The organism is Microbacterium sediminicola, assembly GCF_039531125.1.
In the GTDB taxonomy this organism is placed as follows: Bacteria; Actinomycetota; Actinomycetes; order Actinomycetales; family Microbacteriaceae; genus Microbacterium; species Microbacterium sediminicola.
Genome location: NZ_BAAAPL010000002.1, coordinates 505,061 through 560,288, shown reverse-complemented (window position 1 = coordinate 560,288; position 55,228 = coordinate 505,061). Strand labels below are relative to the sequence as shown.

Below are 55,228 nucleotides of genomic sequence, written 5' to 3'. Positions count from 1 at the left end.
GCGACGTGTCGCGGCGGCGAGCGCGTGGAAGACGCGATCGACCTCGTCATCCGTGAGCTGATTTTCTACAACCATTTGGTTGTAGATTAGGACTCCCGCGAACTCGAGTCAAGACATCCCTGTTCGGGCACGGGTCGCGGTTATCGGGGTACTCTCGCTTTCCTGATCTGATGGCGCTCTCCACGGATGGTTCGTACGGCCTGCTCGACGTGCGTCCCGCCGATCTGATCGACGACGCGGCGCGCGTTCAGTTCGGTGAGACCGCGGCCGTTCGCGATGCGCTCGGGTGGCGCTACCGGGTGCTGCCAGGCCACGATAAACGGGCGACCGGCAACCTCGACAGCTTGTCAGCGTCTCGTCACGACCGCTGCCGAACTGGCCACAAGACGGAAACGCTCAGGCGTGGAGGCAACACTTCGACGCGACGGCGCCGAAAACGATTGGCTGGTCATCTCGGTGCCCGAGCTCATTGGCTTCGCTGGCACGGCCCGTCGACAGTCGAGCACGCCGCTTCGCCTCACCGCAGGGGACTGGCCGGCTGACGTGCTCGACATGGGCAAGCATCTCCGCTCTGGCTTCGCACCGGGAATCGAGGCCGCCCTCACCCGGAGTGTCGTTGCGTTGCGGCGCGGTCCAGATGCTTCACGAACTCGGCGGCTCGTGCGAGAGCTGCGGTGAGGTCGCTGTCTGATCCGGGCCGCTCCCACGCCGCGAGTGCACCGGTGAATGCTCCGATGACGGCACCGGCGAAGGTCGACGAGACCGCATCGGGCCATCCATGTTCGACCATCGCGGACCCGAGTGAGTGGCGAAGCCTTTCGTGGTGGTTCGCTCGCGCGGCGCGAAGCTGAGGAACGGCAGCTACCGCGCGTGCCCGGGTCAGGACCGCTGTCGAGCCGTACAGGTCCAGACTCGGCATCGCGCCGGTGACGGCGTCGAGCATTGCCTGCCCGGGCGGAGACGTGGCCAGGTTCTGCCGGAAACGACCGACCACGTCGTCGTCGTACTCATCCCAGAGGAAGATGGCTTCCTTGGTACCGAAGTAGCGATAGATGCTGCTGGGCGAGACCTCGGCCCCCGCCGCGATCAGCTCAATAGTGATCGCGTCGAACGGCGCGGTCTCCAAAAGACGGAATGCCACTGCCTGAGCACGTCGCTGCGCTGCTCTCTGCTTCCGCTGGACGAGCGGCAGACGTTGGTCAGGTTCATGAGCACCGGTGGTGGAGACATCCATCGGTGAAATGATAGCCACTGTCAATTGACATGTACTAGCTTCGGTTCACGGAGGGACGCTTGGCGTCACCGTGAACCGCTGGACTCTGGAGGAGCCTGTGCCAAGGAAGCTGATGTTGTTCGCTCCGGCGGCGTTCAACCTTGCCGAGACGTCCCGCATGATCGAGATCGCGAAGGGCGTGAGGGCAGATCCAGTCGCCCGCGAGGCGTTCTCGGTGCGGTTCATCTCCGAGGGAGGTGACTTCGAGGAACTGATCGAGTCGAACGGGTTTGAGGTCGAGCGGGTGGCTCCGCGTCTCACGCCGGAGAAGATCGCGCATGTGCTTGCGGTGAATGATGAGGAGAAGTTCGCGCCGGCCTACTCGAAGAAGGAGATGATCGCGAAGGTCGCGGGTGATCTCGCTGCCGTCGACCGGTTGAAGCCTGACGTGGTGGTCACCGGCTCGTACCTGAGCATGCCGCTCACGTGCCGATTGCGCGGCATCCCGCTTGTATGGGCCGTGCAGTCGACCTGGCTTCCCGACTTCTTCGCCACCGGCGCAGGGACCACGGACACGGTGAAGCCACGCTGGTTCAAGCGACTCGTTGACGCCGTTCTGTACCCGGTGTTCCGGTCATGGATGTGGTTCGGGTTCATCCACTCGGTCAACCAGGCCGCTGGCCACTACGGCGCGAAGACGTTCTCTCCTGTGTTGACGTTCTTCCAGGGCGACACCACCCTCGTCGCCGAACCGCCCGGGTTCTCCGATGTCGCACTGCCAGACGCGCACTTCCCCATCGGGGCTCTCCTGCCGGAGCAGCAGTTCACTATGCCGGTCGAGGTAGAGCAGATTCCGAACGACTTTCCCCTGGTGTACTTCGCGATGGGCAGTTCCGGCGTCGGGCATATCGTGAAGGAGCTCATCGAGAGCTTCCGTGGCAAGCCGTATCGCGTGGTGGCCCCGGTCCGCTCTCTGCTCGCAGGCCAGGACGTCGCGGTGCCCGACAACGTCACCGTGACGGACTGGCTGCCTGCCCTGGAGATGAACAAGCGCGCCGACATCGCCCTCATCCACGGGGGAATCGGCACTGTCCTGACCGCCGCTCTCGCCGGCAAGCCCGTCGTCGGGATCGGGATGCAGCCGGAACAGGTAGCCAACATCTCCTGCCTCGTCGAGAAGGGATTCGCACGTCGTGTCGCCAAATCCCGAAACTCGAGGAAGATGGTCGCCGCAGTGCACGATGCCCTGTCAACGCTGCTTTCGGACGAAGACGCCCGGCGCGCCGCCGTGGAGTACGCAGCCTCTATACAGGACTGGGCGGACGGGTCGACCCGAGCGGCAAGGACCCTCGTCGACCGCTACGGCAGCACCCGTGGCGACATTCCGCGCAGTGCGCGGAATGGGCGATGACGTCGTTCAGAGGACGTGCCCGGGAACGCCACCCACAACCTGCACAACCTGCTCACCCTCCGCGGCGCACTCGTGCGCGACCCGCACGTCTGGTCGGAGTACCTCACCGAAGCCATCGCGCGGTACGGCGACGCAGCGACGCCGTGACTGTCCGCCCTCATCTCGCAATGGCCCGCATCGCGCCAGATCAAGAAGCTAGACATCGCCCGCGAACGCGCGTCATAGCAGCGACAGCCGGGCCGGTCGGCTCCATGCGCACCACCGCCCGTTGCGCCAGGAAAGTGTCACGGCAAGGTCGAACGCGAACCACCCGAGACCTCGCGATGTACGTGACATCCAGTGTCATTTCACCGCATTCCCGACAATCCCTACGAAGTGGGACGTCGTGACCGACCGAACATCAGTCGAAGACGGCGACCAGGCGCCCCGTGACCTGTCCGTCGTGCAGGCGGTGCAGACCCTCAGGGATCTCCTCGAACGGAATCGTGGTCGTCACCGGCGTGAGCTTTCCGGTCGCCATCAGGCGGTAGACACCGGCGATATCCTCCTTGGTCCCGCCGTTCGAGCCCTTCAGAATGCACTGGTTGAGGATCAGCGAGCGCGTGCTGATCGTGGACTCGAGCTTTCCCATGCCGACAACAACAACCGTGCCGTCGCGACGGATGACATCCACGGCCTGCGCGGTGGTCGTGCCGAATCCGGCAAAGTCGATGATCACGTCGAAGACAACATCCGGAAAGTCGGCGATCGACTTCTGGACGCCCGCAAGGCCGAGTTCGTCGGCCAGGTGCCAGGCGGCCTCGTTGACTTCGGCGGCGTAGACGGTCGCACCCTCCAGAACCGCGACACGAGCGCCGATCTGGCCGAGTCCACCGAGACCGATGATGCCGACCGTGTCTCCGGCTTTGACGCCACCTCGAGTCATGACCGCCGCGTACGAGGTCATGCCGGCATCGGTCGCCGCAGCGCCCAGCACCCAGTCAACGCCGTCGGGGATCGGGAGCAGCGTTTGCTCATCGACGAGCATCATCTCGGCGAACCCGCCATCGAACGAGAAGCCCGGGGCCCCGGCGGCAGTTGTCGGGCAGACCGCCACGCGGTCGCCGACCTTCCAGTCGGTGACGCCGTCGCCGACGGCGGCAACCTCACCCGCGTTCTCGTGCCCGATCGTGATCGGAGTCTTCACCAGCAGCTCGAGCCAGCCCTCGTCCTCAAGCACACCCACGTCGGTGTGGCACAGGCCGGCCGCCTTCATCCGCAGCAGAACCTGACCCGGCCCGGGCTCGGGAACAGGGAGTTCGGTGACCACCAGCGGCTCTCCTGTCGTGGTGAACTGCAAAGCCTTCATGGGGTGCCTCCTTCATCAGCCGCCGCCACGCCCGTGCGCGGCGCTCGCGCGACCGTCAGTGCCACAGTAGACATGTAAACAGCGCGCACCACCGACCTTAGTCACACAGCGCACATGCAAGCGCGCTTCAGCCGAGCGCACCCCGCTGCGCATCGACATCCGCTTCGCCCGCGACGGGCTTGCCCGACAGCCCTACTGACCCGGCGCCGGAGCCCTTGGACAGCGCGGCGGTGACCGCAATCGACTCGTCGACATTCGGGTACTGGGGTCGTAGCTGCACGGCGCTCTGCCGGCGCTTGTCACGCTTGGCCTTGCGCGCGGCGTACGTGAGGTTCAGCACCTCGACGAGGATCGCGAACACCATCGGCCCGTAGATGAAGGCCTTGTCGATGTGCAGGTGGAAGCCCTCGGCGACCAGGAACACGCCGATCATGAGCAGGAACGACAGCGCGAGCATCTTCACGGTCGGGTGGTTGTTGACGAAGGTGAAAATGAACCGCGCGGCGAACAGCATCACGCCGAACGAGAGCACCACGACGGTGATGATGATGACGAGGTTGGAGGTCATGCCCACGGCGGTGATGACGGAGTCGAGGGAGAACACGATGTCGAGCAGCAGCATCTGGGTCAGCACCGAGCCGAACGACACGGCCTTCTTGGTGTCAGACTCAGCGTGACCCTCCTCCACCCCTTCGAGTTTGTGGTGGATCTCGGTGACCGACTTGTAGAAGAGGAACAGGCCGCCCGCGATCAGGATGAAGTCCTTCCACGAGAACTCGAGTCCCCACAGGGTGATCACCGGCTCGGTCAGCGTGATGATCCAGCCGGCGAACAGCACCAGGATGACGCGGATGACCATCGCGAGCGTCAGACCGAGGTTGCGCGCCTTCGCCTGCTGCTCAACAGGAAGCTTGGAGGCGAGGATCGACAGGAAGATGACGTTGTCGACACCGAGCACGATCTCCAGCACCAGCAGGGTGGCGAAGACGGCAAGGAGTTCGGGCGTGAAGGCGAAGGAGAAGTCCACGCGCTCATCGTAGGGTGCGGGCGTTGTCACGAGTCGAGCTCATCCCGTCGATACCCCCTGGGGTATACTCACCTTATGGCCGACACCGTATCCGACCGATCCGCCCGCCCCGTCATCGGCGAATGGGTCGACGGCATCGAGATGCCGGTCATCAATGAGCGCGCGGTGCGCGCCTCGGCCGGCATCCTGTTTCTGCTCGGCTTCTCCGCGTGGCTGTTCGGCGTAATCACCGGCGAACTGCAGCCGATGCGCGGGTTCGGCATCCTCTTCGCCCTCGAGATGTTCCTGCGTCTGTTCGTCGGTACCCGCTTCACCCCCACGCTGCTGCTGGGAACGCTCCTCACCCGCCCACAGCGCCCCGAATGGGTGGATGCCGCCCCCAAGCGCGTCGCGTGGGGCATCGGCCTGGTCATGGCGCTGCTCGGATGCCTCAGTCTCGGCTGGCTGGGCCTGCCGGCGATCGTCGCGCAGATCGTGTGCGGCGGGTGTCTGCTGCTGCTGTACGCAGAGGCCGCCTTCGGCATCTGCGTCGGCTGCGAGATCTCCCGCCGCTTCTCACGCACCACGCCCACGAGGTGCGCCGGCGACACCTGCACCTACACGCCCCCACGTCTGGGTCAGGCCCACTCCATCGAGGACTGACCCGAAGGTCAGCCGGCGAACAGTGCCCAGATGCCGGCGACCGCCGAGAGAAGGGCGAGCAGAAGAGCGATACCGATGAGGACGGCGTGCACGCGGTAGAAGGCGGTGGTGCGACCCTGTTCATCGCGGGCGCGCGGGTCCGCGCTCACGCGCTTCCAGAAGCGCGGCCACACCACGATGTTGAAGATGGCGTTCACGAGCAGGAGCACGGCGAGCAGGGTGAGCATTCCTTGATCGTACGAGCCTGCGCGCGGACGAGCTCGCAACCTAGAATTGACGGGCACCACCGGCATGTCGACGTCTGGAGCTCAGCCGCATGACCACTTCCCCCGAATCGACCGCGACGGCACCTGTCGCCGACACCGTCGAGAACGCCGCGGCGACACCCGACCGGGAGCAGCCCTACGCGCTGCTGGGCCTCAAGGACGACGAGTACGAGGAGATCCGAAGCATCCTGGGTCGCCGACCCACCAGCGGCGAGCTGGCGATGTACTCGGTCATGTGGAGCGAACACTGCTCCTACAAGTCGAGCAAGATCTATCTGCGCCAGTTCGGCAAGAAGGTCACCGACCAGATGCGCGAGCGGATGATGGTCGGCATCGGCCAGAACGCCGGCGTCGTCGACATCGGCGAGGGATGGGCGGTGACCTTCAAGGTCGAGTCCCACAACCACCCGAGCTACATTGAGCCGTTCCAGGGTGCGGCAACCGGCGTCGGCGGCATCGTCCGCGACATCATCTCGATGGGCGCGCGGCCGGTCGCGGTCATGGACCAGCTGCGCTTCGGCGCCATCGACAACCCCGACACCGCGCGGGTGGCCCACGGCGTTGTCTCGGGCATCTCGTTCTACGGCAACTGCCTGGGTCTTCCCAACATCGGCGGCGAGACCGTGTTCGACCCGGTGTATCAGGGCAACCCCCTGGTCAACGCCCTCGCGGTCGGGGTCCTCCGCCACGAGGACATCAAGCTCGCCAACGCCTCGGGCACCGGCAACCAGGTCGTCCTGTTCGGTGCCCGCACGGGCGGCGACGGCATCGGCGGCGCGTCGATCCTGGCATCCGACACCTTTGCCGATGGCGGACCGACCAAACGCCCCGCCGTGCAGGTCGGCGATCCCTTCGCCGAGAAGGTGCTCATCGAGTGCTGCCTCGAGCTCTACCGCGACGGCCTGGTCGAGGCCATCCAGGACCTCGGCGCTGCCGGCATCTCGTGCGCGACGAGCGAGCTGGCCGCCAACGGCGGTTCGGGAATGCGCGTGGACCTTGAGAGGGTACTGCTGCGCGACCCGACCCTCACCCCTGAAGAAATCCTCATGTCGGAGTCGCAGGAGCGCATGATGGCCATCGTCGCGCCCGACAAGCTGGATGCCTTCCTCGCCGTCACCGGACGCTGGGAGGTCGAGACGAGCGTTCTCGGCGAGGTCACCGGAGATGGGCGTCTCCAGATCTTCTGGCACGGTGAGCAGATCGTGGATGTCGACCCGGCCACCGTCGCGGTCGACGGCCCCGTCTACGAGCGACCGGTCGCATACCCGACCTGGATCGACGCCCTCCGCGACGACTCCGCGTCGGTGCTGCAGCGCTCGGACGATCCCGCCGAGCTGCGCGAACAGTTCCTTCAGCTGGTCGCCAGCCCGAACCTCGCCGACACCTCGTGGGTCACCAACCAGTACGACTACTACGTGCTCGGAAACACCGCCCTCTCGTTCCCCGACGATGCGGGGATGGTGCGCGTCGACGAGGAGTCCGGCCTCGGCTTCGCGATCGCCACCGACTGCAACGGGCGCTACTGCCAACTCGACCCCAAGCAGGGCGCGCAGCTGGCGCTGGCCGAGGCGTACCGCAACGTCGCCGTCACCGGCGCGGTCCCGGTCGCCGTCACCGACTGCCTCAACTTCGGCAGCCCGGAGAACCCCGAGGTCATGTGGCAGTTCGGCCAGGCGGTCGAGGGGCTCGCCGACGGGTGCGTCGAGCTCGGCATCCCGGTCACCGGCGGCAATGTGTCCTTCTACAACCAGACCGGCGACCAGCCGATCTTCCCCACCCCGGTGGTCGGCGTCCTCGGCATCCTGGACGATGTCGCCCGGCGGGTACCGTCGGCCTGGCAGGACGCGGGAGAGAACATCTATCTGCTCGGGGTCACGGCCATAGAGCTGAGCGGTTCGGCCTGGGCCGACACCGTGCACGGGCACCTGGGAGGTCGACCGCCGGCCGTCGATCTCGCGCAGGAGAAGCGCCTCGGCGAACTGCTGCACGCCGCTGCCATGCAGGGACTGGTCTCCAGCGCCCACGACCTCTCGTCGGGCGGGCTCGCCCAGGCCCTCGCCGAGGGCGTGATGCGCTTCGGCATCGGCGCGCGGGTGTGGCTGACCGAGCTCATGGAGCGCGACGGCGTGGATGCCACGACCGCCCTGTTCGCCGAGTCGACGGGCCGGGTCATCGTCACGGTGCCGCGCGAGGACGACGTCAAGTTCCGGGGCCTCTGCGACGGCCGCGGCTACCCGGTGCTGCGGATCGGCGTCACCGACCAGCCGCACGACGGCAGTGAAGCAGCCCTCGAGGTGCAGGGCGTGTTCACGGTGCCGACCGGCGAGCTGCGGGAGCGTTCGCGCGCGACTCTTCCCGCCGCCTTCGGTCCCACCGTCGCCGAGCCGGCCTCGTAGACTGAACCCATGACCGACGACGACGAGTACTCCGCCTATTCCGAGACCCGCCAGCGCCGCATCAAGGTGGTCGCGTGGGTGGTCATCGTCTCGCTGATTCTTGTCGGCGGCGGTGCCACGGTCATCTCGCTCCTGTTCGGCTGACCCCGCCCCTCGACATACGACTGTGCCCCCGGTCTTGCGACCGGGGGCACAGTGCGTCAGATCCGAAGATCAGGAGGTCAGGGAGTCGACCCACTCCTGGTTCTCGGTGATCCACTCAGCCACGACCGGTGCGTAGTCGTCACCGTCGTACTGGTTGAACATGGCGTCCTCGAGCGAGTAGAGCAGTTCGCTGTCCATCTCGAAGTTCGAGAGCCACTCGTGAACCTCGGGGAAGTCCGTCGCGAAGGTGGATGCCGCGATGGTGTGGATGCCTTCAGCGTCGCCGAGCAGACCCTCGGGGTCTTCGAGGTCCTTGATCGGGAAGGCGTTGTAGGCCCAGTGCGGACGCCACAGCGTCACGACGATGTTCTCGCCCGCGTCGGTGGCGGCCTTCAGCTCGGCGAGCATTGCCGGGGTCGACGACTCGATGAGCGTCATGCCGTCCAGGCCGTAGCCGGGGACGACATCATCGCCCGTGATGCGCATAAGACCGGAGCCGGGCTCGATGCCGACGATCTCGTTGTTGAAGAGATCGGCGTTCTCGGCCAGTTCGCTGAGCGAGTCGATCGGAGCGTCCTCGTTCACGGCGATCGTGAGCTTGGCCTCGCTGTTCCAGGCGCCGAGGTCCTCGACGTCCGAGCCGTACTCCTCCATGTAGTCGGCGTGCGTCAGCGGCAGCCACGTGTCGAGCACGACATCGAAGTCGCCGCCGGCGAGGCCGGCGTAGACGGGCGCGACGTCGGCGTAGGTGAGCTCCACGTCGTAGCCCTTGTCGGCGAGGATCTGCTCCCACAGGTAGGACGCGGCGATGCCCTCGTCCCAGCCGTTGAAGACGGCGATCTGTACGGGGCGGTCAGCCGCCGCGTCGCCGGAGTCGCTGCTGTCGCTCGATTCGGCGCAGCCGGTGAGCACCAGTGCCGACGCACCGATCAGGGCCGCAGCCGAAGCCAGGGTCTTTCTCTTGGTCATCATCGTGACTTCCTCTCCTTCCGCGTTGCTGTCGCGGATCGGTCGTTGTCTGTCAGGCGCGAGGGTGCACGCGCCTCCGGTGGGGGATGAACCCACCTGGTCTATGAGGCCGACGTCGTCTGTCGGGCTGCGCGCTTGGCGCGCTTGCGGGCGGCGGACTGGGCACCGCCCATGTTCGCGAGCGCGGCGGTCATGCGATCGAGGATCATCGCGATGATCACCACCGCGATTCCCGCTTCGAAGCCGAGGCCGACGTTGATGCGGCCGATCGCACGGACGATCTCGCCGCCCAAGCCACCGGCGCCGACCATTCCGGCGATGACGACCATCGACAGGCTCAGCATGATGATCTGGTTGACACCGGCCATGATGCTCGGCAGGGCCAGGGGCAGCTGGATCTGTCGCAGGATGCGGCCGGGGGTGGCGCCGAAGGCGTGCCCCGCCTCGACGACCTCGGTGTCCACTCCGCGGATGCCGAGCTCGGTCAGGCGGACGCCGGGGGCCAGCGCGAACAGGATCGTCGCGATCATGCCGGGGACGACACCGACGCCGAAGAAGATGATCGCCGGGATCAGGTAGACGAAGGCGGGCATCGTCTGCAGGAAGTCCAGAATCGGACGGACGACGCGCGAGACGCCGTCGCTGCGCGCGGCCCAGATGCCGACCGGGATGCTGATCGCGATGGCGATCACAGACGCGACCAGGACCAGAGCGAGCGTGTCCATCGAGGTCTCCCACTGGTCGACCAGGACGATCAGCAGAAGCCCGAGGGCAGAACCGACAGCGAGCTTCCATCCCTTGAGCCACCACGCGAGGGCGGCGATCAGCAGGATGATGATCCAGAACGGTGGCGCCGTCAGGACCCAGTCCAGGCCCGTGTAGACAGCCTCGAGGACGACGGCGATGCCGTCGAAGAGCCAGCCGAAGACGGCGCCGAGGAAGTCGACGAACGCTTCGACCCAGTCGCCGAGGGGAAGTCGGAGGTTTTCCATCACACGCCTCCTTCCGTCGCGGTGTCCACCGGGTCGGCGGCTCCGCCCACGGCGGCCAGCGTCTCGCTGATCTCTGCCACCGGCACGGTCATCGGCACGTCGATCACCGGGATCTCGGTGGTCGTCGGCTCGACGTTGCCGAGGGCTGCGAGCAGGACGACGCGCGGGATGGTGCCGAGCAGGCGACCGGACTCATCGACGACGGCGATCGGCACGGGGCTCTCGACGGAGCGCTCGATCACGTCGGCGAGTGGCTCATCAGGTCCGACCACGGCGGCGGAGCCGCGCACGATGGAGCGGAGGTCCGTGTTGCCGTTCTTGACGGCGCGGACGACTGCGCGATCGGTGACGGCGCCGATGAGGCGTCGTCCGTCGGTGACCAGCACCGAGCCGGACTGCAGGTCGCGCATGACCTTGAGTGCCCCGCGCACGCCGGCGCTCACGGGCACCATGGCGGCGGGCGCCTCCATGACCGACGACGCGGTGAGCACGCGAGCGCGGTCGACATCCTGTACGAACTGCGCGACGTAATCGTTGGCCGGGTCGGTGAGGATCTCTTCCGGGGTGCCGTTCTGCACGATGCGACCGTCGCGCATGACGGCGATCCGGTCACCGAGGAACATCGCCTCGTTGAGGTCGTGCGTGATGAAGATGATGGTGCGACCCAGCTCCTGCTGCAGTTCGACCAGCTGTTCCTGCATCTCGCGACGGATCAGCGGGTCGAGTGCGCTGAACGCCTCGTCCATCAGCAGGATGTCGGTGCCGGCCGTCAGCGCACGGGCAAGCCCCACGCGCTGGCGCATGCCGCCGGAGAGTTCGTCGGGCATCGCTTCGGCGCGATCGCCCAGGCCCACCTTCTCGAGGATCTCCATCGCACGGGCGCGGCGTTCGTCCTTTCCGACGCCCTGGATCTCGAGTGCGTACGCGGCGTTGTCGATCACCGTACGGTGCGGGAGCAGCGCGAAGTGCTGGAACACCATCGAGATCGAGCGCTGGCGGATCGCGCGCAGCTCGGACGAGGAGGCCGAGCCGATGCTGTGGCCCTGGACGGTGACGTCGCCGGCGGTCGGTTCGAGCAGCCCGTTGAGCATCCGGATGATGGTCGACTTGCCGGAGCCCGAGAGCCCCATGATGACGAAGATCTCGCCGGGGTTCACCGTGAAGCTCGCGTCGATGACGGCGGCGGTGTTGCCCTTGGCGGCGACATCCGACCTGCTCGCACCCGATTTCAGGCGCTCGACAGCGGCGGATGCGTTGCGGCCGAACACCTTGAACAGGTTCTTGGCCTCAACGGCAGGGGTGGTGCTGGTCACGTGCTTCACCTCTACAGGCGCGCGGGCACGCCTGTTGTGGTCTCACGTCCGGGTGGCAGTCCGAATGCGGCAGCCACATATGGCAGACGCGCGGCAGTGGATGTCTGATCCACGCACGGACCGCCGACCGTACGCCCGGAAACAGAGCGGGAGAAGCAAAACCTCACACACACGGCCACAGGCGCGGACTGGTCGGGTGGGCCCGCGAACGGGCCGCTGTAGACCGTATCAACATCGCCCCCGGGGTCGTCAAATCGGGGTTGACATCCGACCGAAGGTTGTTGCATGGTTAGTTAGTCAAGTAATTAACCCCTCTACAAGTCAACCAGATCGGAGGCCGCGTGATCGATGACGGACGGGCGATCTTCCTTCAGATCGCCGAGAGCATCGAGGACTCGATCGTCGACGGGTCGCTGCCCGAAGACAGCCGCGCTCCCTCGATGAACGAGCTCGCTGCGTTCCACCACATCAATCCCGCCACGGCCGCGAAAGGACTCAACGTGCTCGTCGACAAGGGTGTGATCCAGAAGCGCCGCGGCATCGGAATGTTCGTGACCCCCGGCGCGCGAGACGTGCTCCTCACCGAGCGGCGCACCGCGTTCGCCGACCGCTTCGTGGAGCCCCTGCTCGCCGAAGCCCGCACTCTCGGGCTCACGCCCGACGACCTCTCCGCCCTCATTCGCAGCCGCGCGGCAACGGACGAGAGCGACTCCATGACCAACGAAAGGAATCCCTGATGAGCAGCGTGATCGAAGTCACGAATCTCACCAAGCGATACCGCGAGACCGTCGCCGTCGACGACGCGAGCTTCGCGATCGAAGAGAACACCATCTACGGCCTGCTCGGGCGCAACGGCGCAGGCAAGACGACCATCATGTCCATCCTCACGGCGCAGAACTTCGAGACGAGCGGATCGGTCACCGTGTTCGGTGAACACCCGTACGAGAACGCCCGTGTGCTCTCGCGCATGTGTTTCGTCCGGGAGAGCCAGCGCTACCCGGACGATTGGAAGCCGCGTCACGCCTTCGCCGCCGCCCGCCTGTTCTTCCCGAACTGGGATCAGGCACTGGCAGAAGACCTCATCGCCGAGTTCCAACTCCCGATGAACCGTCGCATCAAGAAGCTCTCGCGCGGGCAGTTGTCCGCGGTCGGCGTCATCATCGGCCTGGCCTCACGCGCCGAGATCACGTTCTTCGACGAACCGTACCTCGGTCTGGATGCGGTCGCCCGACAGATCTTCTACGACCGGCTGCTCGAGGACTACGCCGAGCACCCGCGTACGATCATTCTCTCGAGCCACCTGATCGACGAGGTCTCGAACCTGCTGGAGCGGGTCATCGTGATCGACCAGGGGCAGATCATCCTCGACGAGTCGACGGATGATGTCCGCGGACGCGCAGCGAACATCGTGGGCGACACCGCGGCCGTCGAGGCATTCATCGCGGGCCGTGAGGTCATCCACCGCGAAAGCCTCGGGCAGGTCTCCTCCGTCACGGTCCTCGGAGCCCTCACCGACGCCGACCGCCGTCAGCTCGCCGCGTCCGGCCTGGACACCAGCGCCGTTTCTCTGCAGCAGCTGATCGTGCGCACCACCCAGCACCGCGCGGATGCCTCGTCGCAGGCATCCGAGGAAGGAGCCCTCCGATGAACCGCACACTCAATGTCGTACGGATGCAGCTGAACAACCGCCAGACCTTCATCTGGCTGCCCCTGATCATCCTCGGCGCCGCGTTCGCGGTGAACTGGATCATCTGGTCGCTGATCCCCGTCGACGAGCCGAAGTTCGGCGGCGGCGCGCAGGCGCCCCTGTGGTACTTCCTCGTCGTCGGCATCCAAGCGCTGACGCTGACATTCCCCTTCAGTCAGGCGATGAGCGTCACCCGACGCGAGTTCTTCCTCGGCACGATCCTGACGGCGGGACTGACCTCCGCCATCCTCTCGGGCGTGTTCATCGCCGGAGGCTTCGTCGAGACGGCCACCGGGGGCTGGGGGGTCAACGGGTACTTCTTCAGCTTCCCGTGGATCTGGGAGTTCGGAGCCGGCGGCGCAGCGCTGTTCTACCTTGTCCTCGCGCTGCTGTTCTTCGTGATCGGGCTGTGGTCGGCCATCGTCTTCAAACGGTTCGGCGCGCTCTGGCTGACGGTCTCCCTCGTGGTCCTCGGGCTGCTGCTCGTCGGCGGCGTGTGGCTGATCACGCAGTGGGCGCTGTGGGGCTCGGTGTTCACCTGGTTCGCCACGACCGGCGTGGTGATCCTGAGTCTGTGGGGCCTGCTGTTGACCGCAGTGCTCGGCATGCTCTGCTTCGCGACCTTCCGCCGCATGACCCCCTGAGGTCAGTGCTCGCCGTTGGCGGCAGCTTCGTGGTGGCGGATGACCTCCGCCACCACGAAGTTGAACCACTTCTCGGCGAACTCGGGATCGAGATCCGCCTCTTCCGCGAGACGGCGGAGGCGGGCGATCTGGTGCTCCTCGCGCGCGGGATCAGAGGGCGGCATTCCATGCTCGGCCTTGAGCACCCCGACCTGCTTGGTCGCACGGAACCGCTCGGCCAGCATGAAGATCAGCGCCGCGTCGATGTTGTCGATGGTGCCTCGCAGGCGTCCCAGAGCGGCGACCGGATCGATGGAGTCTGACATCGCACCCCCTTTTCGCATGTCGACCCTACCTTGCCTCGTCCCAGCCACCCGGCGCCCCTAGAGTGTGACCATGAGCGAGCAGCCCACGCCCCCCGCCGATGCCACTCCCACCGACCTGACCGCCGCAGGAGGATCGACGGGAGCCACCGAGCGCACGCCCGGCGTCCGGGGCTGGTTCAACCTGGAGCAGCCGTTCGCGGTCGGCTTTTTCCTCGTGCTGGGCGGACTGGTCGCGATTCTGCTCGGGCTCGCGGTCACCAACCTCGCCACGATCATCATCTACATCAGCTTCGCGCTGTTCGTCGCACTGGGTCTGGATCCGATCGTCCGCGCGCTCGAGCGCCGCAAGATCACCCGCACCTGGGGAATGGTCATCGTCTACAGCGGCTTCCTGCTCGTGATCGCGGGAGTCATGCTGCTGATCATGCCGACGGTCGTCGCGCAGGTCGCGCAGTTCATCAAGGACATCCCCCAGATGATCAACGACTTCGAGAAGACCGACATGTACGCCTGGCTGCAGACGAACATGGGCGACCAGATCGGCAACATCCTCACCGAGGTCGAGAACTACATCCTGAACCCGGCGAACATCGCCACCATCGGCGGCGGCGTCCTGGCGGTGGGCATGAGCATCGCCACGGGGATCTCCGGCGGCGTCATCATCATCGTCCTGAGCCTCTACTTCTTGGCCACGCTCGGCGTCATCAAGTCCAGCTTCGTGCGCCTCACCCCCGCGCGGGTCCGCCCCAAGGTCGCGGACATGACCGAGCAGATCACGAGCTCCATCGGCGGCTACCTCATGGGGATGGTGATCCTCGCGTTCTTCAACTCGGTCGTCGCCTTCTTCCTCCACCTCTTCCTCGGGCTCCCCTTCCCCGCCCTGATGGCGGTGCTGGCGTTCTGCATCACGCTGATCCCGCTGATCGGTCCCGTCCTGTACTGGGGCATCGCGACCGTCATCGCCCTGTTCACCGATCCGGTCACCGCGCTCATCTTCGCGATCCTGTACCTGATCTACATGCAGATCGAGGCCTACATCTTGACACCGCGCGTGATGAACCGCGCGGTGTCGGTGCCCGGCTCGCTCGTGGTGATCGGCGCTCTCGTCGGCGGCACACTGCTCGGCCTGCTCGGAGCGCTCGTGGCGATCCCGATCACCGCGTCGATCCTGCTGATCATCCAGCAGGTCGTGATCCCGCGCCAAGACGCGAAGGTGTAGCGAGAGCGCTCTACCGGGCCGGCAGCAGGCAGGTCGGCGAGGGAACCTCGACCCGTCCGCGCACGCGCCCCGGCACCCCGGTGCGGATGTCGAGGCTCATCGCGGCGACATCATCGGAGTGCTGACCCGCGACCAGCAGTGTGTCACCGACGACGCGATGGTGGCGCGGCCAGACGACGCCCGACTCGACGAGTGCGACCGGGTCGAGCCGGTCTCCGGCGCCGCGCACTCGGAGGACACCGATCGTGTTGCTTCCGCGGACCCCTCCGTAGAGGAACTCGCCGTCGCGTGAGGGCGCGAGCTCTGCCGCGCCGTCCCCGGGCATGAGACCGGCGCCGATTGCCGACGCCGAGAGGATCCGCCAGGTGCCGGTGGCGTCTGGCGCGAGCACATACACCTCGCAGCTGAGCTCGGTGATCACGTAGAGGTGGCCGCTCGGATGCCACACCATGTGGCGCGGGCCGCTGCCGAAGGGCAACACGACCTCCTGGACGAGGCGGGTCTCACCCAGACCCGTGCGCCAGAACCGCACCTGGTCCAGACCCATCTCGGTCGTCGCGACCCGCGCTCCCGGCAGGGCCACGGACTGGTGCGCGTGCGGCGTCCGCTCCTCCCCGAACCCCGGGTAGGGGTCCTCGGCGGCCGGGAGGTCTGCCGAGTCCCGGAGACGGCCGGTGGCATCCACACCGATCGTGACGATGCGTCCATCTCCCCAGCAGGTCACCCACAGGCGGTCGGCAGTGGGAGTGACGAGGATGTGACAGGGCAGCTCGCCCACGGCGACAGGCTCTCCCCACGGCTCGTACGCGCTCTCGCCGATCCGCCGATACGCCCGGATCATGGCTTCGCCCTCGAGTGTCGCGTAGACGACATCGAGCGTCGGGTGCGCCGTGATCCACGACGGCGATGCCGCCTCGACGACGGTGCCGCGGAAGGAGAGCGTCGCTCCCGCGAGCGCGGCGTCGGCGTCGCCGGCGACGAGCAGTCCGATGCCTGCGGCCGTCCCCTCCATGTCCGGCGAGTAGCCGCCGACGAGAAGCCGCATCAGTCGACGAGGTCGTGGCGCACGATGACGGCGTCGCGGGCCGGACCCACACCGATCACCGAGATGCGCGTCCCGCTCATCTTCTCCAGCGCGAGGACATAGTCCTGTGCCTCCTGCGGCAGCTCTGCAAACGTGCGGGCGCCGGAGATGTCCTGCTTCCACCCCGGGAAGTACTCGAGGATCGGCTTGGCGTGGTGCACGTCGGTCTGGTTGTCGGGCACCTCGTCGAACCGCACGCCATCGACGTCGTAGGCGACGCAGACCGGGATCTGATCGAGCCCGGTCAGGATGTCGAGCTTGGTGAGGACGAGGTCGGTGATGCCGTTGATCCGGTGCGCGTAGCGCGTGATCGGAGCGTCGTACCAGCCGACCCGGCGCGGACGCCCCGTCGTCGTGCCGAACTCGAAACCGCGCTGACGGATCCACTCGCCCTGCTCGTCGAACAGCTCGGTCGGGAAAGGGCCCGATCCCACCCGGGTCGTGTACGCCTTGACGATGCCGACGATCCGGTCCAGGCGGTTGGGCCCCACACCGGAACCTGTCGCGGCTCCGCCGGCGGTGGCCGATGACGAGGTCACGAACGGGTAGGTGCCGTGGTCCACATCCAGCATCGTCGCCTGACCGCCCTCGAACACGACGAGCTCACCGCGGTCGAGCGCCTCATTCAGCAGCAGCGACGTGTCGGCCACCATGGGACGCAGACGCTCGGCGTACGAGAGCAGGTCCTCGACGATCTCGTCGGCCTCGATGGCGCGGCGGTTGTAGACCTTGACCAGCAGGTGGTTCTTGATCTCGAGCGCGCCCTCCACCTTCTGGCGCAGGATGTTCTCGTCGAACAGGTCCTGGACGCGGATACCGACGCGGTTGATCTTGTCGGCATAAGCCGGTCCGATGCCACGGCCGGTCGTGCCGATCTGGCGCTTGCCGAGAAAGCGCTCGGTCACCTTGTCGAGCGTGCGGTGGTACTGCGTGATGATGTGCGCGCTGGAACTGACCTTCAGGCGCGAGATGTCGATGCCGCGCCCCTTGAGTGCCTCGAGCTCATAGAAGAGCACCTCGAGGTCGATGACGACGCCGTTGCCGATGACGGCATTGACGCCGGGCGACAGGATTCCCGAGGGAAGCAGGTGGAGCGCGTACTTCTCGCCGCCGATGACGACGGTGTGGCCGGCGTTGTTGCCGCCGTTGAACTTCACGACCCAGTCGGTGCGCTCACCGAGCAGGTCGGTCGCCTTGCCCTTGCCCTCGTCGCCCCACTGGACGCCGACGATCACGATGCCTGGCATGGGATTCCCCTCGGTGGTGGACCGGTACGCCTCATCCTATCGAGGCGTCGTCCTCACCCTTCCCGCTGCAGGGCGAACATGACCTCCGCGACCTTGGCCGAGACATCCAGGACCCCGGGGACATCGTCGACGAGCGTCGAGTTGAACAAGATCGCGAAGACGAGGTCGCGACCGGAGTCGGTGGTCATGTACCCGGAATAGGCCTGCGCGAGCTCGAAGAATTGGCCCGTCGTGGGATACCAGACCACGCGTGAGCCTGTCTTGGCCTGGATCATCCCCTCGGCGCTCGTCCCGGCCCCCGTGCCCGACAGCGATCCGTCGATGCCTGCGACGGGCTGGATGTCGACGAAGAGCTCTCCGTATTGCGCGGCGGCGGCCTGCCGCATGAGCGCGACCTGCAGCACCGCGCTCGTGCGGTTGTAGTCATTGCTGCCGGCAGGGTCGTACAGCCGAAGGCCCTCGGTCGGAACCCCGACCGACGCGGTGTAGTCCGCCACGGCTGCGACACCGTCCACGCACGAGGTGGAACCACCCTCGACGGCGATGAGGCATGCCAGCAGATCGGCTCCGCGGTTGTAGCTCATCTTCTGGACGACGCGCGCGAGCTGCCAGATCGGTGCCGACTCCCACTGCGCGATCGGTTCGTCGTACGCGGAGGGGAGCATGCCCGTGCCGCCTCCGTCGATCGTGATGCCGGCCGCGGTCAGAACCTGCGCGAAGGCCATCCGGGCGAATGCCGCGGGGTCGTCGACCTCGGTATTGCGCACCACTTCGCCGGCGTCGATTCCGATCGTGCCGGTGGCGGTCACCGTCGACCCGGACATCTCGACATCCACGTCGACAACATCCCCCTCGATCGTTTCGACCTCGTTGACCAGGGCAAGGCCGTCGAGCCCGGGGATCATCCGGACTTCCGGCGCCGCACCGAGCTCGCCCGGGGTGATCACAAGGTCCACGAGGTTCTCGTTGACCCAGATCGCGTCGATGCGACCATCGGGCCAGTCCATCTGGGGGTCGAAGTAGGTATCGTCCACCAGAACCTGTCCGGCCACGGAGGTCACGCCCGCCGCGACGAGCTGTTCGGCCAGGCCTCGGAGCGCCGCCAGCGGGTCACCGGTGTTCAGTCCCACCGCGACCAGGCCCGAGTTCGCCTCGTTGTGATCGAACGAGGTGATCTCGAGCGTGCCGTCGGGCTGGTCGCGCAAGCCGAAGCTGAAGTCCCCGCGCCCGGCGAGCACGAGATCCCCCTCGAGGACCCCGTCCGCACTGATCACACCGGTGCCGTACACCGGGGTGGTGATTGTGGATTCGGCGCCGAGGATCTCCAGCGCCGCCGATGTCGTGAAGCTCTTCTGCACCGAGCCCGGGACGAACGGGATCGTCGAGTTCAGCTCGTAGACGATCTCGCCCGTCTCCCTGTCGACGGCGAGGACCCCCCAGCCCCCGCCGTCGAGCCCGGAGTCGGCGATCGCCTCGTCCACCGCGACGGCCACGGCATCCTGCCCCGCACCGGAGGCGCACCCTGCCAGCGCGAGAGCGCCGGCGGCGAGAAGTGCCAGGGCCGAAATCGGGCGGATCAGCAGGTGTCGGGTCGTCACGTCACTTCTCGTCGGGATGCGCATCGACTCGACGCTAACGCGCCACACGCTCGTGTGCACTAGACCTGGGTCCCGTCCCTGCATCTCGCCGGAGCGCGGCTGGCCGGTGGGTGCCACGGTCGTCGACTTCTTCAGCTCCTTCACGATCCTTCCCACCCTCGCGTCCGCGGTAGCGACTCGGCGGACGCTCGCGGCGCCCCGCCGAAGTGAACAGCGGGCCCGCTCAGTAGAATCGACTTCCATGTCCAAGGTTCTCGAGTCCCTGCCCATCGGCGAGCGCGTCGGTATCGCTTTCTCGGGGGGGCTGGACACCTCGGTGGCCGTCGCCTGGATGCGCGACAAGGGCGCCGTTCCCTGCACCTACACGGGCGACCTCGGCCAGCCGGATGAGGACGACATCGAGTCGATCCCCGGCCGTGCCCTCACCTACGGCGCCGAGGTCTCGCGCCTCATCGACTGCAAGACGGCCCTCGTCGAGGAGGGCTTCGTGGCCCTCGCCTGCGGCGCCTTCCACATCCGCTCAGGCGGGCGCACCTACTTCAACACCACGCCGCTGGGGCGCGCGGTGACCGGCACGCTGCTCGTGCGGGCGATGAAGGAGGACGGCGTCGACATCTGGGGCGACGGCTCCACATACAAGGGCAACGACATCGAGCGGTTCTACCGCTACGGCCTCCTCGCCAATCCGGCTCTGCGCATCTACAAGCCGTGGCTGGATGCCGACTTCGTGCGCGAGCTCGGCGGCCGGCAGGAGATGAGCGAATGGCTCGTCGCGCACGGCTTCCCCTACCGTGACTCGGCCGAAAAGGCATACTCGACCGACGCCAACATCTGGGGCGCCACCCACGAGGCCAAGACGCTCGAGCACCTGGATGTGTCCCTCGAGACGGTCGATCCGATCATGGGCGTGCGCTTCTGGGATCCCTCTGTCGAGATCGAGACCGAGGAGGTCACGATCACCTTCGATGCCGGTCGCCCGGTGGCGCTGAACGGCATCGAATACGCCGACCCGGTCGCTCTCGTCTTCGAGGCCAACCGCATCGGCGGACGCCACGGCCTGGGCATGAGCGACCAGATCGAGAACCGCATCATCGAGGCCAAGTCCCGCGGCATCTACGAGGCGCCCGGCATGGCGCTGCTGTTCATCGCATACGAACGCCTGGCCAACAGCATCCTGAACGAGGACACTCTCGCGACCTACCACGAGCAGGGCCGACGCCTCGGCCGACTGATGTACGAGGGCCGCTGGCTCGAGCCGCAGTCGCTCATGTTGCGCGAGTCGATCCAGAAGTGGGTGGGCTCGGCCGTGAGCGGCACCGTGACCCTGCGGCTGCGGCGCGGCGAGGACTACACCGTGCTCGACACCGTCGCGCCGGTCATGTCGTACGGTCCCGAGAAGCTCTCGATGGAGCGCGTCGGGGATGCCGCCTTCGGGCCGACCGACCGCATCGGCCAACTCACGATGCGCAACCTCGACATCTCGGACTCGCGCACCCGCCTCGAGCAGTATGCGGCGATGGGCCTGATCGGAGGCCCCACCGGGGAGCTCGTCGGTTCCCTCCGACGCGGGGAGGCCGAGGAGATCACCGAGCACGTGCTGCCCTACGACGCCGACCGCGAGGAGCTCGCCGAGGCGACCGACGCAGCGGGCGAGTCGGCGGCCTTCGACTTCGGCGCCGACTGACGCGTCCGGCCGGCGGCCCCCGACGACGTCCCCTCCAGCCTGCGGACATCATGTGTATCCGAAAGAACTTGCACATGGCTGTGCACATTCGTGTCACGATGGGGGAGTGACGACATCCACCGACAGGCCGCTGCGTCGCGACGCCGCGCACAATCGCGATGAGCTCGTGAACTGCGCCCAGCGTGAGTTCGCGCGCGATCCCCGCACCTCACTCGACGGCATCGCACGCGCCGCGGGACTCACACGGCGCGCGGTGTACGGGCACTTCCCCGACCGCCACGCGCTCGTCAGCGCCGTCATCGACCGTGGCGCCGAGCACTACAACGAGATCGCCCAGACGCTGACCGCCGCCGATCCGCTGGATGCGCTGCAGGAGCTCACCCGGCGACTGTGGGATGAGGCCTCCGTCGTGCAGGCGAGCACCGCGATCGCGCTCGATGAGGCGTACCTCCCGCACACCGCACGGGCACTCGCCCCCCTTCGGGCACGGCTCGCGCAGATCGTCGCGGCCGGTCAGGCGACGGGATCACTGCGGCGGGATGTCGATGCCCACACCCTCGTACGCCTCATCGAAGAGACCGCGCGAACCATCATCCTGCGCTGGTGCGGCGCACCCGACACGACCGCGGACCTTCCGGTGCGCGCTGTGCTGAGCATCGCAGGGCTGTCCTGGGAGCACATCGCGGACCGCCTCGCGAACCCCCGCACGAACGGAGGTACACCTGATGCTCGTTGACCTGCAGAACGTGAGCAAGGGACGACGCGGCGTCGCCCTGGCCGAGACCTCCCTCACCTACGGAGAGGGAGAAGCCCGTCTGGCGGTCGCGGAAACCGAGCAGCGCCCGACGGTGCTCGGTTTGATCGCATCGGGGCGCATGCGTCCCGACACCGGCACGGTCACGATCGACGCTGAGCCGGACGGCCGCAGCCTGCGGCGCCGGGTGGCACTGATCGACGCCCCCGACGTGAGCGACCCGGCCCCGAACGTCACGGTGTTCGGGGTGGTGGCCGAGGAACTCATGTTCGCCGGTCGACCCTCCTCCCCGCGCGCCGTGCTGGAGTGGCTCACCACGCACGACGCCCGCGAGCTGTCGCGCCTTCCGATCGCGGATGTCACCCCGCGCGATCGCCTGCGCCTGCTGTTGGAGCTGGCCACGCTGCGCCCCGGGGTCGAAGGACTCGTGCTGGTGTCTCCCGACCGACACGGCGGCGATCCCCACGTCTGGTGGGATCTGGCCGAGCACTTCGCCACGCGCGGAATCAGCGTGCTCGTGATCGCAGGCGCATCCGCCGGCACCGTGCTCGCGGGGCGCGCCCGCCGTGCCGAGCGCGAGGAGGCGCGCGCATGAAGGTTCCGGCCATGATCGCGGCAGAGTTGCGACGCCTCACAGCGACCCGGATGTCCGTCATCGCGCTGCTCGCACTCATGCTCGTCCCCGTCCTCTACGGCGGCGTCTACCTCTGGGCCAATCAGGATCCCTACGGTCGCCTCAGCGAGGTTCCGGTGGCGCTGGTCAACGACGACGCGGGCGCACAGGTCGATGGCGAGCACGTCGACTACGGCGACGAGGTCGCGCAGAACCTCATCGAGGACGGCAGCTTCGCGTGGCAGCTCCTCGACTCCGAGGAGGCCCTGTCCGCGCTGACGACGGGCGACGTGGACTTCATCGTCACGATCCCGAGCGACTTCTCCGAAGCCCTCGCCTCGTCCGCCGGGGACGATCCCCACCAGGCGACCCTCGAACTCGAGACGAACGACGCGAACAACTACCTCGCCTCCACGATCGGCGACACGGCCATCGAACGCATCCGCGCGTCCGTGGCCCAGCTCGTCGGCGAAGAAGCCGCCCTGCGGCTGTTGGACGGCATCGCGGACATCCGCACGAGCCTCGTGACTGCCGCCGACGGCGCCTCCCAGCTGGCATCGGGCACCGCTGAGGCATCCGCCGGGGCCGGCACCCTCACCTCGGGCGCCGACGAGCTTGCGGCAGGAACCGCCACCCTCGCGTCCGGGGCCGCGGACCTGGCAGCCGGAGCGGCGCAGGTCTCAGCCGGGAATCAGACCCTCGCCGCATATGCAGATCAGGCCGGCGCCGCAAGTCAGGCGGCGGTCGATGCGATCCCGACGGTGCGCGCGGACATCATCGCGTCCCTGCAGGCAGCAGGTCTGGACGATACGCAGATCGACGCGGTGCTGGCTCGACTCGATCCACTCGCCGATGCCGTCACCTCGGCCAACGGCGATGTACAGCAGGCCGTGGGCTCGGTCGACCAGCTCGCGGCCGGTGCCGCCCAGGTCTCGGCAGGCGCCGCCTCCCTCGCCGACGGCGCGGCGAGCGCAGCGGCCGGGGCCGCGCAGGTCGCCGCCGGTTCTGCCACGCTGGCCGACGGGCTCACGCAACTCGATGACGGCGCCGCCGATCTGAGCGAAGGCCTGGCCGACGGGGTCGCACAGCTCCCCGACTCGAGCGCGGACCTGCGTCAGACGCAGGCCGAGACGATCTCAGACCCCGTGGCGGTCGAAACGGGCAAGGTCGCGTCCGCCGAAGACTACGGTGCTGGGCTTGCGCCGTTCTTCGCCGCCCTCGCCGGATGGATCGGGATCTACGCGCTGTTCCTCATCGTCAAGCCGATCTCGCGCCGTGCGATCACCGCGCTGCGCTCACCGATCCGGGTGACGCTTGCCGGGTGGCTGACCCCCGCGATCCTCGGTGGCCTGCAGATGGTCGCCCTGTTCGGCATCCTCGCCCTCGCCCTCGGCTTCACGTTCTCGCAGCCGCTCGCGACCCTCGGGATCATGGTGCTCGCCTCGTTCACCTACGCCGCGATCATCCTCGCGCTGAACGTGTGGCTCGGCTCGGTGGGGCAGTTCCTCGGTCTCGTTCTGATGGTTCTGCAGCTGGTGACCGCCGGCGGCACCTTCCCTTGGCAGACACTTCCGGAGCCCCTCGCGACCCTTCATCACGTGCTGCCGATGGGCTACGTCGTGGATGCCATGCGGCAGCTGATGTACGGAGGGGATCTCGCCCGCGTGGGATCAGACCTGCTGGTACTCGCGGCGTGGGGCATCGGCGCGCTGGTGCTGGCGGCGATCGGGGTGACGCGCATGACCCACCGCAGAACCCTGCGGGATCTTCAGCCGAGCCTCATCGGGTGATCAGCTGCGACCCGCGTCGTCCCTCTGCTCGTCGTCACGGGGACGGCGTGCGTCGCCGGCCAGCTCGTCGACAACGAGATCCTCGTTCGCCATGGTGCGGTTGCGGTAGGCCTGGCGACCGATCATCTGCGCAGCAAGGGGCGCGGTCGCCAGCTGAATGAGAACGATCGGGACAAGGAAGGCGAGAACCCCCCAACTGCGCTGAGACAACCCGACCGCCACGCAGATCAGCACGACACCCAGCACCTGGGGCTTGGTGGCCGCGTGCAGCCTGGTCGGAACGTCGCGGAAGCGCACCAGGCCGATCGCCGCGGTCACGCACAGCAGAGCACCGATGAGCACGAGCACGAGCGACGCCACGTCGAGCACGGTGCCCCACGGCAGATCGCCCCACTCCTGCGCGCTCACTTCGCGTCATCCTTCCGTGCCACCAACCGCGCGATGGCGACCGAGCCGAAGATCCCGACCGCCGCGATCACGAGCAGGACAGGCAGGGTGTCGGTGTGGCCGTTGATCACCATGTCCGCGCCCAGCACGCACATGACCTCGGTCAGCAGCACATCGGATGCGACGACGCGGTCGAGGATCGAGGGGCCCACGACGATGCGCCACAGCGTCACCAGAGCGGCCACGGCGAAGGCGCCGTAGATCACGATCAGCAGCAGATTCATGCGGCCTCCTTCTGCGCTGCCGCGCGGAGCCGCTCGAGCTGCGCCCTCGAGCCGAACGCACGGATGACCCGCGCTTCCCAGGCCAGCGTTTCCGCGCGGTGCGCGTCGACATCGGCGTCGCCGCGCACACCGATCACGTGCAGGTAGAGCACGCGACGACCGCGGTCGATGTCCAGGACCAGAGAACCCGGAATCAGCGACGCGGTGACAGCGGTGTGGGCCATGATCAGGTCATCGTCCGTGCGCAGCGGTACCGCGATCACGGCGGCGCGGGGCTGGCGCCGCAGGTCCAGCACCTGCCACGCGACGGTGAGTGAGCCCTTCACCAGTGCCCCGACGAACGTCACGACGAACACCAGGGCGTACCAGGGGTTCACCCGACCCGACAGCCCGATCGGCGGCAGGCGGAACACCGTCGTGACCGCGACGGCGGCGATTAGGCCGGTGAGGAACGCGAGAACGGTGAACTGCCCCCACAGCAGCATCCACAGCGCTGTCAGCCAGAGCAGGAACGGCCACTGCCGCCACAGATCGTGGACGAATCCGATGCGCTCGCGGCGCGGATCCTCGCTCATGTGCCGTCCACCGCCTCTTGCACCTGCTCGAGCGTCGTCGGCTGCAGCAGAGCGTCACCGATCCGCTCGCACACCTCGTACAGGGGACCGGCGAACACCGTGAGCGCGACGGTGAGCGCCACCATCCCGGCGGTGGCCGCCGTCATGATCCGGGGGATCACCCGACGCTCGGTGATGACATCGGCAGCCGGCGCCGACTCGAGGTAGGCGGTGCGCTGATCGGTCTCGGTCGAATCGTCCTTCTCGCGCCAGAACGACAGGTTCCACGCGCGCATGAGCGCGAACAGCGTCAGCAGGCTCGTGACGATGCCCGCCACGATGAAGACCATCATGATCGGGCTGCCTTCCAGGGCGGCGGCATCGAACAGGGCGTACTTGCCGATGAAACCCGAGAACGGGGGCAGCCCGCCGAGGTTGATCGCGGGGATGAAGTACAGCACCGCGATGACGGGCGCCGCGCGCATGAGGCCCTTCACCCGCAGGATCGAGGTGCTGCCCGCGCGCCGCTCGATCAGCCCCACCGAGAGGAACAGTGTGGTCTGCACGATGATGTGGTGGACCATGTAGTAGATCGTCGCGCCGATCGAAGCGGGGGTCGCGATCGCGATGCCGAAGATCATGTAGCCCACGTGGCTGACGAGCGTGAACGACAGGATGCGCTTGAGCTCGGCCTGCGCCACCGCGCCGAGGATGCCGATGACCATCGTGGCGAGGGCGGCGATCATCAAGACGAGGTTGAGGTCGTTGTCGAGGAAGAGCTCCGTCTCGGTGCGGATGATCGCGTAGACGCCGACTTTGGTGAGCAGGCCGGCGAACACCGCGGTCACCGGCGCGGGGGCGGTCGGGTATGAGTCAGGCAGCCAGAACGACAGCGGGAAGACCGCGGCCTTGATACCGAAGGCCAACAGCAGCATCACGTGCAGCACTGTCTGCGTCCCCTGGGGGAGCTGGGCCATCCGCTCGGCGATCTGGAACATGTTCACCGTGCCCACGGCTCCGTAGATCATCGCGATGGCGACCAAGAACAGGATCGAGGAGACCAGCGAGACCACGATGTATGTCACACCTGTCCGGATGCGGGACGCGGTACTGCCCAGGGTGATGAGCACGAACGAGGCGACCAGCAGGATCTCGAAGCCGACGTAGAGGTTGAACAGGTCGCCGGCGATGAACGCGGTGAAGATCCCCGTCGCGAGGATCATGTACGTCGGATGGAAGATCGTGACCGGAGTCTCGTCGTCGCCGTCCGCAGCGCCCTGCCCGACGGAGAACAGCAGAACCGCCAGGAGGACGATGCTGGAAACCAGCACCAGCAGCGCCGAGAGCCGATCGACGTAGAGCACGATGCCGAACGGCACCGGCCAGCCCCCCACCGAGACGGCGAACGGGGTGTCGGCGGCATCCACCGCAGCCAGCAAGATGGTGGCGAGCACCATCGTCGTCGTGAGCACGATGATCGACACGGCCACCTGCACGCGGCGGTGATGCCCCGCGATGAGCGCGACGGCGGCGCCCAACAGCGGCAGTGTGACCAGCAGCGGAACGAGAGCGGTCATGCGTGCTCACCCCCACGCGGCGCGGCATCGGCGTCGTCCTCGTCACCGTCGAAGTCCGTCGTGGCGTCATCGTCGCTCGCCACGACCTGCTCGAGCTGACTGGTCTGCGCACCCAGCTCGCGCACTTCGATGTCGGCCTCGTCCTCGCTCACGGTGTCGGCCTGACCCAACTGCCAGGAGCGGTAGATGAGAGCCAGCAGGAACGCGGACACGGCGAAGGTGATGACGATCGCCGTGAGCATCAGCGCCTGGGGCAGCGGATCCGACATCTCGTCGGGTTCTCCGGTCCCGAAGAAGGGGGCGAGCCCGGGCCTTCCCATGACGATGAGGAACAGCAGGTTGGCGGCGTTTCCCAGCAGGAGGAAGCCGATGAGGATGCGGGTGAGGCTGCGCTCGAGCATCGCGTAGACGCCCGCGGCGAAGAGCACCGCCATCACGACGATGAGGACCAGAGACACGTTCATCGCGCGCTCACCTCCGCCGCCGCCGTCGCCTGGCGGTCGATCTCGGCGCCCAGGCTGCGGAGCACATCGAGGACCAGTCCGATGACCACGAGGTAGACGCCGACGTCGAACAGCGTCGAGGTGACGAACTCGATGTGACCGACCACCGGGAGCTCGGTTTCGAAAATGCCGCGCGTCAGCGGCGAGAACCCGAAGGCGAGCGGCACGACCGCACACGCGACCGCGATCGCCAGCCCGATGCCGAGGAATCTTCCCGCATCGGTGGGGGCCGCCGCCCCGAGCTCATACCGCCCGCCCGCGAGGTAGCGCATGACCAGCGCCATCCCGGCGACAAGACCCGCGGCGAAACCGCCGCCGGGAAGGTTGTGCCCGGCGAACAGGAGATACAGCGACACGATGATGATCGTGTGGAAGAGGATCCGCACGATGATCTCGAGCAGGATCGATCGGTTCTCGGGCCGCACCCGCTGGCCGCCTACGAGCCACGCCATCCGACCGGGGCGTCCCTCAGCCTCGGAGATGCGCTCGACCAGCGGCGACCGTCGCCGAAGCGCCTGCTGGGGAATCGGCGCCGTGAAGTCCGAGAGCGTGTCTGCCCGGTGGGTGACGAAGACGAGGGAGGCCACCCCCGTCGCCGCCAGCACGAGCACCGAGAGCTCTCCCATCGTGTCCCAGCCGCGCAGGTCCACCAGGGCGACGTTGACGACGTTCGCGCCATGGCCGATCTCGTACGCGAGCTCGGGGAACTCCACCGAGATCGGCAAGACGTCCCGAGCGCCGGTCGCAACCAGCACGACGAGCGCCATGGTCACCCCGACCGCCGCACCGAGTATCGCCCGACCGATGGAGAACCGCGAACCGTTGTGGGTGCCCAGTCGCGCGGGGATCCGTCGCAGCACGAGCGCGAAGACGACCATCGTGATGGTCTCGATGAGGATCTGCGTCAGGGCGAGATCGGGGGCGCCGCTCGTCGCGAACAACACGATCATGCCGAGCCCCGTCACCGAGACCAGCACCACGCCGGTGAATCTCTTGCGCGCGCGCACGGCGATGAGCCCGGCCGCGATCATCAGCGGGGCGACTGCGAGCTGTGCGGGGGTGTGGAACGCGTCGAGGTCGGCCCGCCACTGGTCGGAGGCGAGGAGGGCGGTGGCCTCTCCCGCGACGAGCACGACGAAGATCGTCGCCACATAGGTCGGGAGTGAGCCGCGCTGGGCGATGACGGTCGTCGCGACCGACAGTCGACCGACGCTGCGGACCACGAGGTTGTAGGCATCCAAGGCACTGAACGGCAGGATGCGGCGGTTCCAGGCCGCACGACGCGTGAGGGCGAACACCGCGGCCCCGATCACCAGCGTCGCCACAGAGATCCACAGGGCGGCCTCGAACCCGTGCCAGAGCGCCAGATGGGCGGGGTGCTCGGGCTCGGCGACGCCCGGTGAGGACAGCGGCGCCAGATCGGCGTACGGCGTCAGCGCGACGTCCAGCGCCGCTGCCGACAGTCCCGCCGCCACGGTGAGGACGGCGAGCGCGACCGGAGCGAAGAGGAATCCGGGGCGCGGCCTCGGCCAACGGGTCGGGGCGATGCGCTCACCCGCTGCGGAGCGTTTGGTGCCGAACGCGCCCCAGAGGAATCGGAGGCCGTAGGCGGCTGTGAGGACGGATCCGAGGATCACCGCGACGAGCGCGACGACGCCCCAGACGGCACCGCCGACTGCCTCGTCGAGGAGGGCCGTCAGCGCCCCCTCCTTTGCGACGAACCCGATCGTGGGGAAGATCCCTACCATCGAGGCGATGGAGATGACCGACACGGCCGCGATGACGGGGGCGCGCCGCCCGAGCCCGCTGAGCTCACCGATGTCGCGTGTGGAGACCTGGTGATCGATGATCCCGACCACCAGGAACAGCGCCGACTTGAACAGGGCGTGGCCGAGCAGCAGCGCGAGGCCGGCGAGTGCGGCATCCCTCGTGCCGTATCCGAGCACGACGGCGAGGAAACCCAGCTGGCTCACGGTGCCGTAGGCGAGGATGCGCTTGAGATCGGTTTCGCGCAGGGCCTGCCAGCCGCCGAGCAGCATGGTGAATCCGCCCAGCACGATCACGATCGGATGCCAGGCCGGATTCTCGCCGAACACCGGCGCCAGCACAGCGATCAGATAGATCCCGGCTTTGACCATCGCGGCGGCGTGCAGGTAGGCGCTCACCGGCGTCGGCGCCGCCATGGCACCCGGGAGCCAGAAGTGGAACGGGAAGATCGCGGATTTGCTGATCGCGCCGACCAGCAGCAGCACGATCGCAGCCGTCACGACAGGCCCCGACGGGGGATCGGAGAGGATCGTCGACAGGCTCGTCGTGTCCGCCGCCACCGCGATCAGGACCACGCCGATCAGCATGATGAGACCGCCGAGGGTCGTCACCAACAGTGCCTGGAGCGCCGCGCGACGGCTGGCCGCACGGCGGTGGTAATACCCGATCAGCAGGTAGGAGAGCACACTCGTGATCTCCCAGAACATCACGAGGACGACCACGTCATTGGTCAGCACCAGCCCGTACATCGCCCCGGCGAACGCGAGCAGCACGGCGGCGAACTGGGGGAGGCCGTCGCTGGCCTCGAAGTACCACCGGCAATAGATGAGAACCACGGCGCCCACGCCCGTGACGATCAGCGCCAGTAGCCACGAGAGCGTGTCCATCCGCATCGACAGGGAGATACCCAGCGGCTCGATCCAGGGCACCGACTCGAACGGCAGGTCCCCCGCCAGCACACGCGGAGTGAGTGCGGCGGTGTGCACGAACGCTGCCAGCGGCAAGAGGGCCGCCACGAGGAAGGCCCGCGGTCCCCAACGCGAGACCAGCAGCGGCAGCACGATCGGTGCCAGCGTGAACGCGGCAAGGAAGAGGAGCAGGAGGTCCTCCTCGTGGTCGTCGTCTCGGTCAGAGGCGAGAGCTGGCGATCAGGGCGTGCGTCTCATCCTACCGAGGGGATCCGAACAGGGGCGGTGGTCGTCCCCTCACGGAATGTGCAGGTGAAGGTGATCGATGCCGCCTCCTCGCCGGCGAGCATCCGCGCCACCGCAGCCCCGGCCGCACGCCCTTTCTCGAACGCCGGCTGTACGAGGGTGGTGAGCTCGTACCCGTCGAGACCGTCGACGCGGACACCGTCGAATCCGGTGACGCTCACGTCCTCGGGGACGCGCAGGCCCGCGTCCTCGGCAGCTCTGATGACTCCGGCGGCCAGCAGGTCGCTCTGCGCGATGACGGCCGTCGGGCGTTCGCGCGAGGACAACAGGGCGCGTCCGGCGCGCACGCCTTCATCGATGGAATTCTCCTCGACGGCGAAGGCGGCAGCATCCGGGAAGAGGTCCCGCGCGCCCGCGAGACGGTCCCGGGTCACGTCGAAGCGGATCTCGTCGTCGGCATCCAGCCAATCCCGAGCGCGGTCACGGCGCGGCGGCAGGGCGAGGACGACGACGTGCCGGTGACCCAGCTGCGCCAGGTGTGCGGCGGCCAGCCGCTGCGCCTCCCGGTCATTCAAGCCGATGCGGGGCACGCCTGCCGCGGCGTCTCCCTCGATCACCACGATCGGCACGCCGCGGGCGCGCAGCAGCGCGAGCGCCTCGCCGATCGCGTCCGAGCTGTTGATGACCACGACCGCATCGATCGGCGCGCTGGTCAGCAGGTCTCCGTTGCCGGTCGCATCATCGTGCAGCAGCAGCAGTCCGGCGCCCAGCGCAGCGACGCCCTCGGTCAACCCGTCCATCATCGCCGTCTTGACGGGATCGAGGAACGCGGTGCGCAGGGGTTCCATGAAGAGGACGCCCACGATCCCCGATCGCCCGCGGCGCAGCGACGCGGCCCGCGGATCGGGACCGGTGTAGCCAAGCTCGGCGGCGGCCGACAGCACGCGCCCGCGCGTCGCCTGCGACACCGGGGCCTTCCCGCTGAAGACGACGGACGCCGTCGATGCGGATACCCCGGCCGCACGCGCGACATCCGCGATCCCCGGCCGTCGCTCGCTCATGTCCGCCGATGTTACCGGGTCCGACCTTCAGTTTATCGAATCGATTCGATAAGCTCTCCCGGTGGATGTCACACTCACTCGTTCCCAGGTCGTGCGCTGGCGCACGGCCGTCTTCGCCGTCTTCTTCCTGAGCGGACTGAGCGTGGCGACCTGGGCATCGCGCGTCCCTGCGCTCAAGAACGCCCTCGAGATCGACAGCATGCAGGTCGGCTTCCTGCTCTTCGGCGCCGGCGTGGCCTCGATCATCGGCCTGTCGGTGGCGCCCCTGGCACTGTCGCGACTGGGGGCCCGGCGCGCGATGCTGACCTCGATCGTGATCTTCGCGGTGGGCGTCACCACGATCGGCATCGGCGCCGATGTCGCCCACTCATTCGGCATCGTGATCGTCGGCCTCGCGCTGTTCGGCCTCGGCAACGGCTCCGTCGACGTGATGATGAACGTCGAAGGCGCGGCCATCGAAACGGAGACCGGCAAGACGCTCCTCCCCCTGTTCCACGCCCTCTTCAGCGTCGGCACCGTCGCCGGTGCCGGCCTCGGCGCCCTCGCGATCGCCCTGGATCTGAACGTCCTCGCGCACGCGGTGATCATTTCGGCGGTGATCGTCCTGGTCGGGATCTTCGCCACCGCCAACGTCCCCTCCCGCGAAGAGGCGATGGATCCCGACGCCCCCGGCGTCGGCGAGAAGCGCCCGTGGCGCGAGCGCCTGTCCCGCTCTCTCCAGGCCTGGCGGGAGCCCCGCACCTACGGACTCGGGCTCATCATCCTCGGGATGTCGTTCGCCGAAGGCGGCGCCAACGACTGGCTCGCGCTGGGGGTCGTCGAAGGCCATGAGGGCAGCGAGGCGTTCGGAGCACTCGGCCTGGCCGTCTTCTCACTGAGCATGACCGTGCTCCGGATTGCCGGTGGGCCGCTGGTCGACAGGTTCGGGCGCGTCCTCGTCCTGCGCGTGCTGTCCGGCTTCGCCGCAGGGGGGCTGCTGTTGTTCGTGTTCGCGCCCACGTTCCCGCTGATCTTGGTGGGAGCGGCACTGTGGGGAGCGGGTGTCTCACTCGGCTTCCCCCTGGGCATGTCGGCCGCAGCCGACGATCCGCGGGATGCCGCGGCGCGCGTGAGCGCCACCGCGACGATCGGCTACGTCGCCTTCCTGTGCGGACCGCCGCTGCTCGGCATCATCAGCCACTCGATCGGGATCCTCAACACCCTGCTGTTGCTCGTGGGACTGGCTGTCATCTCGGGACTCGCTTCCGGGGCCGCCAAGCCGCTCCCCGCATCGACCTCGCCGTCGAACACCCCGGCCGCGACGGAATGAACGTGGCCGGAGACGACTAGGTAGGCTCGTCGGGTGCGTCTGGTCATCGCTCGCTGCACCGTCGATTACACGGGCCGTCTGAATGCTCACCTCGCGCTGGCGACGCGTCTGCTGGTGCTGAAGGCCGACGGGTCGGTGCTCGTCCACAGCGATGCGCTGTCCTACAAGCCCCTGAACTGGATGAGTCCGCCGTGCTCGCTGGTCGTCGAAGAACCCGAGGCAGACGCCGCCGACGTCGGTGTCATCGAGCAGTGGCGGGTGACGCACGCCAAGTCGGGCGACTCCCTGCTCGTGCAGATCTACGAGCTGATCCACGATTCCTCCCACGAGCTGGGGATCGACCCGGGACTGGTCAAGTCCGGCGTCGAGGCCGACCTGCAGCGCCTGCTCGCGGAGCAGGTCGAGGTGATCGGCGAGGGCCTGAGCCTCGTGCGCCGCGAGTTCCCCACCGCGATCGGCCCGGTCGACCTGCTCCTTCGTAACCCTGACGGTGGCACGATCGCCGTCGAGGTCAAGCGACGCGGGGACATCGACGGCGTCGAACAGCTCACGCGGTATCTCGAGCTGCTCGGACGCGACCCGCACCTCGCTCCGGTCACCGGCGTCTTCGCCGCGCAGGAGATCAAACCCCAGGCCAAGGTGCTGGCGACCGACCGCGGCATCCGGTGCGTGACGCTCGACTACGAGGAGATGAAAGGCATCGAGTCCGGTGCGCCACGCCTGTTCTGACCGCGCACCGCTCGGTTTCCCATAACGTGGAGGGCATGACCGCTCGTTCTCCCTGGACCTGCGTGCTGTGGGACGTCGACGGCACACTCGTCGACGCCTCGGAAGGCATCCTGCGACGCCTGACGAACACCCTCGAGCACTTCGGCTACCCCGCACCCACTCGGGCCGAGCTGGTGCACTGGATCGGCCCTCCGATGTTCGAGTCCTTCCAGACGAACCTCGGGATGACGCCGGAACAGTCACGCGAGGCCGTCGTCTACTACCGCAGTCGGAGCAAGGCAGAGGGCTACACGAGCGGCGCGAAGCTCTTCCCGGGAGTCGCCGAGCTCATCGACGAGGTCGCTGCGGCCGGCATCCCCCAGGCGACCGCCAGCTCCAAGCCCGAGAACCAGGTCGCGGCCCTCATGGAACACTTCGGCCTCGCTCCGCGCCTGGCATCCATCACCGGCGCCACACCCGATGAGAAGACCCTGAGCGCCAAGGCCGACATCGTCGCCGAAGCGCTGCGACGTCTGCACACGCTCGGGGTGGATGTCTCACGCCCCGTCCTCATCGGGGATCGCCACCACGACGTCGAGGGCGGCGCGGAACACGGCGTGCCCGTGATCTTCGTGCGCTGGGGCTTCAGCTGGCCGCACGAGAGCGAAGGCGCGCAGGCTGCGGTCGATGATGTCGCGCAGCTACGATCACTGCTGCTCACGGAGGACGCCGCGTGAGCAGCGAGACCCCCACCCCCGCAGAGGTCACCCGGACCCGCGGACCGTGGTCGGTCGTGGCCCGTGTGCCGGCCACCACCGTGATGGTGCTCGCCGTCGTCGTCATCGGCATCGTGTCCCAAGGGCTGTGGCACTCATTCAAGGAGTCACCCGGGTTCGAGGTCGTCGCCTACGGCTTGCCCGCCTTCATGGACGGGCGCTGGTGGACACCCCTGACCGGGACGTTCTTCGTCGTCCACCCGTGGGTGTACATCCCGACACTCGCGAGCTTCGTGGGGATGGTGACCCTCGAGTGGCGTCGTGGGTGGCGCGTCGCCCTCGCCTACTACTGGGTGGGGCAACTCTTCGCGGTCTTCGCCGCCGCACTCGTGATCTGGCTGTTCGCGTTCCTGCCCTGGCCGTGGGCACAGCACGAGGCGCTCGCCCTGGACGTCGGACCGTCGGGTGGGACGGTGGCGTGCCTGGCGGCCGCCGCCTGTCTGCTGCCCTCCCCGTGGCGCACGCGCGCGTGGCTCGTGCTCATGGGCGCCGGCGCGGTCGCGCTGTTGTACTGGGGCTCTCTGGCCGACGTCGAACACGCGATCGCGATCCTCCTCATCCTCGTCGTCGCCCGTCCGCTGCGGATGCGACGCGGCAGCATGCAGGAGCAGCGCTACGTCGCCTTCATCGCCGTCCTGGCGCTGGCCGCGATCGAGTTGATCACGACTCTGGTCCCGACCGACGGGCCCTTCGGCACGACCACGCTCGGTGATGTGTCGTGGATCGACACGGCCATCGATGTCGTGATCCTGCTGCTGGTTGCACGGGGACTGTTCCGCGGTCGACTGTGGGCGTGGATCGTCGGGGTGGTCCTCGCCTCGATCAACGTCGTTCTCGGCATCCTCGTGATCGTCCTGTATTTCGCGCTCCCCCGCACTGAGCAGTCCTGGGACGGGGACCCTTCGGTCGCCGTGGCCACCGCGGTGCTCTGGGCCGTGCTGCTGGTCTACCTGCTCTGGGTGCGCGCCACCTTCCGTGCCCGCCGCCGGTCGCGCCTCAGCCCGTCCGCCGCGCCGACGGTCGCCGACGTGAAGGATGCTCTGCATGAGCACGGCGGCGGCACGCTGTCGTGGATGACGACGTGGAGCGGCAACGCGTACGTCCGTACGAGCGGCGGGATCGTGGCCTACCAGCGTCGTGCGGGGGTCGCACTGGCACTGGCCGACCCGCTCGGGCCCGCGGCGACTCGGGCGAAGTCGGTGACGGAGTTCGTCGAGATGGCCGAGCGTGCCGGGCTGGTCCCCTGCTTCTTCTCCGCCGACGAGGCCACGCGCGCCGCGGTTCCCGAGGGGTGGCGCAGCATCATCGTCGCGGACGACACGATCGTCGACCTCGAGGGGTTGGAATTCACCGGCAAGCGCTGGGCGGCGGTACGCACGTCGATGAACCGCGCGGGCCGCGAGGACGTCGAGTTCCGGATGACGCGGCTGGCCGATGAGCCGTGGGGCGTGCAGCAGCAGCTGCGCGCGATCTCGGACATGTGGGTCGGTGACAAGGGCCTTCCCGAGATGGGATTCACCCTGGGCACCCTCGAGGAGGCGCGCGACCCGGAGGTCCGTCTGGCGCTGGCGGTGTCTGCCAACGGGGACGTCGAGGGCTTCCTGTCCTGGTTGCCCATCTACGGAGAAGGTGAGACCAGGGGGTGGACCCTGGACCTCATGCGCCGCCGTGACGGCGGCTTCGGACCCGTCATGGAGTTTCTCATCGGATCCTCCGCTCGCTTCTTCGCGGACGAAGGTGCCGACATCCTCTCGCTGTCGGGTGCTCCGCTGACGCACGAGTATCCGCCGGATGCCGGCGTGATCATCGAACTCACCGACAAGCTCTCCGAGATGTTGGAGCCGGTGTACGGCTTCCGCTCGCTCCACCGATTCAAGGAGAAGTTCCACCCGCGCTACGAGTCGCTGTACCTGCTCTACCGTGACGAGGCCGACCTGGCCCGCATCGGTATGGGGCTCACCCGGGCGTTCCTACCCAACGCAACGCTGCGTCAGCTCGCGGGCTCCGGAGGTGAACTCCTGCGCGGAGCCCGCGATTGAGTGCTTAGAGCGGGACGATGTTCTCGGCCTGCAGGCCCTTGGGACCCTGTGCGACCTCGAACTCGACGCGCTGGTTCTCCTCGAGGGAGCGGAAGCCCCCCGACTGAATCGCGGTGTAGTGGGCGAAGACGTCGGCGCCGCCCTCATCGGGAGCGATGAACCCGAAGCCCTTCTCCGCGTTGAACCACTTGACCGTGCCTTGCGTAGCCATTCCGAACCTTCTGTGGGAGTGATGCCCACCGAGGATGGCAGACGGAAACCACGCTAGCGGGCACCCCGCAGGTGCGCCGAACGTTTTACGGATGGTGACCGAAACGTTGCCTGCCCGACACACACGCGGATCGCGTGCGAACACAGGACGCGCGGCCTACCGCGCCGCCAGGAACACGGCGTCACCGGAGGTGTTCAGCACCGTCCACACACCGCCCTCGATCTCGTCGGCAGGGACGGTGACCGCGACGTTGGCGGTCAGATCGTCCGCCGGTGGGTAGACAGTCCCGACCTCCCACAGCTCATCCGGGACATCCACGCTCCCGTTCTCATACAGCTCGAAGCTCCGCCCGCTCGCACCGATGTAACGCACGATGAGGGAGGCCCACGGGTCGATGCCCAGGGTGTCGGCGGTTGCCGGATCTTCGCCGTTCGCCTCGAGTTGCACGCGGATGGCATCCCAATCGATGAGGATGCGCAGGGGGAGGACGACGTACCCTTCGCCGACCTCGGTCGCCGCACTCGCGCCCACCGTCCAGGCAGAGGTATCGCTCAGGGGGATCACCTCGCCGACGGGCAAAGGGTTGGCGCGGGTTCCGGGCGCCGCCTGCGTACTCTCCGACGCGGTCGGCAACGCGGTCGGACCGGACTCGGGCACACACCCGGCGAGCGCACCGGCGAGGATGACGAGTCCGGCCGCAGCGACGGCAAGCGACGATCTCATGACACCTCGGAAGGATCGGGACCGGCACCCGGCACCCGGGTCCGATGCGGACACCCGATGCTAACCCAGCTCATTGCCGCCCCCGTGGGCATAAAGGAACACGAGCGACGCCCGTGTGTCCGCCACCGCGCCGGGCGTAGGCTGATCGGGACTTCGATGAGCACGAAATGGCGACAATGAGCCCGCACGAGACCCTGCCGCCCCCGCCGAACAGCCGCAGCCGATGAGCGGGACGGGCTTCACCACCGCCGTGTCGGTGGAATCTGGTCGATTCGACCAGTGGGGACGCTTCGCTGCGGGCGGCAGTGAGCGCGCCGTGCTGTCAGCCCTGGGCGAGCTGATCGGCTTCCCGATCCGGCCGGTCAGGCTCCGCGTCTCCGATGGGAGTCGGGTCGAACTCGACGGCGCGAGCGCGGATGCCTCGGCGGTGGTCCAACTGCCGCTTCGCGGCGGCGAATTCACCTCCGCACACCGCAACAAGATCATGGCCGACATGTTCAAGCTCACCTGGGTTCGCTCTGTCGCGGCGCCGCACGCGCACGCACTGCTGTGTGTGAGCAGCACCTCGGCCGGCGCGTTTCGCCCCGGCTCCTGGCTGGCGCGAGCAGCCGCGGACATGCGCGTCACGGTGTTCGTGTGGAGTGAGGACGCGCTCACCCACGCGGCTGGACCCGCGCTCTCCTAGATGGGCGATTGCCCGTCAGCCCGCACATCGGTTAGCCTGGGCTCCTGGCATGGACCTCCGTTGAACTACCGCGATTCCGCGTTCGCTCGACACGCTTTCCATGATCGTCGTTGACGTTCGATCTCTGGAGGCCTCATGGTCCGCACATTCTCCCCCCGCCCCTCTGAGCGTCCGGCGGTGCTCGCATGAGCGCCACCGAGTACGGGGTTTTCCTCCCCAACGCCTCCGGCGGCTGGCTCATCTCGGAGTCTGCCCCTTACCCACCCGCCAGCTATGACTTCAATCGCGACATCGCCGTTCTCAGCGAGAAGATCGGTCTGGACTTCGTCATGGCGATGGCCAAATGGCGCGGATTCGGCGGCAGCACCGATCACTGGGGGGAGACCCTCGAGTCGGTGACCATGATGGCCGGCATCGCCGAGGCGACCAGCCGCGTCAAGATCTGGGCGACGATCCACGCGAACATGCAGCACCCGGCGTTCGCCGCGAAGGTCTTCGCGACTCTCCAACAGGTCAGCCACGGCCGTGCCGGGCTGAACATCGTCAACGGCTCGTACGCCGATGAGTTCGAACAGATGGGCATCTGGGACCCCGAGATGTCCCACGAGGCGCGCTACCGCATGACCGAGGAGTGGACGCGCCTGGTCCTACGCCTGTGGAGCGAGGACACCGTGACCCATGAGGGCGAGTTCTTCACCCTCACGGACTGCGAGTCACGCCCGCACCCCACTCCCCGCCCGACCCTCATCAGTGCGGGGCGCTCCGAAGCGGGACGCACGTTCCAGGCGAACTACGCGGACGGCGCGTTCCTCGGTTCCGAGAGCCTGTCCGAAATGGCCGAGTTCTCCCGCGATGTCCACCGGCGTGCGACGGCGGCCGGACGCACGGTGGGCACGTACTCGATGCTGACCGTCATCATGGCCGACACCGACGAGGCCGCCGAGCAACGCGCCGCGCAGTATGCGGCCGGCCTCGACAGAGAGGCGCTGGCCAACATGAGGCGCTCGTGGGGCTGGGATGCCCAGCGAGCGTTGTCGTGGGCGGAGGACGCCGAGGGCGCCGCGGCCTTCCAGACGCCGTACGTCACCGGCTCGCCGACGACGGTCACCGAGCGCATCCTGCATGTCGTCCGCACGGCCGAGCTCGACGGACTGATGCTGATCTTCCCCGACTATCTGACCGACCTCGCCGCGTTCGGCGAAGACGTGCTGCCCGCGCTGCGCGCGGCTGATCAGGGGGAGCCCTCATGAGCGGCGGCCCCTCACTTCGCGAACGTCAGGAGAATGCCCTCCGCTCCCACGCGGGCGGCGCCGCGCTCCTGGTCGTCGATGTGCAGCGCTCGTTCGCCGACCCGGAGTTTCTCGCCGAGTACGGCTTGAGCCACAGCGAGCTGGGTTCTCTCGAAGCAGCGGTGAAGCGCTGCGGTGAAGCGGTGGACCATGCCCGTGCCGCGGGTGTCCCGGTCGTATGGATCGAGCTCGAGAGCGCCGTCGACTCGCATTGGCGGGCAAGTTCCTGGCTGAATCTCGGCGACCCGGCAGCCCCGCTGCTGAACGCGCCGTGCGCCAGCGGGACAGCGGGTGCGGAGTGGTATTCCCTCTCACCCGCACCCGGCGAGATGCGCATCGTCAAACGGCGCTACAGCGGCTTCGCCGGCACGACACTGGCCCAACAGCTGCGGGAGGCCGGCGTGGGGTGGGTGTCTGTCGCGGGCTTGACCACAGAGTGCTGCGTCGCGGCGACGGCGTTCGACGCATTCCAGAGTGACTTCTCGGTGGTCGTCCTCTCGGACGCCACCGCCGCCTATTCCGCGTCTCTGCACGAGGGTGCGCTGGCCGCGCTCTCGCTCAATGCCGGCATCGTCATGAGCTCCGACGACGTCGCTGCACTCTGGCGGGAACGGCGCGTCGCCGCATGAGCGGCATCCACACCGCCCTGGATCTGTCCTTCACCCATACCGAGGGCCGCTGGGCTCGACCCGGATCGTGGGTCGGGTACGACTTCCCCGACGTCCGGATGTTCCAGGAGATCGCGGTCACAGCCGAACGGGCCGGGATCGACATGCTCTTCTTCGGCGACGGGAGCGGGATTCCCGACACGTGGCGCGGTTCGATCGCTCCCGCCGTGGAGTGGGGCATCCAGTGGCCACGTCAGGACATGAGCCCGATCGTCGCGGCGATGTCCACGGTCACCGAGCACATCGGATTCGGACTCACCTACTCGTCGACCTTCATGCATCCCTTCACGACGGCGCGTCTGCTGAACTCGCTCGATCACGTCACCTCCGGACGTCTCGCCTTCAACGTCGTTGCCTCATCTCGAGGCGCCGACGCGGCCAACTACGGATTCGACGGCCTCATGCCCCACGCGGAACGCTACGAGCGCATGGCCGAGTTCGTCGACGTCTGCAAGGCGCTGTGGCATTCGGTGGCGCCCGACGCGATCGTGCGTGACCGCACGACGGGCCGCTTCGCAGACCCGTCAAAGGTGCACCCGATCGACCATCGCGGGCAGTACTTCACCGTGAAGGGCCCCCTCAGCGCCGTACCGAGTCCTCAGATCGAGCCTGTGCTCGTGCAGGCGGGGGGATCACCCGCCGGCATCCGTACCTCGGCACGATTCGTCGAGTTGGCATTCGGATTCGGCGGCTCCGTGGCCGGTCAGCAGCGCTACCGCGCGGCTCTGGATGACGCCCTCGCCGAGTCCGGAAGGGATCCGATGTCGGTGGGAATCCTGTGGGCGACACAGGTGATCGTCGGACGGACCGCGGCGGAGGCGCGAGAACGACAGCGCGAAGTGCTGTCGTTCTGGAGCGAGGAGGCGGTCGGCGCACACCTGTCGCACAACGCCGGATTCGACTTCTCCACCCTTCCGCCGCGGTTCCGCCTCGGCGACGTGGTGGACAAGATCCGCGACGCACACGCCAGTCCCGGCGGGTTGGTGGGGATGCTCGTCGACCAGTACGGTGCCGACCACTCGATGACGCGGGCAGAGTTCTTCGAGCACGGCTGGCATCATGCGACCGGGATGGACCACACCCTGGTGGGATCGCCCGCGGAGGTGGCCGATGCGCTCGAGGAGAACTTCGCGGCGACCGGCGCGCGGGGAGGCTACATGTTCAGCTCTCCGCTGGCGACACCGTCCGGCCTGATGGACATCACCGAGCTGCTGCTCCCCGAGCTGCGCAGTCGTGGTGCGCTCGCGCCGCGGTACCCGGGGCGCACCCTGCGCGAGAACCTGCGCGCATGAGCACCGCGCGATCTGTCGCGCGGGCACCCTGGCTGACGCTGATCGCCCTGTGCCTGGGCTTTTTCCTCATGCTGCTGGACAGCACGATCGTCGCGGTTGCGATCCCCGCGATCTCGGAGGAGCTCGATGCGGGTGCGGCGGCGACCGTCTGGGTCAACAGCGGGTACCTGTTCGCCTATGCGGTGCCGCTGCTGTTCGCCGGTCGCTGGGGCGATCGGATCGGCGCGCGGAGGGTGTACCTGATCGGCCTCGTGCTGTTCATCGTCGCGTCGGCCGCGTGCGGGCTGTCGGGGTCTCTTCCCGCGCTCACGATCTCACGCGTGGCGCAGGGGCTCGGCGCCGCGCTGATGACACCGCAGACCCTCGCGATCATCCGCCGCACCTTCCCCGCCGCGACCCTGCCCATCGCCCTGGGCGTGTGGGGCAGCGTCGGCGGGGTCGCAGCGGCGGCTGGCCCGCTCATCGGCGGCCTGCTGGTGGGAGTGGCCGGGTGGCCGTCGATCTTCCTGGTCAACGTGCCGCTCGGGGCTCTGGCACTTGTCCTCGCCCTGCTGTGGGTTCCTGTCGCACCACGCGGGACCTCGACCATCCCCTTCGCTTCGGTCGCGTTGAGCGCGCTGGGGGTGCTCGGGGTCATCGTCGCCGTCCACGAGGTCGCGACGCTGCCGATTCTGGCCAGCATCGCACTCGCGGCGCTCGGTGTCGGTCTGATCGTGCTCGCCCTCAGGGTGCAACCGCGCGATCCCCACCACGCGCTGATCCCGCGACAGCTCCTGCACAGTCGCGGCTTCGTGCGCGCGACGCTGGGGGCAACGGCGGCAAGTTTCGTCGTCGGCTCGGCGCTGATCCCGGTCATGCTCGCGCTGCAGGACGGGCGTGGGCTGTCCGTCATGCAGGCGACCCTGGCGATCCTCCCGCTCGGAGTCGGATCGGCCGTGACGGCGCCCTTCGCTGGCGTTTCGGTCGCCCGATGGGGTCCCAGGCCCGTCGCCGTGATCGGAACGACCGCATTGGCGGCGTCGACGTGCGCGACGGCGACGGCCATCCAGACGTCCGCGCCGGTATGGACGATTGCGGCCGCGATGGCCCTGTTCGGGTTCGCGAATTCGTTCGTCTGGTCGCCCTTGGCCACGGCCGCCATGACGGCGATCGAGCCGGAGTACGCCGGCTCGGCCTCGGGCGCCTACAACGCGACGCGGCAGGTGGGCGCCGTTCTCGGCAGCGCCACGGTGGCCGCACTGATCGCGACCGGCGGCATGGCCCTCTCGCTCTGGGCACTGGGGGTCGTGGCGGTGGCGTCCGTCGTCGTCGTGGTCGGACTTCCCTCGGCCGCGGCGGCTGAGGGGTCCGGCGATACGGTCAGTGCATCACCATCCCGCCGGTGACGTTCACCGCCTGCCCGGTGAAGTATTCACCGTCGCACGAGGCGAGGAACAGCGCCAGCCCAGCGACGTCGTCGGTCGTTCCCAAGCGGCCCAGAGGTGAGTAGCTCGACCACAGCGCCACTTTCTCAGGGGTTCGCGTGTCGGCACCCATCTCGGTGAGGACATACCCGGGGCACATCGCATTGACCCGGATGCCATGCTCGCCCAGCTCGAGCGCCGCAACGCGCGTCAACGCGACCACGGCCGCCTTCGACGCCGCATAGGCGACCTGCCCCTCGCCACCGGTCTTCGCGGCCATCGAGGCCAGATTGACCACGGCACCTCCCTGACCTGCCGCGATCATGGCTGCCGCGGCGACCTGCGTCGTGACGAGCATCGCCCGCGTGTTCACCGCGAACATCGCATCCCACTCATCGGGGTCGGTCTCGAGCACGCTCGCGAAACGCAGCATTCCAGCGTTGTTGATGAGCACGTCCACACCGGACAGCTCTTCGATCGCCGCGCGAACAGCGCGCTTGGTCGCGTCGTTGTCGGAAAGATCGACCTGGATGAAGGTCGCGCCGATCCGCTCCGCGTGCGCACGGCCGGCCTCGGCGTTCCAATCCAGGATCACGACACGAGCGCCTTCGTGCACGAACCGCTCCGCGATGCGCGCCCCGATACCCCGCGCGGCGCCGGTGACGATCACTCGGCTGCCCTCGAATCTGCGCATGCCGGTCATGCCTGGATCGCCTCTCTGGTCCACACGCCGTCGACGCGACGGTAGTGGACACGGCGGTTGAGCGCCTCGGGGTGACCCTCCCAGAACGTCACCGCGTCGGGGACGATCCGGAGCCATCGCCAGTAGTCCGGGCGGGGAATCGCGTCCTCGCCGTCACGCAGGGCGGCGAACCGCTCGAGCTGATCGATCTCGTCGGACAGGGGAAGTCCATGGAACGACACACTGCGTGAGGCCTGCACGGCCCGGCTCTCCCCGGCGAAGCGCTCATCCGACTCCGCGTCATCGGCCCACACGACATCGCCTGTGATGTTGACGGACTGGGCGCTCTCACGCCAGAACGTCGACACCGCTGCACGGCCGGTCTGTGAGATCTCCACGCCCTTTCGACTTCCCGCGTTCGTGGTGAACAGCAACGCATCATCCTCGACCGCGAGCAGCTGGACGGTCCGGCTGGAGGGCACGCCGGTGGCGGACGCGGTTGCCAGAGTGACGTACTGCGGGTCGAGTGCACCGCGCTCGATCACCGTCTCCCACCAGCTCCGGAGCAAGTCGAGAGGATTCTCGGGAGCTACCGCGACGTCCAGTCGCGGAAGATCTTCGGGCATCGCCGGGAAGACCAAGTGCGGGTCGGGGGTGGGTCGCGCCATCGTTCTCTCTCTGTCTGTCCGTGGTGAGGACTCCAGGATGACAGCGGCGCCAGGCCTCCGATGGCCTCGATGCAAAACCTTTTACATGGCTGTAATAAAACGATTTACATGCCCGACATTTTCGTTGTTAGCGTGCCGGACACGAGCTCACTTGCACCACGATCCCACCGAGCGCGATCAGCACCACTCTCCATTCACTCGAACGCCCGACGCGGCACACCATGGAAGGTCAGCATGACTCTCGACAACCGATTCACCCGAAAGGCCCTGGCGGCGCTTGCCCTCGGCTCAGCCAGCGCCCTGGTCCTGGCCGGCTGCGCCGGCGCCTCCGAATCCACCGATGACCCCTCGGCATCGGCCGGCGGAACTGACATGATCAGCGCCGAGCGCTGCGCGGAGAACGAAGCCGCCGGGCCCATCACGTTCCTCACCTCCTTCGTCTACGTCGCCTCCGTCGGTCTGCTGGATGTCGTCACGGCGGACGAGTTGGGTTACTTCGAGGACATGTGCCTCGACGTGACGATCGAGCCCGGCTCGAACAACACGCAGCTCGTCTCGGCCGGCACCGCACAGTTCGCCGGCGTCGGCAGTCCTTCCGATGTGATGGTCGCGATCGACAACGGTGCGGACATCTCGGCGATCGCCACCTACGGCAATACCCCCGCGATCATGCTGATGACCAACTCCGACATCACCGACCTGTCGCAGCTCGTGGGCACGACGGCGGGCTACAAGGGTGCGATTCCTCCGCAGATCTCCGCGATGATCGCCGCCGACGGTGTCGACCCCGACGCCATCGAGTGGGTCTCGGTCGGCTACGACGCAACGATCCTGCCGCAGGGTCAGGTCGATGCGCTGACCGGCTACAAGTCGAACGAGCCGATCGTCCTCGAGTCGCAGGGCTACGAGGTCACGCAGTGGGACCCGGCCGACTACGGCATCGAATCCGCCTTCAACACGCAGATCGTGAACAACACCTTCGCTGCGGAACACCCCACCGCCGTCGAGGACTTCCTGCGCGCGAGCTTCGCGGCCTACGCCTGGATCAACGAGTCCGAAGAGAACCTGGACGAGGCGCTCTCGTACGCTGAGGCGCTCTCGGACGCCGGATACGACCTGGCTCTGAGCAAGCTGCGCTGGCAGACCGAGGTCGGACTCGTCGAAGAGAGCCAGCCTGAGGGCACGGTGCTCGGCTACCAGTCCGTCGAGCAGTGGACCCCCGAGGCGGAGATGCTCCTCTCGAACGCACTGATCACCACGGAGCCCGACATCGCGGCGGCGATCGACCCGAGCTTCGTCGAGGCGATCTACGCCGACGGCGTGCTGGTGTGGCCGGCTCCGTAATGAGAGCTTGGGTCCAAACGGACTTCGGTGGTCCGGAGGTGCGGCGGCAGATCGATGTCGCCGCACCTCCGGCCGCGCCGGACGAAGTCATCATTCGTGTGCTGGCGGTCGCCCTCAACCGCCTGGATGTCCTCCAGCGCACCGCTCCGGTCATCCCGAGCATGTCGGTTCCCCACATCGCGGGAATGGACATGGTGGGTCAGGTCGAGCTCGCATCCAGCGATGCGGACTCGCCCGCGGTCGGCGCTGTGGTCCTCGTCGACCCGGTTGTCAGCTGCGGCTCGTGTGACTACTGCCTGGCCGACACCCCCACCTATTGCGCCGAGTTCGCGACGCTGGGTTCCACCCGATCGGGCGGAATGGCCGAACTCGTGGCGGTTCCCGCCCGAAACTGCACGGTCGTTCCCGTCGATCCCGACGACACCGCGCGCCTGGCAGAGCTCGCCGCCGTCCCGGTGGCCGGAGTGACCGCGTGGCGCGGACTGCTCAGCGCGGGATCCCTCACCGCGAACGAGACGGTCGTCATCCCGGGGGCCGGATCGGGCCTCGGTGCGGCCGGCGTGCAGATCGCGCTCTCTCGCGGTGCTCGGGTGATCACCTTGGTCTCGGGCGAGGCCAAGCGTGAACGCGCCCTGGCCTCCGGAGCACACGAGGTCATCGACCGCACCGCCACCCCGGACTGGGTTGCCGAAGTCCTGCGACTCACGGCAGGTCGCGGCGCCGACATGGTCTGGGACCACGTCGGGGGCGACTTCCTGGGTGCGGCGCTGCGCGCGACGCGCCCCGGCGGCCGGGTTGTGCTGTCGGGCACGACGGCCGGCCTCGACACCCAGCTTCACCTCCCCGACCTGTACCAGCCCGGGCGCAATATCCTCGGCCACGGCAGCTACGGCCGAGCCGACATGGCGGCGGCGATCGAGGCATTCACCTCCGGTGACTTCCGCGTCGTGATCGACTCCGTCTGGGAGTTCGACGAGCTTCCCGCGGCCGAGCGCAAGCTCGAGTCCAACGACTTCTTCGGCAAGATCGTCGTGCTTGGACCGCCCCGTTCCCCCGACCCGAAGTGAGTTGACGATGAGTCAGAGTCCAGAGTCCACGACGATTGAGGTGAAGGGCGTCGGTCGCACGTACGTGCGCGGAAAGTCATCCGTCCAGGCGCTTGCCGACGTCGATCTGTCGATCCGACAGGGAGAGTTCGTGACGCTGTTCGGACCTTCCGGGTGCGGCAAGTCGACACTCCTGCGCCTGCTGGCTGGCCTGGACCAGCAGACCACCGGCGAGATCTCGATCTTCGGCGCGACGCCCAAGAACGCTTCCGCACGCAAGGACATCGCGTGGATCCCGCAGTCCTCGGCGCTCCTGCCGTGGCTCGACATCCGATCGAACGCGGCGCTGTCGTCGGTCATCAACAAGAAGGCCGACCGCAAGGGCACGAGCACCCGGCGACCCGAAGACGCCACCGCGATTCTGGGTGAAGTCGGGCTCGCGGATTTCCTCCGCTCGCGACCGGATGAGCTGTCCGGCGGCATGCGCCAGCGCGCCTCGATCGCTCGAGGGTTCGCCCAGGGCGCACCGGTGATGCTGATGGACGAGCCGTTCTCGGCTCTGGACGAGCTCACCCGTGATGCGCTGCGCATCCGGCTACTCGAGCTCTGGGAGCACCACAAGAAGACCATCGTTTTCGTGACGCACTCTGCGCAGGAGGCGGTGCTGCTCAGCGACCGGGTCGTCGTCATGAGCCCGAGACCGGGGCGGATCAGCGACGTCGTGTCGATCGACTTTCCTCGCCCCCGTGGCTGGGAGCTGGTCGAGACCCCCGAATTCACGCAGAAGGTCGCGGACGTCAAGCAAGTTCTCTGGAGCGCGTGGAAGGGCGACGAATGAGCACCACCGACACCATCGCGAGGCGCCGGCGCATCGGTGCCCGCACCGGGAACGCCGCGCTCACGATCGGCGCGCCCCTCGCGCTGTTCATCCTGCTGGCTTTGCTCTGGCAGTGGACGGCATCGACGTTCACGAGCGTGCTTCCCCCGCTCCAGGACATCGGCGCCGACATCGTCAGTCGACCCGACTTCTACTTCGAGAACCTGCTGGTGACCGTCCGTTCGGCGATGACGGGTCTGCTCATCGGCGTGGTCGTCGCCCTGGTCCTGGCAGCAACCGTCGTGCACTTCAAGTTCCTGCGCTCGGCGATCATGCCTCTTGCCCTGCTACTGAACGTGACACCGATCGTCGCGATCGCACCGGCCCTGGTCGTCGCATTCGGTTTCAGTGAGCTGCCGCGTGTCATCATCGCCGCGATCTCCGCGTTCTTCCCGATGCTGATCAATGCGATCACGGGCCTGCGCTCGGTCGACCCGCAAGCGCTTGAGGTCTTCAATGCGATGGCGGCCAGCAGGCGGGAGATCTTCTTCCGACTGCGTATCCCCTCCAGTCTCCCCTTCCTTTTCGCGGGGGCGCGACTCTCGGTGACGGCCGCCATGATCGGTGCTGTCGTGTCGGAGTTCACGGGATCGAGCAAGGGGATCGGCGCCGTCATCGTGACGGCCACCACCTACCTCAACCTGCCTCAGATGTGGGCCGCGATCCTCTTCTCTGCCCTTACGACACTGTGTCTGCTCGGCATCATCGGGCTCGTCGAGCGCTTCGTCGTGCGCTGGTAGGCTCACCTCGCCATGCCTCCTCCCGCTCAGCAGGGCCATGTGCCCGTGACACTCAAAGATGTCGCGGCGCGCGCCGGTGTCAGCATCTCGACGGCAAGCAACGCGCTGACCGGCTCACGCGCGGTCAGCGCCGTCTCGGTCGAGCGCGTCCTCAGCGCGGCCGCAGAGCTCGGCTACCAGAAGAACGAGGCAGCTCGGACACTTCGCACGGGTCTGCGCAACGCGATCGGGTTGGTCGTACCCGATGTGACCAACCCCTTCTGGGGCGGCATGGTCAGCACGATCGACCGCATCGCGGCCGAGTCCGGCTTTCACGTCGCCCTGACCAACACCGAGTTCACTCCACAGCGCGAGACGGCTGCCCTTGCGCGCCTGGTCTCGCGAGTGGACGGCATCCTGCTGTTCTCGACCCACCCGACCGGATCCGCGGTACGGCCACTACTGGATCTGGGGATCCCAGTGGTCGCCTGCGACGAGGCGTTCGAGCTCGACGGGCTCGGCGGGGTGTATTCCGACAACGAGGCGGGCGCTCGGGCGGCCGCGTCGCATCTTGTCGATGCCGGGGGCTCGGTGTTCGGCATCCTCGAGGGCCCCGCCACCCTCACGACCGCTCAGCAACGTGCGCGGGGATTCCGGCAGGGCCTTCAGGAGCGTGGGGTTCTCACCACCGACATCCACGCGGCGACAGCCGAGTACTCGTTCGAAGGCGGCCGCCAGGGCATCCGGCGCCTTCTCGCCGAGAATCCCGCGATCGACGCGATTTTCGCGTGCACCGACAATCAGGCCATCGGCGGCATCTTCGAGGCGATGGACATGGGGCGCACCATCCCCGACGACCTGCTGGTGTGCGGCTTCGACGACATCAGCTGGTCCTCCCGCATCGCCCCCTCGCTCACGACCCTCCGTCAGGATGCCGAGGGCATGGCGACACGCGCCGCGGACATGCTGCTCGAGATGATCACCGTCGGCGGAGAGCCCAGCGTGCAGGTGTTTCCGGTCGAGTTGGTCGCGCGCGACTCCACACGGCGCGGCGCCGGCGGAGAGTCGCCGGTTACATCTTTGTAAAACGTTTTACATGACCTGGCCCCGCACGGTTTCGGGCGGCATGCTGAGAGCTGTGCGCGTCCACGACGTGCGCATGGACCCGCCCTCACGTCGCGCACGACGAGCAGGTCACCCGCAGTGAGAATCTGAGAGGTACACATGTCCGCGCCCCTGCACTTCGGCGTCTTCGAGATCCTGACCCCCTCCAACGGGGTCCCCACCTGGCGGCATCCGCACGGACGAGCCGAGTCGTACGGCGACGTCTCGTACTGGACCGATCTTGCCCGCGCACTGGATGGCGCCGGATTCGACTTCTTGTTCTTCGCCGACAGCTACGGCTACCCCCTCGTGAACGGCACGGTCCCCGAGGAAGTGCTCACGCACGGCATCCTCTTCCCCGGCTACGACCCGATGCTGTTGGTCAGTGCCATCGCGCAGGCCGCGCCGAGCCTTGGCATCGTGGTCACCTCCTCGACATCCCTCGAGCAGCCCTTTCCGACCGCGCGACGCTTCGCCACGCTCGACACGTTCACCGGCGGACGCATCGGGTGGAACATGGTGACCGGCTCCACCGCTCAGGTGACCGAGGGCTTGTTCGGCATCACGCACTACGACCACGACACCCGCTACGACGTCGCGGACGATTTCGTCGACCTGTGCCGGACGCTCTGGGAGGACGCGTGGGACGACGACGCCATCGTCTTCGATCGCGAGGCCGGCGTGCTGATCGACCCCGACCGTGTGCACGAAGTTGCCTATCGGAGTGAGTACTTCGCCAGCCATGGCCTGTTCAAGGTACCGCCGGGCCCGCAGCGCACGCCGATGCTGTTCCAGGCCGGCGCCTCCGCGCGAGGGCGCGATTTCGGCGCGCGCAACGCCGAGGCGATGTTCATCCAAGGGCAGAACAAGGAGCAGGCCGCGAAGGCGACGCGCGATATCCGCGCCCGCGTGGAAGCAGCCGGTCGTGACCCTCACAGCATGAAGCTGCTCAGCGGTGTCACCGTGACGGTGGCGCCGACGCGTGCGGAAGCGATAAGCAAGCGTGAGGAACTCGAAGAGCTGTTCTCGATGGATGATGCCGCGGTCCTCTTCGCCGGCTTCACCGGCATCGACCTGCGGAGCCTGGATCCCTCGATGCGCATCGAGGACATCCCCCGCACCGACCAGGGACAAACTCCGCTGGACCGGTACCGCACGGTGGAGGGCGTGGACACGGTCAGCGATGTGCTCGAAGCATTCCGTGTGCAGGAGCGCGGCTTCATCGTGACGGGGAATCCGCGGGACGTCGCCGAAGAGCTCGTCGAGACCGCGCAGTACGCGGACATCGACGGCTTCATGCTCGAGCCGACGTTCGGCAATACTCAGGCCTACACCGAGTTCATCGAGCTCGTCGTTCCGGAGTTGCGACGCATGGGAGCGTGGGCTGAGCCCGATCGGTCCGCCACGCTTCGCGAGCGCATGGGATTCGCCGGCCCCACCCCAGAGTTCCGCCCCGCGAGCCGCAACACCGAGGTGCGCTGAGGCGGTACCCGCACGGTCGGAGCATCCCGCGCGACTCACGCTGCGACGGCGAACTCCTCCCCGAACGGCCCGTGCAGCAGGCGCGCCCACTTGTTGTGGGGCAGGCCCTCGTGCAGCGCCGCCATCCCCGTGGCGTACTTGCTGAGGGCGACCGGGCGATGGCCCGACCGCCACAGCAGACGGTCGACCACCCCGGGGCTGCTGCCGGACTTCGTCTCGATGATCGCGAAGTCGCGCAGCGGATGGATCTGACCCTCGGGTCGGATCCACTGGAGGTCGGTGTCGATCGTGACGCGTGCCGAGGCATCCGCTGCCACAAGCGTCGCGCGGTCATACCGGGTGGACAGTGTCGCCTCGAGCTCGTCGGCGCGGTGGGCGTGCACCCCGACGGAATCGAGCGCGCCGGCGACCTCCGCGCGGGCGTCGTCGGTGAGTACATCGCGGACAGCCAACTCGTACGGACTGCGCTCTTTGACGGTCACCCCGCGCGCACCGCGGGTCTTGATCTCCAGGAACGCCGCATCGGTGTCGAGATAGCTGCGTGTGCGCAGCTTGAACCTGCGACGTCGTCCGTGGGCCGCCATGTGAAAGCTCAGCAGGTCCGGGGTGTCGAAGTAGATCGACTCGTACGCGAACTGGCGGGCACCCTCGATCTCGAGCACCCGGATGTCGTCGCCGAGCGCACCCACCACACGAGCCGCGTCCGCCATCGGCACAAGATACTTGCGGTCGACGCGGGTCATCAGGCCCGCCTCGGCGACAAGCGCCTCCAGGCCGACGGGAGCGAACCGTTCGAACGAAAGGGTGCTCATTGCGCACTCCCGACACTCCGACGGACCTCCGCGCTGCGGGCCGCGCGAGCCGAGACCGCGCGAGTCGCAAACCGCACATCCACGCGCGTGGTGTCGTTGACGAAGTCGAGATCCTGCACCGTGAACGACCGCACCTGACCACCCAGCCGCTCCTCGAGGAGCATCTTCAGCTCTGCCTCGTCGCTCACGGCCCGATCCAGGCGGACCTCCTGGTGCCGGGCCCGCGAGAAGAGCGCGGGGTGGTCGGCGATCCAGACCACGACCAACACGAGAGCGGTCAGCAGGATCGGCGGCACGGGATCAGTCTGCGGAAGTCCGCTCACGAGTCCGATCGCCAAGGCCGCGAAGTAGTAGGCCAGCTCACGCTGCGAGATCTCCGAGGAGCGCAGCCGGATGATCGAGAGCACACCGAACAGTCCCAAGCCCAAGCCGAGGGCCACGCCGGCGGAGCCGAGGATCGCGGCAACCGCGAGGACCCCGACGTTCACCGCCATGAAGGCGACCACCAGGTCGCGGCGGTGGTGCCGGCGGAAGTACACCGCCGAGAGGAAGAGGGCGGCGACGAGGTCTGCCGCGATGAGAAGGAAGGCCGTAGTGGTCATGGAGTCACCGTTCGTTCATCTGGTGTTAACCAGTTCACGGTCTGCGGCTATGTGATTCCTATGTCCGAATACAGAACCACCTTCGACTCTCCGGGCGAACACGACGGTGCGCTGGATGCCGTAGCTGGTCACGAACAGCACGATTTCGGTGATGACCTTCGCCGCCAGGAGCGGAACTCCGAGGGTGGTCAGTCCGGTCATCCAGACGATGTTGGCCGCCAGCAAAGCGATGGCGAGCGCGCCGTAGCCGGTGAGCTGGCGCAGCAGGTTCCCCCGCTCTGCACGGAAGACGACCGACCGGTTCACGGTGAAGTTCACCGCCGCACTTCCGACACGCGCCAGCACGATCGACGCCCACAGCGAATTCGTCAGCGCAACGAAGACGAACAGCAGGATGGTGTCGACCACGAATCCCAGGAGAGAGGATCCGAGGAACAGCAGGACCGGCAGCAGCACGCGCAGAGAGTCGATGACCGGTCGGAAGTGGCTGGACCGATTGCCCTCGAGATACACCGTCGCGATCGGTACCTCGGCGACGCCGACGCCGTCGCGTCGGGCACGCAGCAGCACCGTCTGCTCGAAGTCGAATCGGCGCCCTGGTACCTGCTGCATCCAGTCGACGAGCCCGCTCGGGATGCCGCGCAAGCCGGTCTGCGTATCCCGCAGCCGCCACCCGGTCGCGGCCCAGTAGATCGAGCGGGCCACCGCGTTTCCCACCTGAGAGCGCCGCGGCACGTCACCGACGAACTGCCGCGCGCCGAGAATCAGGTCATGCCGCCCCTCCTCGCCGTCGGTGACCAGTCGAGCGGCCACGAGACCGATGTCGGCGGGCGTGTGCTGGCCGTCGGAGTCCGCGGTGACGACGTCCTCACCCGAATACTCGGTCGCGCAGATCGACAGACCGTGCTTGAGGGCCGCACCCTTGCCGGCGTTGACGGCATAACTCTCCACGCGTGCACCATGGGCGGCCACCGCTTCGAAGACGGCGTCGTACGCGGGGCCGCTGCCGTCGTCGACGACCAGCACCGTCACTCCAGGTTCCCGTTCGCGGATCTCGACGACGAGGTCGATGAGCGCGGATCCGGGTTCGTAGGCGGGGATGAGAAGAATCACGGCCACTTCACCCCGCGATGTAGAGGATGTCGCTGGTGGCGCGTTCGCCGCCGTTGGAGGGCTGGTTGATGACCTCGCCGTTGAAGTACATGGTCGAGGAGCCGCCGCCATCGAGGTTGTAGGCCGTCGTGGCGCCCAGGCTCACCATGATCTCGGCGAGCTCGGTGAGGGTGACCCCCTCGCTGTAGCCGCTCTGCCGACCGTCGACCACGACGAAGACGAGGTGATTCTCATCGATCACGCCGACTGCCGTGCGAGGCTGGTCCCCCTGGATCGAGTGGTTCCCGAAGTTCGTGTCGACCTCGACGGCTTCGATGCCGTCGACCACGGCGCCGTCCTCGACGATCGCCGGACCGAAGCTCAGCGTGTTCCAGGCGCCGTCCGCCAGCAGCTCGTCGGCCGAGGTCGTGGTCTCGTCGTAGACAGCAACCGTGCCATCGGAATAGAAGACCAGACCTTCGCGCGCCGGCTCGTCGCGGTAGATCACGCCGTTGCGGATGACGATGCCCGTGTCGCGGAACCCGTAATAGTCACCGTTGATGGCGAACACGGCATCGTTCTCGGCCGCCATCTCGGAGGTGAGTGCGGTGATGTTCTCGCCGAACTGGTTGTTCGCGAAGGCTGAGCGCAGGTCCGTCGCGTCACCGAGGACGACATCGGCGACGTAGTAGGTGACGGTGTTCTCGCCGGTACCGGTCGTGACCGTCGAGATCGTGACGGACGTCTCACCGTCGCTGTAACTCGTGTCGGTGAGGGTGGTACTGGTCTCGTCGGCGCTGTCCGCCTCATCTGCGTCGGAGGTCGCGGTGTACGAGCTGTTCGCGGCCTCGTACGCGGACACGTCGCTGATCTCGACGTGCTGGATGAGGAAGCGATCGGCGGCCCACCAGGCAACGCCACCGGCGGTGAGCGTCAGGACGAGGCCGCCGGCGATCAGGCCATTGCGCAGGCGATGGGTTTTTCGGGGCATCCCCCAGAAGTACCCAGGCGCCCTGGCAGACCCTCAGCAGTGCGCTATGTGCGCCAGGTGGCCCACCTACGGGTTCGCTGAGTCGCCCCACCCTTGGGGTGCGCCGCGGGACCTGGAGCACCAACGCGAAAGGGCCCCTTTCGGGACCCTTCCACCTTGGTGCGCGAGGGGGGAGTTGAACCCCCACGCCCTTTCGGGCACTGGCACCTGAAGCCAGCGCGTCTGCCTATTCCGCCACTCGCGCGAACCGCGGTCGCCCGCGGATCAACCTTGAGAGGATATCACGCCGCGGCGCCGCCCCACGATTCGCGCCCGCGGCCGGATTAGCGCGGCACCTCCAGCGACTCCAATTAGCATGGACGCACCGCTCTGCCTGCCTGAGGAGATGTGTGGGACTACTTGACAGCTTCGAGAAGGGTCTCGAGCGCGCCGTGAACGGCGCGTTCGCGAAGACCTTTCGCAGCGGCATCCAGCCGGTCGAGATCGCCTCTGCCCTGCGCAGCGAGCTCGACAAGCGCGCTGCCGTCGTGACCCGCGATCGCATTCTCGCGCCGAACTCCTTCGTCGTGCGCCTGGCGCCGGCCGACGACGAGCGCATGCGCGCGATCGGCCAACCACTGCTCGATGAGCTGGTCGGTCTCGTCCAGAAGCACGCCCGCGCGCAGGGGTACTCGTTCGCCGGCGCCGTCACCGTGGCGCTGCGGCGCGACGACTCCCTCTCGACGGGAACCCTGCGCGTGGACAGCGGCACCGAGCAGGGTGCCGTCTCGTGGCGCGCCGTGGTCGACATCGACGGGCGCCGCCACCCGATCGCGTCGGCGCGCACCGTCATCGGCCGCGGGAGCGATGCCGACATCACGCTCGCCGACGCGGGGACGAGTCGCCGTCACGTCGAGATCCTCTGGGACGGCGAGCGCGCCATGGTGCGCGATCTGCAGTCCACCAACGGGACCAAGCTGAACGGCCGTCCCGTGAAAGAAGCGCCGCTGCCCACCGACGCGACGATCACGATCGGCCGCACCGACATCGTCTTCCGCGTCATCGCGCAGACCGCTCCGCCCGCCCGCCCCGCG

At 67.6% G+C, this 55,228-nt stretch carries 57 protein-coding genes and 1 tRNA gene (2 of these 58 cut by a window edge); 30 read left to right on the top strand and 28 right to left on the bottom strand.

The annotated features are described in order from the left end of the window. Nucleotides 1-75: the beginning of an ArsR/SmtB family transcription factor gene (locus ABD206_RS11280; protein WP_344072580.1), read on the bottom strand. It extends 294 nt beyond the left edge of the window; 75 of the gene's 369 nt are visible here — the first part of the coding sequence; it begins with the start codon at nucleotides 73-75; the stop codon falls past the left edge of the window. 95 nt (nucleotides 76-170) lie between these two features. On the opposite strand from ABD206_RS11280, the gene ABD206_RS11275 reads away from it, so the two are divergent. Further along, nucleotides 171-542, top strand: coding sequence for a hypothetical protein (locus tag ABD206_RS11275; protein ID WP_344072578.1), 372 nt, complete (start codon nucleotides 171-173; stop codon nucleotides 540-542). 59 nt (nucleotides 543-601) lie between these two features. On the opposite strand, the gene ABD206_RS11270 is transcribed toward ABD206_RS11275, so the two are convergent. Next, nucleotides 602-1,234, bottom strand: coding sequence for a TetR/AcrR family transcriptional regulator (locus ABD206_RS11270; protein ID WP_344072576.1), 633 nt, complete (start codon nucleotides 1,232-1,234; stop codon nucleotides 602-604). Between the two features lie 112 nt (nucleotides 1,235-1,346). Here ABD206_RS11270 and ABD206_RS11265 point away from each other — a divergent pair, with 112 nt between their 5' ends. Further along, on the top strand, nucleotides 1,347-2,624 hold the full coding sequence (locus ABD206_RS11265) for a nucleotide disphospho-sugar-binding domain-containing protein (RefSeq protein ID WP_344072573.1): 1,278 nt from the start codon (nucleotides 1,347-1,349) through the stop codon (nucleotides 2,622-2,624). Nucleotides 2,625-2,639: 15 nt separating this feature from the next. Further along, complete coding sequence (locus ABD206_RS11260) at nucleotides 2,640-2,771, top strand: hypothetical protein (RefSeq protein ID WP_344072571.1); 132 nt, start codon at nucleotides 2,640-2,642, stop codon at nucleotides 2,769-2,771. Between the two features lie 253 nt (nucleotides 2,772-3,024). On the opposite strand, the gene ABD206_RS11255 is transcribed toward ABD206_RS11260, so the two are convergent. Both ABD206_RS11255 and ABD206_RS11250 read right to left on the bottom strand, forming a co-directional pair. Then, entirely contained in the window at nucleotides 3,025-3,972 is a 948-nt protein-coding gene (locus ABD206_RS11255; RefSeq protein ID WP_344072570.1) for a zinc-binding dehydrogenase, read from the bottom strand. A 127-nt stretch (nucleotides 3,973-4,099) separates the two neighbouring features. After that, nucleotides 4,100-5,029, bottom strand: a complete 930-nt coding sequence (locus ABD206_RS11250) for a TerC family protein (RefSeq protein WP_344072569.1) — start codon at nucleotides 5,027-5,029, stop codon at nucleotides 4,100-4,102. A 45-nt stretch (nucleotides 5,030-5,074) separates the two neighbouring features. On the opposite strand from ABD206_RS11250, the gene ABD206_RS11245 reads away from it, so the two are divergent. After that, complete coding sequence (locus ABD206_RS11245; RefSeq protein WP_344072568.1) at nucleotides 5,075-5,641, top strand: DUF4395 domain-containing protein; 567 nt, start codon at nucleotides 5,075-5,077, stop codon at nucleotides 5,639-5,641. 8 nt (nucleotides 5,642-5,649) lie between these two features. On the opposite strand, the gene ABD206_RS11240 is transcribed toward ABD206_RS11245, so the two are convergent. Then, complete coding sequence (locus tag ABD206_RS11240; protein ID WP_344072567.1) at nucleotides 5,650-5,868, bottom strand: SCO4848 family membrane protein; 219 nt, start codon at nucleotides 5,866-5,868, stop codon at nucleotides 5,650-5,652. An 89-nt stretch (nucleotides 5,869-5,957) separates the two neighbouring features. Between ABD206_RS11240 and purL the strand changes: the two genes are divergently transcribed. Then, the gene (gene purL / locus ABD206_RS11235) at nucleotides 5,958-8,303 is read left to right on the top strand and encodes a phosphoribosylformylglycinamidine synthase subunit PurL (RefSeq protein WP_344072565.1); all 2,346 of its coding nucleotides are present in this window, start codon (nucleotides 5,958-5,960) and stop codon (nucleotides 8,301-8,303) included. 9 nt (nucleotides 8,304-8,312) lie between these two features. Next, the gene (locus tag ABD206_RS11230) at nucleotides 8,313-8,447 is read left to right on the top strand and encodes a hypothetical protein (protein WP_344072562.1); all 135 of its coding nucleotides are present in this window, start codon (nucleotides 8,313-8,315) and stop codon (nucleotides 8,445-8,447) included. Between the two features lie 69 nt (nucleotides 8,448-8,516). Here the strand turns inward: ABD206_RS11230 and ABD206_RS11225 are convergent, their stop codons facing one another. The 3 genes from ABD206_RS11225 to ABD206_RS11215 form a co-directional block, all read right to left on the bottom strand. After that, nucleotides 8,517-9,419: a glycine betaine ABC transporter substrate-binding protein gene (locus tag ABD206_RS11225; RefSeq protein WP_344072560.1), complete on the bottom strand. Its 903-nt coding sequence runs from the start codon at nucleotides 9,417-9,419 to the stop codon at nucleotides 8,517-8,519. 98 nt (nucleotides 9,420-9,517) lie between these two features. Then, on the bottom strand, nucleotides 9,518-10,408 hold the full coding sequence (locus ABD206_RS11220) for an ABC transporter permease (protein WP_344072557.1): 891 nt from the start codon (nucleotides 10,406-10,408) through the stop codon (nucleotides 9,518-9,520). After that, the gene (locus ABD206_RS11215) at nucleotides 10,408-11,721 is read right to left on the bottom strand and encodes a quaternary amine ABC transporter ATP-binding protein (protein ID WP_344072555.1); all 1,314 of its coding nucleotides are present in this window, start codon (nucleotides 11,719-11,721) and stop codon (nucleotides 10,408-10,410) included. Before ABD206_RS11215 ends, ABD206_RS11220 begins: the two co-directional genes overlap by 1 nt. Nucleotides 11,722-12,062: 341 nt before the next feature. Between ABD206_RS11215 and ABD206_RS11210 the strand changes: the two genes are divergently transcribed. From ABD206_RS11210 to ABD206_RS11200, 3 genes are read left to right on the top strand one after another with little or no spacing between them, the layout of a single operon-like run. Then, a complete protein-coding gene (locus ABD206_RS11210; protein WP_344072553.1) occupies nucleotides 12,063-12,458 on the top strand; it encodes a GntR family transcriptional regulator in 396 nt (131 codons plus the stop codon). Next, nucleotides 12,458-13,369, top strand: a complete 912-nt coding sequence (locus ABD206_RS11205; RefSeq protein ID WP_344072551.1) for an ABC transporter ATP-binding protein — start codon at nucleotides 12,458-12,460, stop codon at nucleotides 13,367-13,369. Before ABD206_RS11210 ends, ABD206_RS11205 begins: the two co-directional genes overlap by 1 nt. Further along, nucleotides 13,366-14,052, top strand: coding sequence for a hypothetical protein (locus tag ABD206_RS11200; protein WP_344072548.1), 687 nt, complete (start codon nucleotides 13,366-13,368; stop codon nucleotides 14,050-14,052). Before ABD206_RS11205 ends, ABD206_RS11200 begins: the two co-directional genes overlap by 4 nt. A 2-nt stretch (nucleotides 14,053-14,054) precedes the next feature. Here ABD206_RS11200 and ABD206_RS11195 read toward each other — a convergent pair whose 3' ends face one another. Continuing rightward, on the bottom strand, nucleotides 14,055-14,357 hold the full coding sequence (locus tag ABD206_RS11195) for a chorismate mutase (RefSeq protein ID WP_344072545.1): 303 nt from the start codon (nucleotides 14,355-14,357) through the stop codon (nucleotides 14,055-14,057). A 70-nt stretch (nucleotides 14,358-14,427) separates the two neighbouring features. Between ABD206_RS11195 and ABD206_RS11190 the strand changes: the two genes are divergently transcribed. After that, nucleotides 14,428-15,576 (top strand): AI-2E family transporter, encoded by a 1,149-nt coding sequence (locus ABD206_RS11190; RefSeq protein ID WP_344072543.1) that lies wholly within the window; start codon nucleotides 14,428-14,430, stop codon nucleotides 15,574-15,576. Between the two features lie 10 nt (nucleotides 15,577-15,586). Here the strand turns inward: ABD206_RS11190 and ABD206_RS11185 are convergent, their stop codons facing one another. From ABD206_RS11185 to dacB, 3 genes are read right to left on the bottom strand one after another with little or no spacing between them, the layout of a single operon-like run. Next, the gene (locus ABD206_RS11185; RefSeq protein WP_344072541.1) at nucleotides 15,587-16,621 is read right to left on the bottom strand and encodes a lactonase family protein; all 1,035 of its coding nucleotides are present in this window, start codon (nucleotides 16,619-16,621) and stop codon (nucleotides 15,587-15,589) included. After that, nucleotides 16,621-17,907 carry an adenylosuccinate synthase gene (locus tag ABD206_RS11180; protein WP_344072539.1) on the bottom strand — a complete coding sequence of 429 codons (1,287 nt, stop codon included), beginning with the start codon at nucleotides 17,905-17,907 and terminating at the stop codon, nucleotides 16,621-16,623. Before ABD206_RS11180 ends, ABD206_RS11185 begins: the two co-directional genes overlap by 1 nt. 53 nt (nucleotides 17,908-17,960) lie before the next feature. Further along, nucleotides 17,961-19,529, bottom strand: coding sequence for a D-alanyl-D-alanine carboxypeptidase/D-alanyl-D-alanine endopeptidase (gene dacB, locus ABD206_RS11175; RefSeq protein ID WP_344072537.1), 1,569 nt, complete (start codon nucleotides 19,527-19,529; stop codon nucleotides 17,961-17,963). 217 nt (nucleotides 19,530-19,746) lie between these two features. Here dacB and argG point away from each other — a divergent pair, with 217 nt between their 5' ends. The 4 genes from argG (at nucleotide 19,747) to ABD206_RS11155 (ending at nucleotide 24,346) form a co-directional block, all read left to right on the top strand. Further along, nucleotides 19,747-21,189, top strand: coding sequence for an argininosuccinate synthase (argG, locus tag ABD206_RS11170; RefSeq protein ID WP_344072535.1), 1,443 nt, complete (start codon nucleotides 19,747-19,749; stop codon nucleotides 21,187-21,189). Between the two features lie 106 nt (nucleotides 21,190-21,295). Continuing rightward, nucleotides 21,296-21,925 (top strand): TetR/AcrR family transcriptional regulator, encoded by a 630-nt coding sequence (locus tag ABD206_RS11165; RefSeq protein WP_344072533.1) that lies wholly within the window; start codon nucleotides 21,296-21,298, stop codon nucleotides 21,923-21,925. Further along, entirely contained in the window at nucleotides 21,915-22,538 is a 624-nt protein-coding gene (locus tag ABD206_RS11160) for a hypothetical protein (protein WP_344072531.1), read from the top strand. Before ABD206_RS11165 ends, ABD206_RS11160 begins: the two co-directional genes overlap by 11 nt. Then, on the top strand, nucleotides 22,535-24,346 hold the full coding sequence (locus ABD206_RS11155; RefSeq protein WP_344072529.1) for a YhgE/Pip family protein: 1,812 nt from the start codon (nucleotides 22,535-22,537) through the stop codon (nucleotides 24,344-24,346). Before ABD206_RS11160 ends, ABD206_RS11155 begins: the two co-directional genes overlap by 4 nt. Here the strand turns inward: ABD206_RS11155 and mnhG are convergent, their stop codons facing one another. From mnhG to ABD206_RS11120, 7 genes are all read right to left on the bottom strand, one after another. Then, on the bottom strand, nucleotides 24,347-24,754 hold the full coding sequence (gene mnhG, locus ABD206_RS11150; RefSeq protein ID WP_344072527.1) for a monovalent cation/H(+) antiporter subunit G: 408 nt from the start codon (nucleotides 24,752-24,754) through the stop codon (nucleotides 24,347-24,349). It lies immediately after the preceding gene. Beyond that, complete coding sequence (locus ABD206_RS11145; protein WP_344072525.1) at nucleotides 24,751-25,017, bottom strand: MrpF/PhaF family protein; 267 nt, start codon at nucleotides 25,015-25,017, stop codon at nucleotides 24,751-24,753. Before ABD206_RS11145 ends, mnhG begins: the two co-directional genes overlap by 4 nt. Beyond that, the gene (locus ABD206_RS11140) at nucleotides 25,014-25,592 is read right to left on the bottom strand and encodes a Na+/H+ antiporter subunit E (protein WP_344072523.1); all 579 of its coding nucleotides are present in this window, start codon (nucleotides 25,590-25,592) and stop codon (nucleotides 25,014-25,016) included. The genes ABD206_RS11145 and ABD206_RS11140 overlap by 4 nt, the downstream gene beginning before the upstream one ends. Beyond that, nucleotides 25,589-27,148, bottom strand: coding sequence for a Na+/H+ antiporter subunit D (locus tag ABD206_RS11135; RefSeq protein ID WP_344072521.1), 1,560 nt, complete (start codon nucleotides 27,146-27,148; stop codon nucleotides 25,589-25,591). Before ABD206_RS11135 ends, ABD206_RS11140 begins: the two co-directional genes overlap by 4 nt. Further along, nucleotides 27,145-27,612, bottom strand: coding sequence for a Na(+)/H(+) antiporter subunit C (locus ABD206_RS11130; protein WP_344072518.1), 468 nt, complete (start codon nucleotides 27,610-27,612; stop codon nucleotides 27,145-27,147). Before ABD206_RS11130 ends, ABD206_RS11135 begins: the two co-directional genes overlap by 4 nt. Then, the gene (locus ABD206_RS11125; protein ID WP_344073548.1) at nucleotides 27,609-30,518 is read right to left on the bottom strand and encodes a Na+/H+ antiporter subunit A; all 2,910 of its coding nucleotides are present in this window, start codon (nucleotides 30,516-30,518) and stop codon (nucleotides 27,609-27,611) included. The genes ABD206_RS11130 and ABD206_RS11125 overlap by 4 nt, the downstream gene beginning before the upstream one ends. Nucleotides 30,519-30,580: 62 nt before the next feature. Continuing rightward, nucleotides 30,581-31,633, bottom strand: a complete 1,053-nt coding sequence (locus ABD206_RS11120; protein WP_344072515.1) for a LacI family DNA-binding transcriptional regulator — start codon at nucleotides 31,631-31,633, stop codon at nucleotides 30,581-30,583. 61 nt (nucleotides 31,634-31,694) lie between these two features. Here ABD206_RS11120 and ABD206_RS11115 point away from each other — a divergent pair, with 61 nt between their 5' ends. From ABD206_RS11115 to ABD206_RS11100, 4 genes are read left to right on the top strand one after another with little or no spacing between them, the layout of a single operon-like run. Continuing rightward, nucleotides 31,695-32,942: an MFS transporter gene (locus ABD206_RS11115; RefSeq protein ID WP_344072513.1), complete on the top strand. Its 1,248-nt coding sequence runs from the start codon at nucleotides 31,695-31,697 to the stop codon at nucleotides 32,940-32,942. Nucleotides 32,943-32,975: 33 nt separating this feature from the next. After that, a complete protein-coding gene (nucS, locus tag ABD206_RS11110; RefSeq protein ID WP_344072511.1) occupies nucleotides 32,976-33,671 on the top strand; it encodes an endonuclease NucS in 696 nt (231 codons plus the stop codon). Between the two features lie 35 nt (nucleotides 33,672-33,706). Next, nucleotides 33,707-34,387: an HAD hydrolase-like protein gene (locus ABD206_RS11105; protein ID WP_344072509.1), complete on the top strand. Its 681-nt coding sequence runs from the start codon at nucleotides 33,707-33,709 to the stop codon at nucleotides 34,385-34,387. After that, entirely contained in the window at nucleotides 34,384-36,465 is a 2,082-nt protein-coding gene (locus ABD206_RS11100; RefSeq protein WP_344072507.1) for a bifunctional lysylphosphatidylglycerol flippase/synthetase MprF, read from the top strand. The genes ABD206_RS11105 and ABD206_RS11100 overlap by 4 nt, the downstream gene beginning before the upstream one ends. Nucleotides 36,466-36,469: 4 nt before the next feature. Here ABD206_RS11100 and ABD206_RS11095 read toward each other — a convergent pair whose 3' ends face one another. Next, entirely contained in the window at nucleotides 36,470-36,676 is a 207-nt protein-coding gene (locus ABD206_RS11095) for a cold-shock protein (protein WP_344072505.1), read from the bottom strand. A gap of 156 nt (nucleotides 36,677-36,832) precedes the next feature. Continuing rightward, nucleotides 36,833-37,399, bottom strand: coding sequence for a hypothetical protein (locus ABD206_RS11090; protein WP_344072503.1), 567 nt, complete (start codon nucleotides 37,397-37,399; stop codon nucleotides 36,833-36,835). Nucleotides 37,400-37,622: 223 nt separating this feature from the next. Here ABD206_RS11090 and ABD206_RS11085 point away from each other — a divergent pair, with 223 nt between their 5' ends. From ABD206_RS11085 to ABD206_RS11065, 5 genes are all read left to right on the top strand, one after another. Then, nucleotides 37,623-38,084 (top strand): hypothetical protein, encoded by a 462-nt coding sequence (locus ABD206_RS11085; RefSeq protein ID WP_344072501.1) that lies wholly within the window; start codon nucleotides 37,623-37,625, stop codon nucleotides 38,082-38,084. Nucleotides 38,085-38,269: 185 nt separating this feature from the next. Then, nucleotides 38,270-39,334, top strand: coding sequence for an LLM class flavin-dependent oxidoreductase (locus ABD206_RS11080; protein WP_344072499.1), 1,065 nt, complete (start codon nucleotides 38,270-38,272; stop codon nucleotides 39,332-39,334). After that, nucleotides 39,331-40,002 carry a cysteine hydrolase family protein gene (locus ABD206_RS11075; protein WP_344072497.1) on the top strand — a complete coding sequence of 224 codons (672 nt, stop codon included), beginning with the start codon at nucleotides 39,331-39,333 and terminating at the stop codon, nucleotides 40,000-40,002. Before ABD206_RS11080 ends, ABD206_RS11075 begins: the two co-directional genes overlap by 4 nt. Next, nucleotides 39,999-41,333 (top strand): NtaA/DmoA family FMN-dependent monooxygenase, encoded by a 1,335-nt coding sequence (locus ABD206_RS11070; protein ID WP_344072495.1) that lies wholly within the window; start codon nucleotides 39,999-40,001, stop codon nucleotides 41,331-41,333. Before ABD206_RS11075 ends, ABD206_RS11070 begins: the two co-directional genes overlap by 4 nt. Then, nucleotides 41,330-42,718, top strand: a complete 1,389-nt coding sequence (locus tag ABD206_RS11065; protein ID WP_344072493.1) for an MFS transporter — start codon at nucleotides 41,330-41,332, stop codon at nucleotides 42,716-42,718. The genes ABD206_RS11070 and ABD206_RS11065 overlap by 4 nt, the downstream gene beginning before the upstream one ends. Here ABD206_RS11065 and ABD206_RS11060 read toward each other — a convergent pair. Further along, nucleotides 42,693-43,439, bottom strand: coding sequence for an SDR family NAD(P)-dependent oxidoreductase (locus ABD206_RS11060; RefSeq protein WP_344072492.1), 747 nt, complete (start codon nucleotides 43,437-43,439; stop codon nucleotides 42,693-42,695). The two genes, ABD206_RS11065 and ABD206_RS11060, sit on opposite strands and share 26 nt — an antisense overlap. Continuing rightward, nucleotides 43,436-44,086, bottom strand: coding sequence for a pyridoxine/pyridoxamine 5'-phosphate oxidase (locus ABD206_RS11055; protein ID WP_344072490.1), 651 nt, complete (start codon nucleotides 44,084-44,086; stop codon nucleotides 43,436-43,438). Before ABD206_RS11055 ends, ABD206_RS11060 begins: the two co-directional genes overlap by 4 nt. 234 nt (nucleotides 44,087-44,320) lie before the next feature. Between ABD206_RS11055 and ABD206_RS11050 the strand changes: the two genes are divergently transcribed. The 6 genes from ABD206_RS11050 (at nucleotide 44,321) to ABD206_RS11025 (ending at nucleotide 50,658) form a co-directional block, all read left to right on the top strand. Further along, a complete protein-coding gene (locus ABD206_RS11050) occupies nucleotides 44,321-45,430 on the top strand; it encodes an ABC transporter substrate-binding protein (RefSeq protein WP_344072488.1) in 1,110 nt (369 codons plus the stop codon). Beyond that, nucleotides 45,430-46,497: a zinc-binding dehydrogenase gene (locus ABD206_RS11045; RefSeq protein ID WP_344072486.1), complete on the top strand. Its 1,068-nt coding sequence runs from the start codon at nucleotides 45,430-45,432 to the stop codon at nucleotides 46,495-46,497. Before ABD206_RS11050 ends, ABD206_RS11045 begins: the two co-directional genes overlap by 1 nt. 7 nt (nucleotides 46,498-46,504) lie before the next feature. Next, entirely contained in the window at nucleotides 46,505-47,314 is an 810-nt protein-coding gene (locus ABD206_RS11040; RefSeq protein ID WP_344072484.1) for an ABC transporter ATP-binding protein, read from the top strand. Beyond that, complete coding sequence (locus ABD206_RS11035; protein WP_344072482.1) at nucleotides 47,311-48,093, top strand: ABC transporter permease; 783 nt, start codon at nucleotides 47,311-47,313, stop codon at nucleotides 48,091-48,093. The genes ABD206_RS11040 and ABD206_RS11035 overlap by 4 nt, the downstream gene beginning before the upstream one ends. A 12-nt stretch (nucleotides 48,094-48,105) precedes the next feature. Further along, nucleotides 48,106-49,158 carry a LacI family DNA-binding transcriptional regulator gene (locus tag ABD206_RS11030; protein WP_344072479.1) on the top strand — a complete coding sequence of 351 codons (1,053 nt, stop codon included), beginning with the start codon at nucleotides 48,106-48,108 and terminating at the stop codon, nucleotides 49,156-49,158. Nucleotides 49,159-49,296: 138 nt separating this feature from the next. Then, complete coding sequence (locus ABD206_RS11025) at nucleotides 49,297-50,658, top strand: NtaA/DmoA family FMN-dependent monooxygenase (RefSeq protein ID WP_344072477.1); 1,362 nt, start codon at nucleotides 49,297-49,299, stop codon at nucleotides 50,656-50,658. Between the two features lie 35 nt (nucleotides 50,659-50,693). On the opposite strand, the gene ABD206_RS11020 is transcribed toward ABD206_RS11025, so the two are convergent. The 5 genes from ABD206_RS11020 to ABD206_RS11000 form a co-directional block, all read right to left on the bottom strand. Beyond that, on the bottom strand, nucleotides 50,694-51,470 hold the full coding sequence (locus tag ABD206_RS11020; protein WP_344072474.1) for a polyphosphate polymerase domain-containing protein: 777 nt from the start codon (nucleotides 51,468-51,470) through the stop codon (nucleotides 50,694-50,696). Beyond that, nucleotides 51,467-52,072: a DUF4956 domain-containing protein gene (locus ABD206_RS11015; protein ID WP_344072472.1), complete on the bottom strand. Its 606-nt coding sequence runs from the start codon at nucleotides 52,070-52,072 to the stop codon at nucleotides 51,467-51,469. The genes ABD206_RS11020 and ABD206_RS11015 overlap by 4 nt, the downstream gene beginning before the upstream one ends. Nucleotides 52,073-52,087: 15 nt before the next feature. After that, nucleotides 52,088-53,191 carry a GtrA family protein gene (locus ABD206_RS11010; protein ID WP_344072470.1) on the bottom strand — a complete coding sequence of 368 codons (1,104 nt, stop codon included), beginning with the start codon at nucleotides 53,189-53,191 and terminating at the stop codon, nucleotides 52,088-52,090. A 1-nt stretch (nucleotide 53,192) separates the two neighbouring features. Beyond that, the gene (locus ABD206_RS11005) at nucleotides 53,193-54,155 is read right to left on the bottom strand and encodes a phosphodiester glycosidase family protein (RefSeq protein WP_344072468.1); all 963 of its coding nucleotides are present in this window, start codon (nucleotides 54,153-54,155) and stop codon (nucleotides 53,193-53,195) included. Between the two features lie 157 nt (nucleotides 54,156-54,312). Beyond that, a tRNA-Leu gene (locus ABD206_RS11000) sits at nucleotides 54,313-54,399 on the bottom strand. 145 nt (nucleotides 54,400-54,544) lie between these two features. Here ABD206_RS11000 and ABD206_RS10995 point away from each other — a divergent pair. Beyond that, nucleotides 54,545-55,228, top strand: partial view of an FHA domain-containing protein gene (locus ABD206_RS10995; protein WP_344072466.1) — the 5' portion only. Its footprint extends 51 nt past the window's final position; the window shows 684 of its 735 coding nt (coding positions 1-684); it begins with the start codon at nucleotides 54,545-54,547; its stop codon lies off the right edge, out of view.

Bases quoted from the DNA above. Each gene is read 5' to 3' on its own strand.
- ABD206_RS11275 (WP_344072578.1), top strand. From the start codon at position 171: ATGGCGCTCTCCACGGATGGTTCGTACGGCCTGCTCGACGTGCGTCCC.
- ABD206_RS11270 (WP_344072576.1), bottom strand. From the start codon at position 1,234: ATGGATGTCTCCACCACCGGTGCTCATGAACCTGACCAACGTCTGCCG.
- ABD206_RS11265 (WP_344072573.1), top strand. From the start codon at position 1,347: ATGTTGTTCGCTCCGGCGGCGTTCAACCTTGCCGAGACGTCCCGCATG.
- ABD206_RS11255 (WP_344072570.1), bottom strand. From the start codon at position 3,972: ATGAAGGCTTTGCAGTTCACCACGACAGGAGAGCCGCTGGTGGTCACC.
- ABD206_RS11245 (WP_344072568.1), top strand. From the start codon at position 5,075: ATGGCCGACACCGTATCCGACCGATCCGCCCGCCCCGTCATCGGCGAA.
- ABD206_RS11240 (WP_344072567.1), bottom strand. From the start codon at position 5,868: ATGCTCACCCTGCTCGCCGTGCTCCTGCTCGTGAACGCCATCTTCAAC.
- purL (WP_344072565.1), top strand. From the start codon at position 5,958: ATGACCACTTCCCCCGAATCGACCGCGACGGCACCTGTCGCCGACACC.
- ABD206_RS11230 (WP_344072562.1), top strand. From the start codon at position 8,313: ATGACCGACGACGACGAGTACTCCGCCTATTCCGAGACCCGCCAGCGC.
- ABD206_RS11225 (WP_344072560.1), bottom strand. From the start codon at position 9,419: ATGATGACCAAGAGAAAGACCCTGGCTTCGGCTGCGGCCCTGATCGGT.
- ABD206_RS11220 (WP_344072557.1), bottom strand. From the start codon at position 10,408: ATGGAAAACCTCCGACTTCCCCTCGGCGACTGGGTCGAAGCGTTCGTC.
- ABD206_RS11205 (WP_344072551.1), top strand. From the start codon at position 12,458: ATGAGCAGCGTGATCGAAGTCACGAATCTCACCAAGCGATACCGCGAG.
- ABD206_RS11200 (WP_344072548.1), top strand. From the start codon at position 13,366: ATGAACCGCACACTCAATGTCGTACGGATGCAGCTGAACAACCGCCAG.
- ABD206_RS11195 (WP_344072545.1), bottom strand. From the start codon at position 14,357: ATGTCAGACTCCATCGATCCGGTCGCCGCTCTGGGACGCCTGCGAGGC.
- ABD206_RS11190 (WP_344072543.1), top strand. From the start codon at position 14,428: ATGAGCGAGCAGCCCACGCCCCCCGCCGATGCCACTCCCACCGACCTG.
- ABD206_RS11185 (WP_344072541.1), bottom strand. From the start codon at position 16,621: ATGCGGCTTCTCGTCGGCGGCTACTCGCCGGACATGGAGGGGACGGCC.
- ABD206_RS11180 (WP_344072539.1), bottom strand. From the start codon at position 17,907: ATGCCAGGCATCGTGATCGTCGGCGTCCAGTGGGGCGACGAGGGCAAG.
- dacB (WP_344072537.1), bottom strand. From the start codon at position 19,529: ATGCGCATCCCGACGAGAAGTGACGTGACGACCCGACACCTGCTGATC.
- argG (WP_344072535.1), top strand. From the start codon at position 19,747: ATGTCCAAGGTTCTCGAGTCCCTGCCCATCGGCGAGCGCGTCGGTATC.
- ABD206_RS11160 (WP_344072531.1), top strand. From the start codon at position 21,915: ATGCTCGTTGACCTGCAGAACGTGAGCAAGGGACGACGCGGCGTCGCC.
- ABD206_RS11155 (WP_344072529.1), top strand. From the start codon at position 22,535: ATGAAGGTTCCGGCCATGATCGCGGCAGAGTTGCGACGCCTCACAGCG.
- ABD206_RS11145 (WP_344072525.1), bottom strand. From the start codon at position 25,017: ATGAATCTGCTGCTGATCGTGATCTACGGCGCCTTCGCCGTGGCCGCT.
- ABD206_RS11140 (WP_344072523.1), bottom strand. From the start codon at position 25,592: ATGAGCGAGGATCCGCGCCGCGAGCGCATCGGATTCGTCCACGATCTG.
- ABD206_RS11135 (WP_344072521.1), bottom strand. From the start codon at position 27,148: ATGACCGCTCTCGTTCCGCTGCTGGTCACACTGCCGCTGTTGGGCGCC.
- ABD206_RS11130 (WP_344072518.1), bottom strand. From the start codon at position 27,612: ATGAACGTGTCTCTGGTCCTCATCGTCGTGATGGCGGTGCTCTTCGCC.
- ABD206_RS11120 (WP_344072515.1), bottom strand. From the start codon at position 31,633: ATGAGCGAGCGACGGCCGGGGATCGCGGATGTCGCGCGTGCGGCCGGG.
- ABD206_RS11105 (WP_344072509.1), top strand. From the start codon at position 33,707: ATGACCGCTCGTTCTCCCTGGACCTGCGTGCTGTGGGACGTCGACGGC.
- ABD206_RS11095 (WP_344072505.1), bottom strand. From the start codon at position 36,676: ATGGCTACGCAAGGCACGGTCAAGTGGTTCAACGCGGAGAAGGGCTTC.
- ABD206_RS11090 (WP_344072503.1), bottom strand. From the start codon at position 37,399: ATGAGATCGTCGCTTGCCGTCGCTGCGGCCGGACTCGTCATCCTCGCC.
- ABD206_RS11085 (WP_344072501.1), top strand. From the start codon at position 37,623: ATGAGCGGGACGGGCTTCACCACCGCCGTGTCGGTGGAATCTGGTCGA.
- ABD206_RS11080 (WP_344072499.1), top strand. From the start codon at position 38,270: ATGAGCGCCACCGAGTACGGGGTTTTCCTCCCCAACGCCTCCGGCGGC.
- ABD206_RS11075 (WP_344072497.1), top strand. From the start codon at position 39,331: ATGAGCGGCGGCCCCTCACTTCGCGAACGTCAGGAGAATGCCCTCCGC.
- ABD206_RS11070 (WP_344072495.1), top strand. From the start codon at position 39,999: ATGAGCGGCATCCACACCGCCCTGGATCTGTCCTTCACCCATACCGAG.
- ABD206_RS11065 (WP_344072493.1), top strand. From the start codon at position 41,330: ATGAGCACCGCGCGATCTGTCGCGCGGGCACCCTGGCTGACGCTGATC.
- ABD206_RS11060 (WP_344072492.1), bottom strand. From the start codon at position 43,439: ATGACCGGCATGCGCAGATTCGAGGGCAGCCGAGTGATCGTCACCGGC.
- ABD206_RS11055 (WP_344072490.1), bottom strand. From the start codon at position 44,086: ATGGCGCGACCCACCCCCGACCCGCACTTGGTCTTCCCGGCGATGCCC.
- ABD206_RS11050 (WP_344072488.1), top strand. From the start codon at position 44,321: ATGACTCTCGACAACCGATTCACCCGAAAGGCCCTGGCGGCGCTTGCC.
- ABD206_RS11045 (WP_344072486.1), top strand. From the start codon at position 45,430: ATGAGAGCTTGGGTCCAAACGGACTTCGGTGGTCCGGAGGTGCGGCGG.
- ABD206_RS11040 (WP_344072484.1), top strand. From the start codon at position 46,505: ATGAGTCAGAGTCCAGAGTCCACGACGATTGAGGTGAAGGGCGTCGGT.
- ABD206_RS11035 (WP_344072482.1), top strand. From the start codon at position 47,311: ATGAGCACCACCGACACCATCGCGAGGCGCCGGCGCATCGGTGCCCGC.
- ABD206_RS11030 (WP_344072479.1), top strand. From the start codon at position 48,106: ATGCCTCCTCCCGCTCAGCAGGGCCATGTGCCCGTGACACTCAAAGAT.
- ABD206_RS11025 (WP_344072477.1), top strand. From the start codon at position 49,297: ATGTCCGCGCCCCTGCACTTCGGCGTCTTCGAGATCCTGACCCCCTCC.
- ABD206_RS11020 (WP_344072474.1), bottom strand. From the start codon at position 51,470: ATGAGCACCCTTTCGTTCGAACGGTTCGCTCCCGTCGGCCTGGAGGCG.
- ABD206_RS11015 (WP_344072472.1), bottom strand. From the start codon at position 52,072: ATGACCACTACGGCCTTCCTTCTCATCGCGGCAGACCTCGTCGCCGCC.
- ABD206_RS11005 (WP_344072468.1), bottom strand. From the start codon at position 54,155: ATGCCCCGAAAAACCCATCGCCTGCGCAATGGCCTGATCGCCGGCGGC.